General features: G+C 45.6%; 51 protein-coding genes (2 of these 51 running past the window's edge). 6 read left to right on the top strand and 45 right to left on the bottom strand.

Features of this window, described 5'->3' with window-relative positions:
• The 12 genes from BK127_RS04855 to nirB all read right to left on the bottom strand — a co-directional run.
• Positions 1–568, bottom strand: partial view of a serine hydrolase domain-containing protein gene (locus tag BK127_RS04855; protein ID WP_076228854.1) — the 5' portion only. Its footprint begins 887 nt before the window's first position; the window shows 568 of its 1,455 coding nt (coding positions 1–568); it begins with the start codon at positions 566–568; its stop codon lies beyond the left edge, outside the window.
• A gap of 120 nt (positions 569–688) precedes the next feature.
• Positions 689–1,222, bottom strand: a complete 534-nt coding sequence (locus BK127_RS04850) for a GNAT family N-acetyltransferase (protein WP_076228853.1) — start codon at positions 1,220–1,222, stop codon at positions 689–691.
• 41 nt (positions 1,223–1,263) lie between these two features.
• Positions 1,264–1,725, bottom strand: coding sequence for a GNAT family N-acetyltransferase (locus tag BK127_RS04845; protein ID WP_076228852.1), 462 nt, complete (start codon positions 1,723–1,725; stop codon positions 1,264–1,266).
• A gap of 148 nt (positions 1,726–1,873) precedes the next feature.
• Positions 1,874–2,665, bottom strand: coding sequence for a polysaccharide deacetylase family protein (locus tag BK127_RS04840; RefSeq protein ID WP_076228851.1), 792 nt, complete (start codon positions 2,663–2,665; stop codon positions 1,874–1,876).
• 703 nt (positions 2,666–3,368) lie between these two features.
• Positions 3,369–4,961, bottom strand: coding sequence for a hypothetical protein (locus tag BK127_RS04835; protein ID WP_076228850.1), 1,593 nt, complete (start codon positions 4,959–4,961; stop codon positions 3,369–3,371).
• A 397-nt stretch (positions 4,962–5,358) separates the two neighbouring features.
• The gene (locus tag BK127_RS04830; RefSeq protein ID WP_144026364.1) at positions 5,359–5,934 is read right to left on the bottom strand and encodes a hypothetical protein; all 576 of its coding nucleotides are present in this window, start codon (positions 5,932–5,934) and stop codon (positions 5,359–5,361) included.
• A gap of 297 nt (positions 5,935–6,231) precedes the next feature.
• Entirely contained in the window at positions 6,232–6,753 is a 522-nt protein-coding gene (locus tag BK127_RS04825) for a hypothetical protein (protein WP_076228848.1), read from the bottom strand.
• Positions 6,754–6,809: 56 nt separating this feature from the next.
• Positions 6,810–8,852: a hypothetical protein gene (locus tag BK127_RS04820; protein WP_076228847.1), complete on the bottom strand. Its 2,043-nt coding sequence runs from the start codon at positions 8,850–8,852 to the stop codon at positions 6,810–6,812.
• 428 nt (positions 8,853–9,280) lie between these two features.
• The gene (gene cobA / locus BK127_RS04815) at positions 9,281–10,048 is read right to left on the bottom strand and encodes a uroporphyrinogen-III C-methyltransferase (RefSeq protein WP_076228846.1); all 768 of its coding nucleotides are present in this window, start codon (positions 10,046–10,048) and stop codon (positions 9,281–9,283) included.
• Positions 10,045–10,902, bottom strand: a complete 858-nt coding sequence (locus BK127_RS04810) for a formate/nitrite transporter family protein (RefSeq protein ID WP_076228845.1) — start codon at positions 10,900–10,902, stop codon at positions 10,045–10,047. The genes cobA and BK127_RS04810 overlap by 4 nt, the downstream gene beginning before the upstream one ends.
• Positions 10,903–10,921: 19 nt before the next feature.
• The gene (gene nirD, locus BK127_RS04805; protein ID WP_076228844.1) at positions 10,922–11,233 is read right to left on the bottom strand and encodes a nitrite reductase small subunit NirD; all 312 of its coding nucleotides are present in this window, start codon (positions 11,231–11,233) and stop codon (positions 10,922–10,924) included.
• A gap of 34 nt (positions 11,234–11,267) precedes the next feature.
• Positions 11,268–13,712, bottom strand: a complete 2,445-nt coding sequence (gene nirB, locus BK127_RS04800; protein ID WP_076228843.1) for a nitrite reductase large subunit NirB — start codon at positions 13,710–13,712, stop codon at positions 11,268–11,270.
• Between the two features lie 309 nt (positions 13,713–14,021).
• On the opposite strand from nirB, the gene BK127_RS04795 reads away from it, so the two are divergent.
• Together BK127_RS04795 and BK127_RS04790 are read left to right on the top strand one after the other, a co-directional pair.
• Positions 14,022–14,648 (top strand): ANTAR domain-containing response regulator, encoded by a 627-nt coding sequence (locus BK127_RS04795; RefSeq protein WP_076228842.1) that lies wholly within the window; start codon positions 14,022–14,024, stop codon positions 14,646–14,648.
• Positions 14,645–15,661, top strand: a complete 1,017-nt coding sequence (locus BK127_RS04790) for an anthranilate phosphoribosyltransferase (RefSeq protein WP_076228841.1) — start codon at positions 14,645–14,647, stop codon at positions 15,659–15,661. The genes BK127_RS04795 and BK127_RS04790 overlap by 4 nt, the downstream gene beginning before the upstream one ends.
• A gap of 159 nt (positions 15,662–15,820) precedes the next feature.
• Here BK127_RS04790 and BK127_RS04785 read toward each other — a convergent pair whose 3' ends face one another.
• The 19 genes from BK127_RS04785 to BK127_RS04690 form a co-directional block, all read right to left on the bottom strand.
• Positions 15,821–16,540: a LysM peptidoglycan-binding domain-containing protein gene (locus BK127_RS04785; RefSeq protein ID WP_256711171.1), complete on the bottom strand. Its 720-nt coding sequence runs from the start codon at positions 16,538–16,540 to the stop codon at positions 15,821–15,823.
• Positions 16,541–16,851: 311 nt separating this feature from the next.
• Positions 16,852–20,262 carry an Ig-like domain-containing protein gene (locus tag BK127_RS04780; protein ID WP_076228840.1) on the bottom strand — a complete coding sequence of 1,137 codons (3,411 nt, stop codon included), beginning with the start codon at positions 20,260–20,262 and terminating at the stop codon, positions 16,852–16,854.
• Positions 20,263–20,586: 324 nt separating this feature from the next.
• Entirely contained in the window at positions 20,587–22,872 is a 2,286-nt protein-coding gene (locus BK127_RS04775) for a helix-turn-helix domain-containing protein (protein WP_076228839.1), read from the bottom strand.
• A 33-nt stretch (positions 22,873–22,905) separates the two neighbouring features.
• Positions 22,906–24,435, bottom strand: a complete 1,530-nt coding sequence (locus BK127_RS04770; protein ID WP_076228838.1) for an extracellular solute-binding protein — start codon at positions 24,433–24,435, stop codon at positions 22,906–22,908.
• Between the two features lie 50 nt (positions 24,436–24,485).
• Positions 24,486–25,358, bottom strand: a complete 873-nt coding sequence (locus BK127_RS04765) for a carbohydrate ABC transporter permease (protein WP_076228837.1) — start codon at positions 25,356–25,358, stop codon at positions 24,486–24,488.
• A gap of 19 nt (positions 25,359–25,377) precedes the next feature.
• Positions 25,378–26,256, bottom strand: coding sequence for an ABC transporter permease (locus BK127_RS04760; protein WP_083689057.1), 879 nt, complete (start codon positions 26,254–26,256; stop codon positions 25,378–25,380).
• Positions 26,257–26,410: 154 nt separating this feature from the next.
• Positions 26,411–27,574 carry an oligogalacturonate lyase family protein gene (locus BK127_RS04755; protein WP_076228836.1) on the bottom strand — a complete coding sequence of 388 codons (1,164 nt, stop codon included), beginning with the start codon at positions 27,572–27,574 and terminating at the stop codon, positions 26,411–26,413.
• A gap of 446 nt (positions 27,575–28,020) precedes the next feature.
• Positions 28,021–28,521: a shikimate kinase gene (locus BK127_RS04750; protein ID WP_083689056.1), complete on the bottom strand. Its 501-nt coding sequence runs from the start codon at positions 28,519–28,521 to the stop codon at positions 28,021–28,023.
• A gap of 46 nt (positions 28,522–28,567) precedes the next feature.
• Positions 28,568–29,365, bottom strand: a complete 798-nt coding sequence (locus BK127_RS04745; protein ID WP_256711170.1) for a class I SAM-dependent methyltransferase — start codon at positions 29,363–29,365, stop codon at positions 28,568–28,570.
• 136 nt (positions 29,366–29,501) lie between these two features.
• The gene (locus BK127_RS04740; protein ID WP_076228834.1) at positions 29,502–29,768 is read right to left on the bottom strand and encodes a CD3324 family protein; all 267 of its coding nucleotides are present in this window, start codon (positions 29,766–29,768) and stop codon (positions 29,502–29,504) included.
• Between the two features lie 223 nt (positions 29,769–29,991).
• A complete protein-coding gene (locus tag BK127_RS04735) occupies positions 29,992–30,669 on the bottom strand; it encodes a stalk domain-containing protein (RefSeq protein ID WP_076228833.1) in 678 nt (225 codons plus the stop codon).
• Between the two features lie 230 nt (positions 30,670–30,899).
• Positions 30,900–31,442 (bottom strand): NADPH-dependent FMN reductase, encoded by a 543-nt coding sequence (locus BK127_RS04725; protein ID WP_076228831.1) that lies wholly within the window; start codon positions 31,440–31,442, stop codon positions 30,900–30,902.
• 100 nt (positions 31,443–31,542) lie between these two features.
• Complete coding sequence (locus BK127_RS04720) at positions 31,543–31,866, bottom strand: low molecular weight protein tyrosine phosphatase family protein (RefSeq protein WP_076228907.1); 324 nt, start codon at positions 31,864–31,866, stop codon at positions 31,543–31,545.
• 167 nt (positions 31,867–32,033) lie between these two features.
• The gene (locus tag BK127_RS04715) at positions 32,034–32,531 is read right to left on the bottom strand and encodes an SRPBCC domain-containing protein (RefSeq protein WP_076228906.1); all 498 of its coding nucleotides are present in this window, start codon (positions 32,529–32,531) and stop codon (positions 32,034–32,036) included.
• A gap of 224 nt (positions 32,532–32,755) precedes the next feature.
• The gene (locus BK127_RS04710; protein WP_076228830.1) at positions 32,756–33,109 is read right to left on the bottom strand and encodes a rhodanese-like domain-containing protein; all 354 of its coding nucleotides are present in this window, start codon (positions 33,107–33,109) and stop codon (positions 32,756–32,758) included.
• Between the two features lie 45 nt (positions 33,110–33,154).
• On the bottom strand, positions 33,155–33,421 hold the full coding sequence (locus tag BK127_RS04705; RefSeq protein ID WP_076228829.1) for a metal-sensitive transcriptional regulator: 267 nt from the start codon (positions 33,419–33,421) through the stop codon (positions 33,155–33,157).
• A 75-nt stretch (positions 33,422–33,496) separates the two neighbouring features.
• Positions 33,497–33,979, bottom strand: coding sequence for a DsrE/DsrF/DrsH-like family protein (locus BK127_RS04700; protein ID WP_076228828.1), 483 nt, complete (start codon positions 33,977–33,979; stop codon positions 33,497–33,499).
• 59 nt (positions 33,980–34,038) lie between these two features.
• Positions 34,039–35,187, bottom strand: a complete 1,149-nt coding sequence (locus tag BK127_RS04695) for an MBL fold metallo-hydrolase (RefSeq protein WP_076228827.1) — start codon at positions 35,185–35,187, stop codon at positions 34,039–34,041.
• 58 nt (positions 35,188–35,245) lie between these two features.
• Complete coding sequence (locus BK127_RS04690; RefSeq protein ID WP_076228826.1) at positions 35,246–35,821, bottom strand: sulfurtransferase TusA family protein; 576 nt, start codon at positions 35,819–35,821, stop codon at positions 35,246–35,248.
• 528 nt (positions 35,822–36,349) lie between these two features.
• Here BK127_RS04690 and BK127_RS04685 point away from each other — a divergent pair.
• Positions 36,350–36,904, top strand: a complete 555-nt coding sequence (locus BK127_RS04685; RefSeq protein WP_076228825.1) for a DJ-1/PfpI family protein — start codon at positions 36,350–36,352, stop codon at positions 36,902–36,904.
• An 84-nt stretch (positions 36,905–36,988) separates the two neighbouring features.
• Here BK127_RS04685 and nudK read toward each other — a convergent pair whose 3' ends face one another.
• The 5 genes from nudK to adh all read right to left on the bottom strand — a co-directional run bounded on the left by nudK (position 36,989) and on the right by adh (position 42,710).
• Positions 36,989–37,936 carry a GDP-mannose pyrophosphatase NudK gene (gene nudK, locus BK127_RS04680; protein WP_076228824.1) on the bottom strand — a complete coding sequence of 316 codons (948 nt, stop codon included), beginning with the start codon at positions 37,934–37,936 and terminating at the stop codon, positions 36,989–36,991.
• Between the two features lie 79 nt (positions 37,937–38,015).
• Entirely contained in the window at positions 38,016–39,218 is a 1,203-nt protein-coding gene (locus BK127_RS04675) for a methyltransferase domain-containing protein (RefSeq protein ID WP_076228823.1), read from the bottom strand.
• A 170-nt stretch (positions 39,219–39,388) separates the two neighbouring features.
• Positions 39,389–40,645, bottom strand: coding sequence for an erythromycin esterase family protein (locus BK127_RS04670; protein WP_076228905.1), 1,257 nt, complete (start codon positions 40,643–40,645; stop codon positions 39,389–39,391).
• 166 nt (positions 40,646–40,811) lie between these two features.
• Positions 40,812–41,177, bottom strand: coding sequence for a DUF779 domain-containing protein (locus tag BK127_RS04665; protein WP_076228822.1), 366 nt, complete (start codon positions 41,175–41,177; stop codon positions 40,812–40,814).
• Positions 41,178–41,189: 12 nt separating this feature from the next.
• Entirely contained in the window at positions 41,190–42,710 is a 1,521-nt protein-coding gene (gene adh, locus BK127_RS04660) for an aldehyde dehydrogenase (RefSeq protein ID WP_076228821.1), read from the bottom strand.
• Positions 42,711–42,937: 227 nt separating this feature from the next.
• Here adh and BK127_RS04655 point away from each other — a divergent pair, with 227 nt between their 5' ends.
• On the top strand, positions 42,938–44,698 hold the full coding sequence (locus tag BK127_RS04655) for a sigma-54-dependent Fis family transcriptional regulator (RefSeq protein WP_256711169.1): 1,761 nt from the start codon (positions 42,938–42,940) through the stop codon (positions 44,696–44,698).
• A 151-nt stretch (positions 44,699–44,849) separates the two neighbouring features.
• On the top strand, positions 44,850–45,581 hold the full coding sequence (locus tag BK127_RS04650; RefSeq protein WP_076228820.1) for a ZIP family metal transporter: 732 nt from the start codon (positions 44,850–44,852) through the stop codon (positions 45,579–45,581).
• A gap of 31 nt (positions 45,582–45,612) precedes the next feature.
• Here BK127_RS04650 and BK127_RS04645 read toward each other — a convergent pair whose 3' ends face one another.
• The 7 genes from BK127_RS04645 to BK127_RS04615 form a co-directional block, all read right to left on the bottom strand.
• Positions 45,613–47,706, bottom strand: coding sequence for a sensor domain-containing protein (locus tag BK127_RS04645; RefSeq protein ID WP_083689049.1), 2,094 nt, complete (start codon positions 47,704–47,706; stop codon positions 45,613–45,615).
• A gap of 34 nt (positions 47,707–47,740) precedes the next feature.
• Positions 47,741–48,028: an STAS domain-containing protein gene (locus BK127_RS04640; RefSeq protein WP_076228819.1), complete on the bottom strand. Its 288-nt coding sequence runs from the start codon at positions 48,026–48,028 to the stop codon at positions 47,741–47,743.
• Positions 48,029–48,272: 244 nt separating this feature from the next.
• Positions 48,273–49,139 (bottom strand): hypothetical protein, encoded by an 867-nt coding sequence (locus BK127_RS04635; protein WP_076228818.1) that lies wholly within the window; start codon positions 49,137–49,139, stop codon positions 48,273–48,275.
• A gap of 31 nt (positions 49,140–49,170) precedes the next feature.
• Complete coding sequence (locus tag BK127_RS04630; protein ID WP_256711168.1) at positions 49,171–51,594, bottom strand: heavy metal translocating P-type ATPase; 2,424 nt, start codon at positions 51,592–51,594, stop codon at positions 49,171–49,173.
• 43 nt (positions 51,595–51,637) lie between these two features.
• A complete protein-coding gene (locus BK127_RS04625; protein WP_076228816.1) occupies positions 51,638–51,835 on the bottom strand; it encodes a copper ion binding protein in 198 nt (65 codons plus the stop codon).
• A 214-nt stretch (positions 51,836–52,049) separates the two neighbouring features.
• Entirely contained in the window at positions 52,050–52,367 is a 318-nt protein-coding gene (locus BK127_RS04620) for a metal-sensitive transcriptional regulator (protein ID WP_144026373.1), read from the bottom strand.
• Positions 52,368–52,485: 118 nt separating this feature from the next.
• Positions 52,486–53,097, bottom strand: coding sequence for a TetR/AcrR family transcriptional regulator (locus tag BK127_RS04615; RefSeq protein ID WP_076228814.1), 612 nt, complete (start codon positions 53,095–53,097; stop codon positions 52,486–52,488).
• 235 nt (positions 53,098–53,332) lie between these two features.
• Here BK127_RS04615 and BK127_RS04610 point away from each other — a divergent pair, with 235 nt between their 5' ends.
• Entirely contained in the window at positions 53,333–56,533 is a 3,201-nt protein-coding gene (locus BK127_RS04610) for a bifunctional cytochrome P450/NADPH--P450 reductase (protein ID WP_076228813.1), read from the top strand.
• Between the two features lie 163 nt (positions 56,534–56,696).
• Here BK127_RS04610 and BK127_RS04605 read toward each other — a convergent pair whose 3' ends face one another.
• Both BK127_RS04605 and BK127_RS04600 read right to left on the bottom strand, forming a co-directional pair.
• Positions 56,697–56,975, bottom strand: a complete 279-nt coding sequence (locus BK127_RS04605) for a DUF2277 domain-containing protein (RefSeq protein WP_076228812.1) — start codon at positions 56,973–56,975, stop codon at positions 56,697–56,699.
• Positions 56,976–57,049: 74 nt separating this feature from the next.
• Positions 57,050–57,671, bottom strand: partial view of a YeiH family protein gene (locus BK127_RS04600; RefSeq protein WP_076228811.1) — the 3' portion only. It continues 425 nt past the right edge of the window; 622 of the gene's 1,047 nt are visible here — the last part of the coding sequence; its start codon lies off the right edge, out of view; the stop codon is at positions 57,050–57,052.

Here is a 57,671-nt window from a genome sequence, read left to right as displayed (position 1 = left end):
TGCCGAGGGGTTCGAACAGACGCGGCTGCAAATACTCGTGCACCGTTTGGCCTGTAAGCTTCTGCACAATGGCAGATAGCATGTAGCTGGCGCCGCTGTTGTAGAGGAAATGAGTGCCCGGCTCTCGCCCGACTGGCAGCTCCAGAAACGCCTGCACCCAATCCCCGTCCTTCTGTTCGCGCAGTGAACCGGTCGTATCCTTCTCATGTCCAGTCGACATGGAAAGCAGGTGCCTTACACGCATTTTGCTCAGGTTGGCATCGTCAATCCGGTTTTTCTCCGAAAAAAAAGAAACAACATAATCATCGACCGAAAGCAGCCCTTCAGATACGGACAGCCCTACAGCCGTCGAGGTGAAGCTTTTGCTTAAGGAATACATCATATGCTGCAGGTCGGGACCGTAAGGCGACCACCAGGCTTCTGCCGCAACCTTGCCGTGGCGCATCAGCATAAAGCTGTGTAGGCCGTGATCGCCGCTTTCCGCTGCCCCCAAAAAGGCGGTCACCGCAGATGATGAAATACCGACTGTTTCAGGATGGCATCGCGGTAAAAGATTTGATTGAGACATGAAAAAACACTCCTTTGGGTTGGGATTACTATTGTAATTCGCAACTCGGGAGGGAATTCCTTCCTTTTCTTCAAACTCCTTTTGCGTGTTAGTCGGCTGTGACGATGTCTATTCGAGTTATTAAAGCTGTTTTGCATAACAATGCCTTTGAAATCCCCCGTACATGAGTCGCGTGAATTGAAAACTAAGTTGTGCAGCCTCCAAATTACGGAGGCTTGCTTCGTTGTCGGGATGGACCGTTGAATACAGGTACTGACCGCCCAATATTTTAGCACGCTTTTCACGCAAATCGTTGAAATATCGCTGTAACCCACGGCCACGGACAGATTCGAGTACGATAGTTGAGTCGAGCGCCCAGACTCGAGAAAGTTCTTCATCCGGTACTCCGAATTCTCGTCCTAAATTTCTCTCGCCCGTTCCGGGATATGCAAGTACCGAATAAGCAACTAACTTTCCTTTGTCATATGCCCCATAAATTTCCCCGTGCTGTTCTAGAAGATCATGAAAATAATCTTCGTCATCAGTGACGAACAAGGATTTGTGGGGAAGCCTCGATACAACATCTAACATCAACTCGTGAATTTTCACAACCTCATCGTGACCGAGTTTACGTATATCCAAACCTTCGTACCAACAACTTTGCGGGTAGTCCATATGATATCTTCTCCTATATTTATTCGTCGTTGAGATGTAGATCAGGACAGCTTCTTCCCCATGCAGATACTGCTAGGGCAATCCACATATTCTCCGAAACGTTCGATTTCAACAAACCCCAATTTCTTATATAGCTCAATTGATTCGGGCTGCATGGGCCCGGTTTCGAGTAGTAGGGAAGTAAATCCAGCATGCGCTGCTTCCTGTTCTAAAAATGATAGGATACGTGATGCAATACCTTTATTCCTGTATGAAGGGTCAACAAATATTCGTTTAAGCTCACAGGTCCGTACGTCCAACGGGCGATAAGCTCCGCAACCGACAGCAATATCCTCCAAATATGCAATGACAAATACAACATCGCTTACCTTGGGCCCGTCCAAATTAACAACAAATACTTCTTCGGAAGGGTATAAGGAGTATAAATATTCATCAAGCTTAGCAATCAAAGCAAGTAAATCTTCATTGTTCGGTTCTGAAAATTGTAAAGTTAGTTCTCCCACTCTCTTCACTCCTTAAAAAAATAATAGTTACCCTGATATGCGGCTCAGATAACATGCACAAATAAGTTAGTTCATCGGCTCCAAGTTATCTTGATAAATAAAAAGGCATGCACTCCAACATAATCGTTATTGATGGTTCTATCCTGTATTAATCTGAAGGAATCGTTACCAGCTTCATCCCCTTGGACTTAATTCCCTTGATGATGTCAGGCAAAGCAGCAATCGTTGAGGGATGATCGTGCATCACAATAATTCCCCCGGATTGTACCTGGGCCAACACATGCTTGACGACTTCAGCAGAATTAGTTGTCGACCAATCCTGCGGATCCTCATTCCAGAGTATCATTTTCATTTTATACTCTTCTGTAACGAGCTTTGTATCGTTATTATACGCCCCATACGGCGGGCGAAAAAGTCTAATAGGCTTGGCAACCAATTTCTGAAGCTTTTTTAAACCAAGTTCGTATTCACTTTTTTGTTCATTGTACGTCATGTTCGTCATTTTGGGGTGAGAATTAGAATGATAGCCTATTTCATTACCGTCATATACGGCCTCGGTCACTGATTGGGGGTAAGATGCCGCGCTTTGTCCTAGAAAGAAAAAGGTTACCTTGGCATCATTTTCACGGAGAACTTTTAAAAGCTCCTTAGTATACCGTGTAGGTCCATCATCAATTGTGATCGCTACCCTGCCCTTATCAACCGTATAAATCGGTTTCAGAGTTGAGATATTTTGTGGTTTTGATAAATCGGGAACATTCGCTTCTTCCTTCGGCTTCCCGATCTCCGGACTTAACTGGTTGTCAACAATCTTATCAGGGGGAAGATGGGGTATATCCACCTCTGGCGGAGGTTTAACCTCCAATGTTGGTACTGCTGTTGTAACCGATTGATCGTTTACTTGCACATTAATGTTGGCTTGTACTCCTGTTGAGTCCAAAAACGGTGATTGACATCCTGACAGGAGGAGCGGGATCGTGAGACAAACTGCTCCTAATCTAGGGAAAAATGTTGCGCAATACAATTTCATTCTATATCCCACCTGAGTATCTGATTTACATTACTTTATATGATGATGCTTTGCTGCTTTATAACAAAAAAGAAGAGTACCAAATTTAAAAGAGAAGGCTCTAAGTCGGTATGGTGGCTATGAAATCAAAGATTGAGCTTAGAATCTCATCTTTATTCGTACTGCCTGCTAATAAGACTCCCAAATTAGCACTAAGTTGCTCTCAATAAAGAAATACTTAAGTGTCCTAATCTTATCTATTATTTTCCTACATATGCCTTTGCCAACTCTCAGTACCGTTAGCCGTAAACAAGGCCAGCGTATCATCAGTCACTTCGACATTCTCCCAAGGAGCATCTTGAAAAGGTCAAAGACATCGTTTTTATTTTTCGTCACCAGCGTTGCGCGGGCTATATCCTCCACTATCCTGCACGTTAGCAGGGAAAAGGCAGCCGGTTTTAATCGGCTGCCTTTTCGTTAGGATTATTGAGCCCTTGCTCTTTCATTCACATGCTGAATCCGAACCAGCGACTTCCACCCTTAAAATAACGTCCTCATGTGTAAATTCTTTAATGTTCAGCTTATCCAAATATACGAATCCTTTCTTTGGGAATGCCTTGTACTACCTCCCTGCTTACTTTGCATGATCGGTCTTCTGAATATACCAATAGGCTACCGGCATCTGAAAGGAACCTTTCGGATTGGTGACCCAGCTGAATGCCGTCAGCCGATACATCCCGAGTTGATCCGGCAGCATTACCTTTGCAGTAAAGCGATCGCCTTCAAACGGCGCCGATACCGGGTCTCCCTCCTGCACGTATCCGTCTCCCTCCTGACGTTCCATTCTAAAGGTCAAGCCGGTACCATTGATCCTGTCCACCGTTCCCGAGAAGGTCATGTCCGAGCTGGAGGTTTCCTGATACGACTTTTCCGGCGTCACATTCAAAAGACGAGTGGAGTCTCCGGAGCTGAAAGACGTGTTCTGGTCCAGGATTGCCGCCAGCTCCCGCAGCGGAAGCTCCACAACATACGGCGTGTCGAATAAAATGCGCTTGCCCTGGGTCAATCGAAGCTGCATACGGTTCGTTCCGAGCTCCAGTTTGATTGACGTATCCTGTCTATACTTAGGTCCGCCCTCGACAGCATCAGCCATACCGCCTGCTACAACCGGTGCGTGAGCCATCTGCCCGTCAGTCTCTTTTTCAAGATCAATGAAGGGAAGGTCTGAGGTTCCTTGCAAAAACTCGTCCACGCGGACAATATAATTGTAATTATCGACAAGCTGCTTGAGCCCATGGTCCTCTACTATGAACTTCCGGTACGTGATGTTCTCCATATGCGTCTCCGGGCTCCACACCGACTCATACCCGAACAAGTCCTTAAGCTCCGGCTCCCGAAGCAGCCATTTGCCGTCCCGCTTGACCGGTTCCTTCCAAACCTCCACCTTCCCTACCGTCGTCCCGAACCAAATCAAGTCCGCATGATTGTCGCCTTCCCTTAGGATAAATCCGTTGGCCCCGTTTTCAACCAGCAGACTGCCGTCTTCCATTTCTTTCGTCTTATAGCCCAGCATGCCAGCAATCCATGATACATCCAGCATAGGCAAATCATCGATTGTCTGGCCGACTGCCTCCCCGTTCCACGTGATCTGCGGGTCTCCGATCATAATATCGTCCACCTTAACAATGCCTCTTTCCCGCACTACTAACGGATTAGCGGTGAACCATCCGGCATCGTCAGCGCTGGGAGTGAATGTGATTTCTCGCTCCTTCTCTGACCACAAGATACTCCCGAAAGCGGACAGATCGTTCAGCTTGATTACCGTTTTTCCGCCGATATTAATGGAAGGAATCTGATGATCACCGTAATAAGCTGTTATATCCGTATTCAGGATATCGGCCAACTTTGTGCCTAACAGCCGGGTTGTTTTCTGGATGGGTAGAGGATGGACCTCCTTCTTCCCACTGTAACGAATAACAATCTTCCTTTCCTGAGGCACCCAAGCCACATCAAAACCGTATTCCCGAAGATCCTCTGCCGCTACCGCCGTGTAGCCGTTCACATTTAGCGATGGAATCACGGCGCCGTTGACATACGCATGAATATCTGTTGATAGGACCTGTCCAGTCACATCTCCGATCTCTATTGCCCGGACGAACGGCGTGCTGCCTAAGGCTAGGAACACACAAATCCCTAATACGGCGGTTGACAAACTGATTTTATTCATCCGTTTCGTTCTCCTTTCGGATTCGCATTATGCCCGTTGTGCCTACTTACGGTAATACCAATTTTCGAGTTGTTTAATCGATCGCGAGCTCAATTGAACCGGATAGTTTGGCGTAATAACAAACGAATTCATCGTTTATTCGAACCTGGGATACAAGGTAGAAGGAACTATTGCGGGATCAATGTTTACATGATTCGTTCGGAATAGTATATATGAAAACTGCAGTAATAGGGCCGTCGAATATCATGCGGTAGCGTTCATAGAGTTAATTTTGTTGAAGAATCCTGCTCGTTAGGCGTAACAAGGCTGCCGTTTTGTGTGGGCAACCTCGTTTAGTATAATATCCAATTAGTTCCATCTGTTTTTTTGCTTCTATAAAACGCAATACGTTACTTGGTCACCGGACTGCAACCAACTGTGTTAGAGTGCAGACAGCGAAGATGACTATGCCGATGCCAAATACGATGCCGAGAGCTTTAAGCCTCGCCACGGATTCCACATGAAAATAACTGACTACACTTTCCCTGAAATAGTAAGCAAGGACAAGTCCATTGAGCACGATTTTGACAATCGCTTTTAGATAAAAGGAAGCTCCCCCTCCCTTTACTGTACCATAAGCTTCAGCAAGACCTGGATAAGAAATCAGCTGGTTCAATCCACCAAGGATAGTGTAGGCAAAATAAAACAAAGCGAGCCACCATCCCCACTTTTTGCCTTTCCAAGTGCCGATTCCCGCCGCAATACTGATCACGCTGAGAAAATATAACGTAGCAACAAGAAGTGCTTTAAAGAAAGGGGAGAACGCCTCGACCCCCGCTATCAGTCCCGGGATAAATAAGTTCACTATAAAACTCACCGCACCGCCCAACGTGAACAACACAGCAAATATACTAACGCCGGCGGGTCTGTCATAGGATCCTTCCGTAATCTCTTCCGAGTTGTACCGTGTTAATTGAGGATTAAAATTAGACATTGACACACCTTCCCTATTACCTCTTTTTAATATCTTAGCAAAATAACACCAGAAAATTGTAGCATACCAACTCAGTTGGTACAATATGGAATTATAATCGACGGTAATCTTGTCCGGAGGTGAAGGCTTAGATATCATAGTTTTCTTATCCAAATAAAAAACCCTCCAATGCTCAAAAGGAAGGTTCTTTAGCATGCTCTTTTTTCAGTATTATGCCTTGACAAAACCGGTTGCATTCCCTTTTTTTGAAGCGGATCGTAATGTCATGGTCGAACAGATATCTTTTGACTATTATGCTTATTGTTCGAGAAAAGCTAGCACAGCGGATAGCTCTGCTTGTCCGGATACGACACTATCGATCATTCCGCCGAATGTGTCCAGCATCATAATGAACAAATCGGTGATCTCCAATATTTGTTCTTTAGGCACCAAATGGCTGCTCGGTGTGCACCACACATACCGGTAATAGAGTTCTTGGTTCCCGCGAATACTGTAGTGGCCAATTGCCAAATGGCTGTTGATCGCCAGCAGCAGCTTCTCTAGCTTTTCAAGGCTCTTATTCTCCCAGCTTACTGGAATTTGGGTGTACATTTGCAGGAGTCGGATATGTTCGATACCCTCATGAGCCAAGGAAGGTACGAAGTTGAAGATTAAATAGCGATCTCGTTGCTGGCTGTCCTTGGTTAAAGGAACTAGCAGGGTTCCAATGGGTATTGTCTCAGAAGGTTCGATGATATCGGACCCAAGTCCAGCTTCCTTGAAATATTGCTGTAAAAAGCCAAGCTCAGCCAAATCTCTTGCCTGTTTATTCGCATTCACTTTATGTCCCCCTGCTTCTAAGCATATAATTAATATATTCACAACTTATGTACGACTTACTCACGGCTCTTCATGCTTTTGATCAGCAACGCGCGCTGTTTGTCTATATTTCCATTAAGCCTGTACAATTCAAGAGGATTCACACCGCATCCTGAAATGAAATTCTCTACGCGTTTATATTGCTTTTTGATGTCAGCGTCGCTTGGCTTATACTCAGGAAGATTAGTAATCATCTCCAGAATGAGATTAGTTTGTTCGACTCTTTTTTGATGCTTGAGTGTGGAGGACTTTCCTTCATTAAACACCATTTTGGTAAGCTTCCATGCCCCAGGCTTGGCAGCACGGTCCCTACCAATCTGCTTGGCTTTGCGCCCTAAGCTCATGGTAATGCCAGCGCCAGCAGCCACTGCTTTAAGGGGCACTCCAACCTGGGATCCGACCCCACTCAAAGTAGCAATATCCCCAGCAATATTGGTCATTTCCAGCCCTATTTGCAAACCTGCTCTTGCCAATCGCTTCTGGTTGATATATTTAATTTCTTTGGCAACCTCGTATTCCTGAATATCTTGTAACTCTATCTTCTCAGGTTCGGTGGCGGCCGTTCCCTTTGCTATTAATTCCTGCTTACGGGTCTGCAGCTTGCCAGAATCTGTTCCAGGATTAAAGGACTTCCAAAGATTCCTGCCAAATAGCGTATATTGCTGAGCTCCAACATATTCTTTACTGCTATATTTGTCCTTAAATTCTCGCTTGGCTTTGGTCATTCGATAAGTTGCAATTGATGATTTAATCATCTTGTATACCTTGATTGTGATCATAATGCCACTGATCGCAATTCCCAAGCCCGGAATCGCCTGTGCAAGTCCTGCTGCCCCAACTTTTATGATATCGAGGATCGCTTTGACAGTCTTGACTGCTGACTGGGCAGCTTGAAGTCCATTGCTAAGTACATCCAGACTGGCGGTAACCACCTCATCCGCGCTAATGCCCTCACTGCTAAATGTTTTGCTGAAGATATCATAAATATTTCTGACTAGACTAAACGAGCTCTTGATGGCAGATATTGCTTCACCAACAGAACCCGACCAGTCGCTAACCGCTTCAGCGCCCTTGACAGTGCTTCCAGAAAGCTTGCCAATATTATCTGCAAAGCCTGAGGTGCTCTCTACGCCCTTTTGCAAGGATTTGCCTGAATCTATTACAGCTTCCGTAATATCAAAGCCTTTCTCAGTCTTCGACATGTCGGTATCCCTGGCCGTGTCAATGATTTTCTTCATCGCTACGATTCCGTTAATCCCGGCGAGCAGCGTCTCTCCAGGCGCAGTCGCCATGCCGACCTTGGCACTTTCCAGCTCTAAGCTCTCCTTTGCAGCTTCCTGCCCTTCTACACCATCTAAAGCATCGGCACGCATATCATAAGATTCTTTTACACCGCCTTGACCTGTCCCTAACAGTTCTGTAGTTTGTCCGGCATTTTCCAGACCATCATCGATGGCATTGCGATCGTCCTCGGGTGAAGGAACATTCTGAGGTGGATTCAGTGCCTGCTGTGCCCTTGTCTCCGCCAGCTTGTCCCTCGCACCTGAAAGTCCGCGAATAGGACCAACCTTGTTAATGCGTACAAAACCGTGCTTACCCTCGAATTTCGCCAATTTCCATAAACCTGTTTCATCGGTTACTTCATAAACTTCAAATTCGCCGCGAAAGGAAATTTTAGAACCTATCGGCTTATCTTCGGATACATTAAATTTCTCGTTGTAAGTTGAAGGATCGGTTTGCTTTTCGTAATCACGCATATGTGCACCCATTAATGACTTCATAGCAACTGCCTTTGAATTAGGCAAGATCGCTGGGAGCTTTGGGTCTGTGATAGGTGTAATCGTCGAGCTGGATGTATTGCGTTGGATCATCTGATTTGCCAGCATTCTGCCGACAGCCCGATTTCCTATAGAGCGCTGCAATTGATTAATGCTTGTAGCAGAAGTTATACCAAAAACACCTAACGAGGCTTGAGATGATGGGATACCTTGGTTCCCCTGCTGTGTATTGGAGCCTACTGGGGTTCTGCGTCTAGTAAGGGGTCTTGATCCATCTTGCATTCATATAACTCCTTTACACTATTATAGCTATAATTCTATAGGAAGTAAGTGGTAATCGTCTAGAGCCGCATGAAACCAATTTCCTCACGTTCCGCTGTCATGCCTGTTTTGTCCTTGCTTGGCATTCCGTAACGCGTCCATACACCTGGCACCTCTACAAATAATTCGGGATTTACAAGTTCCCCGCCGCGGATGTCCGAATTCGCTAGCAGCAGCCCCCTATGGAATGCCCATGTACCATATATTCATGACGGACATTTTATAAACGTTTCCATGCGACCTATGAAACTAGCTGTATTCAAAGAAAAAAAAACACCGCCTTTTTCGGGCGATGTTTTCAAACTATGTTTTAACGTTTTTCTGATGGATTTATATTGTCAGTCTTTTTACATAATACGTGTGTCAACCAAAATTTCCGTATTCCATTTCTATCCAACTTGATGGATTGCGTCCATCACAAGCAGATTTAATCGTTCTCGAACCTTAACGGACGCTCCGATAATGATAAGTGCAGGGTTCTTGATCTTCATTGCCACTGCTTGTTTATGAATAAGCCCAAGTGTCCCCGTAACCGTTCTCTGCTGTTCCGTCGATCCGTTCTCGACTATTGCTGTGGGCGTATCCGCGTCTTTACCGTGCATCAACAATTCTGTGCGAATCTGTTCCAATTGGGTGATACCCATATAGATAACCAACGTATCCACGCTATGCGCGAGTAAATCCCAACGAATTCGCGTTTCCGGGCTTGAGCAGCGACTGCCGGTTACGAAGGCTACAGAAGCACTCATTCCCCGATGGGTTAAGGGAATATCGGCTGCCGATGCCGCCCCCAATGCCGATGTGATACCCGGTACCACTTCATAAGGTATGCCACGCTCGGCCAGGGCCAGCGCTTCCTCCCCACCACGTCCGAAGATGAAGGGGTCTCCACCCTTCAGGCGAACGACATTTTTTCCCTGCATAGCATATTCAACAAGCTTGCGATGAATTTGCTCTTGAGACATCGTATGTGCCCCTGGTGATTTGCCACAGTAAACAAGTTGACCCTCCGGCTTGGCTTCAGCAAGCAACTGTTCGTTAACAAGGCGATCATAGAGGATAACATCCGCTTCCTTAATAAGACGCAAAGCTTTCACAGTAATTAACTCAGGATCCCCAGGGCCGGCACCAACAATATGCACAGTACCCGTCTTCATACGATTTTCTCGGCAACGGCTGTATCCCGCCGGGATTGATTCATCTCTATTGTATTACCCAATGACGTCTTGTAGCCCTTCTGCGACAAGTACAAGAGAAGTCCCGTAAGCAAAGCTCCACCTATAAAATTTCCAACGAGTACGGGAAATTGATTCCATATCCACCAATCTCCCATGCTGACCTTCGCCCCGAGCATCATACCAGCCGGGATGACGAACATATTAACAACTGCATGCTCGAAGCCCTGCCCGAAGAAAATGAGAATAGGCAGCCACATTGCTACAATCTTACCTACTGTGGAGCTTGATGTCTGCGCCATAACCGCTCCAAGCGTTACCATCCAATTACATAGAATGGCCTTGATGAACACAAGCATCATACCGTTCATTCCCATATCCTTGTAGGCGATTGTTTTCGCTTCAGCTGTTTTGACCAGCAATTGAGCAAGAGGACTCGCCAAGTCGGTTCCCATCTTTGACACCGTAAGACCGTATAAGGCAGCATAGATCGCACATCCGACCAAGTGACCTGCAATGACCCACGTATAATTTTTCAACATCTTACCAACCGTTGTCTGCTTCTTGATTACGGATAAGGGAATAAAAGCAAAACTCCCTGTGACAAGCTCCAAGCCCAACAATACGATGATGACGAATCCGACTGGAAATATGAGTGCGCCCACTATACCGAGATTGGTCTGCAGGGTTGCAGTGAATGCCAACGTCGTGGCACACGCCAAGATCGCCCCTGCCAATACACCGCGGATGAACATGTTCATGACGCTCATCTCGGCTTTAGTCTTCCCTACCTCCACCATTTGGTTAATGACTTGCCCAGGTTTGATATAATCCATATCCGACATCCTCCCTCGTCTAAATAGTTACATATATGGAGCCATTGGTACGATCAACCTCAACTTCGTAAGTGTTCACGCAGCCATCATCAGGTTCGTGTACATTCCCTGTTTGCAAATCAATCTTCCAGTCGTGCAGAGGACAGTGGACCTTTCCTCCGCATACCATCCCTTCAGATAAAGCCCCCCCTTTATGCGGACACTTGTTTTCGACTGCGAATATTTCACCATCTGATAGACGGAACAATGCAATTTCCAGATTGTGTACCACTATCGTGCGAGAGCCTTTTGGATCAATGTCAGACAACTGGCCAATTAGATATTTAGACATACGATCTCCTCCACCTTTCCTTGTCTGCTTAGTGTTAGTCTATTATGGGTTGTACTTGCTTTAGTGGTTCAAAGTTTTTGCGTAGGGAATCTTCGTTTACGATCTGTTTCCAAGGATCGGTAGTCATACTGAGTGCCTTCTTAATCCGTTCGCTGAGCACCGCTCGATCCTCTGGCTTCTCAAGCGCACGTTTGACCGATTCCAGTCCGACTCGCTCGATCCAATTGGAGGTACGCTCGTTCCACTGCGCATTCTCCCGATAATATTGCAAGAAGGCACCAGCCCATTCACTAACTTCATCCTCCGTCTTGACCACGCACAATAGCTCCGTCGCTCGGACATGGACCCCCCCGTTACCGCCGACATGCAGCTCCCAGCCACCATCGATGGCAACAACTCCAAAATCCTTGATAGTGGCCTCCGCACAGTTCCTCGGGCATCCGGAAACCGCAAGCTTAACCTTCGCTGGTGTATTCAGCCGTTCAAGCTCCTTCTCCAGCCTGATCCCCATGGCGATGGAATCCTGCGTACCGAACCTGCAGAACGTGGACCCGACGCACGTCTTAACGGTGCGAAGTGTCTTACCGTATGCATGCCCTGAGGGCATATCCAGCTCTTCCCACATTCTCGGAAGATCCTCTTTCTTCACACCCAGCAGATCCAGCCTCTGTCCACCTGTGAACTTTACCATTGGAACGTCGTATTTCTCTGCGACCTCGGCGATTTTCTTCAACTCTGACGGAGATGTGACTCCACCGTATATTCTTGGAACAACCGAATAAGTACCGTCCTTTTGAATATTTGCATGGTATCTTTCATTCGTAAACCGCGACTCTTTCTCATCTGCATACGCTTCGGGCCACAGCATGCCCAGGTAATAGTTAAGTGACGGGCGGCACTTCGCGCAACCTTCGGGATTCCGCCAATCGAGCACATGCATGACTTCCTTGATCGTCATCATTTCCATCCGTTTAATCTCAGCAACAATCTCATCTCTTGTCAGTGAGGTACAGCCGCAAATCCCTTCCTTCACCTGTTCTCCAGCCTCATCACCGGCGTACATCCTCAGTAAGCCTTCAACTAATGGCTTGCAACCCCCGCAGGAGGCAGATGCCTTCGTGCACGATTTAATTTCACCGACGCTCCTGCAGCCTTTGGCAATGACCGCATCTGCTATTGTGCCTTTGGATACACCGTTACACCCACAGATGATCTCGTCCTCTGTCATATCTTTAAGCCTGCTATCCGATGATGCGGCCACACCTCCGCCGATGGAACCACCAAGCAACAGCTCTTTTTCGCGTCCAGCTACAATTTCTCCATTCTTGATCATGGAGAAGAGCTTTGCTCCGTCATGGGTATCTCCGAACAGTACAGCCCCAATCAGCTTGTCGTTCTGGAGTACGATTTTCTTGTATACACCGTCTACCTCATCCTGGTAACGTAAAGACCGCGAGCCTACTGGTTCCTCGTATCTTCCTGCGGAGAATACATCCACACCTGAAACCTTCAGTTTCGTGGAGGTCACAGAGCCCGCATAACCTACAGTCTCGACTCCTCCCAATTTCTTGGCAAGCACTGCACCCTGCTCATAGAGCGGTGCCACGAGACCATACGCGATTCCACGGTGTTCCGCGCATTCTCCGATAGCATAGATACCCGGAATACTCGTTTCCAGCCAATCATTAACGACGATTCCACGGTTGATTTCAATGCCGGAAGCTTTAGCGAGCTCCACATTCGGACGGATACCTACCGCCATTACGACAAGGTCAGCATCAATCTTGCTACCATCCGTAAACCTGAGCGCCGTAACCCTTTTCCTTCCAACAATCGAATCGGAGTTTTTCGCCAGTAGAAATTTCATTCCCTGCTGCTCCAGCTCCGCTTGCAGCATCTTCGCTGCTGTTTCATCCAGCTGCCTTTCCATGAGATAAGGGTTTATGTGCACAACAGATACATCCATTCCAAGATGCAGCAAGCCTCGTGCTGCTTCAAGACCCAACAATCCTCCGCCGATAACGACTGCTTTTTTATATTTACGAGAGGAATCCATCATGATCTCACAGTCCTTGATGTCTCGAAAGGCAATAACTCCCTCTTTGTCAACCCCCGGCAGCGGAAGCATGAAAGGATTCGAACCCATTGCCAGGATCAACACGTCATAGGAGACCGTTATGCCTTGATCGGAGACGACACGTTTATGAATCGAATCAATTTGTGTCACTCGATGACCGGCAAATAATTGTATGTTATTATCCTTGTACCAATCCCAATCATTAATAACGATTTCCTGAAGGTCAGCACCACCTGCAAGAACCGAGGACAGCATAATCCGGTTATAATTAGGATGCGGCTCTGCTCCAAAAATCGTGATTTCATAAGCTTCCGGAGCTAGCTTAAGCAGATGCTCTATCGCCCGAACGCCCGCCATTCCGTTCCCGACCAGCACCAACTTCTTCTTGTTAGTTACTTCCATACAATCATCTTCTCCTCTCGAAATTCCATAAAAAAATAAACACAAAAGCCCGCTTCGTTCCACGATAAATAATCCGTGAAAGACGATAGCAGGCTCCATTGCCGCTTAAAGGGATACCCCATTGTACCCCCGAATATTTAATTGGTTAATTCGAATATACTACGGCCTTATCTTGATGTCAATATACATAACATATTTTTTGAAAACTAAGCAATAGACAATATAATTGGATCTGTGTTATATATTTATGTAAGGATATATAACAAACAGAGTTTTGGCTATCGAAATCAATGAAATGGGGAATCATTCATGCGTTCAGTGTTGGTTATTCATAACCAAAAATTGGCCCAAGAAGGGAAGTTCTTCCCCGTATCAGATTCGCTTTCCCCCGAAAGCATTCTACGCTCCAATGGTTATATCGTTACCTGTACCTGCGACCAAGAACAGGCTAAGCAGCTCATTATCGATGCGGATGCGGCCATATTGCAGTTGTCAATGGATGAAGTTAAACCTTGGAGCACCTTTCTTATGCAGCTTAAGGGTCTGCCTTTAATCTGGTGGTGTGATGAACGTTCTGCCTCCCAGTCCTTGGAAGCTTGCGAGGATGACGTGATGCTGGATGGAATGCTTACCCCTTTCATGAAAGGCTATGAGCTCCATTGGGCACTTCACTTCAGTTCCAAGCAATTCGTTGAACGCCAACAATGGTACAACGAGCGGGAGCAGCTGCTCAGCCGTATCGAGGAACGTAAATGGATCGATATGGCTAAGAGTATTTTGTGTGAGATTAAATCTATCACTGAATCCGAGGCCTATGACATTCTTCGTAAACAAGCGATGAATGAACGCAAGAGATTGGTCGACGTCGCTACGTCCATCGTGAAAGTCTATCAATTGCTCCAAGTGGGCAAAGAAAGCAGGGCGAAGCCTAAATGATCACATATTTGAAGGAAGTCGGGCGTGGCAAACGCGGAGCCCGCGATTTGACATATGAGGAATCTCTAGAAGCTGCAGAACAAATCATCAACCTTCGGGCAACTCCAGCCCAGATAGGCGCCTTCTTCATGGCGGAGCGCATTAAGATGGAAAGCGTGGAGGAACTGGAAGCCTTTGTGAAAGTATGCCGTGAAGCCGCTTACCGCGAACCGATCCAGGAAGGCATTGATTGCGCCGGACCCTATGATGGACGTAATAAATCATTTTTCGCTACATTTGCCGTTTCGTTTCTACTCGCTGCAGCCGGGTTACCGGTGACGCTTCACGGTACCGCCTCACTCCCTCCCAAGTGGGGAGTGACACTGCATGACATTCTTCTTGAGGCAGGAATAACCATAAGTGAACGAACACGCACGGAAATAGTTACAACCGCTAAAGAAACTGGAGTATTGTATGTCCCTGCAGAGGAATGGTGCCCTCCACTAAAAGAATTGCGCCCGATCAGGGAACAGCTCGGAATGAGGACTGTATTGAATACGGCTGAGAAATTGATCGATTACAGCTGTTCCCCTTACCTGGTATTCGGCGTTTACCACAACACTGTATTCGATCGGTTATCTCGGCTCACGACTCAATTGAAATACCGCAAATCTCTTATCGTCCAAGGTACCGAGGGCTCGGAGGACCTGTTCATCGATCGACCGACTCGCACCTATATGGTGGAGAACGGGCACGCTTCCCTTCATGTCGTCAATCCGGAGAACCTGGGGTTGGATACTCCCCTTCCCGAAACGACTTGGAACGCTGCCGAACAGCTTCGGGTGACTGAATCTGTTCTTCACGGTGACGCACATATCGGATTCACCCATCAGGTACTATTGAACGCTGCATACAGGCTCCATCTGGCTGACAGGGTAGAATCTGTCGAAGAAGGCCTTTATACCTGCAAAGCCCACCTGGAATCAGGCGAAGCTTGGAATGTTTACTCCAAGTGGAAGGCCATGCTCTCCTAGATATCGGAGTCTTATTCTCGCTTGTCACACGCTTCTTTAGAAGAGAGATAATAAAGAGACTGTTGTTTTAAATGACAGTCTCTTAGACGATTCCAGCGATCTTATTGTAACGACTCCAAAATAAGTAGAAGTCTAATTAGTTTCTATTTTTGCAGATCATTAAAAATGATTAGGAAATTGCTTTACAATTCCATTTGTAAATGCATCTGCCATTTCAAGTGCCTGTTTCTCGATCTGATCGTAGGTCGCGATATCAGATTTATATTTTTTGGATAACCTGAAAACTGCTTGATCTTTGGTCATACGTAAGTGTTCATGCAGCATATTCCTCAAGTCTGCTTTTGGCCAATTGGGGTTGATACTGTTAAGAAAAGCAGCTATTTCATCCGCATTGGCATACCAGTTTTTCTCCGCTTCCGCGGCTGCCCGGCTATTGCCAGCCTTGGCTGCTTTAACAAGTTGTGCGGCCAATACAAGATGCTCTCTAAATAAAGCGCTGAATCGTTTAGCTATCTCTTCACCATAATAATGTTTAAACACATTGGCCATATCAGGAGGATTGCGAAGGAGACGTTCAGTAACCAGTGCCTCATCTGGCAAACTCTCTGCAATACTTATAATAAGCATCCTCGTCCAGGCAACGTGTTGCTCCCAAAGTGTTCGAAAAGCCTGGTTTAATTCTACTTCTGCACTACTGATACATGCAGATTTTTGAGGTGAAACAGATTCATATCTCAAGAATGGCACAACAGGCTGTGCATAAGGATTGTAATTACTTTGACCATAGTTTGAGCGAATTGGATATACCGCATAATCATTTAGAGGACGAAAATAGGATTGAAAATGCGGATCTGGTGTCCATGGTGTTGCATAGTACATGTGATGGTTCCTCCCTAAAAATAGTCATTCACCTAATAAAGCATATGAGATAGTGGCATGATTTGTCTGGGCTTTTGATAATATAAATGCTCGTATACCTCAAGCCGTGCTTTTGCCATATGCTTCTTTCAGACTCTGCCTCGCTGCAGACACTCTCTTGCTCTTGGCTAACGGTAGACGCCTGCCAGACCCCATTCCCGGACTTTCACCGTAGAGAGACGCCCACCATGCTGGGCTTGCATACTAATAAGGATGAGCATTTTGCTCATCCTTATTAGTACTGAAATCTCCCTCGCCCCTAAAAGGAGCCATTAATCCGGTATCACTTGAGTAAAATGAATGGTATAGGAATTGCTAGTTGTTCCATCCGCAGAAGTTGCCGTGACTACAGCAGTACCCGGTATACTAGATGGTAAAGCATACGTGACAGTGGAGGGTGATGTAGTGCTTGTATCCATGGCTGCAGCCGTAACCGTCGGTACAGGCATGCCTACCGGCAAAACAACATTATAGCTGTAGATACCAGGCTCAAACCCTTCCACCGTTTGCCCGTTTACCTGCAGATCCCCCAGTCTCGAGGGTACACGTACTCTGTACTCAGCTTGGTTTACTCCATTTACAGCACTGTTTGCCGTTATGGTGGAGCTACCCGCATATACACCAGTTATGGATACTGAAGGTACATTCTTATAGGTTGTTGTAGTCTCCATAGGTATGGTTACAGCTGCACTGCTTGATTTCCAGTCTGCATTGAGATTTGCTGTATTCGGGAAAACCTTTGTAGATACCAGCTGTAGATTCTCTCCTATTTGAAGAGCCGTTACGGAATTTTCTGCTTTCACAGTTATAGGTACTGAATACCCATCAGACAACCTTACAAATAAAGAGGAGTACTCTGCAGCCCTATTAAAGGATGCCTTCGTTCTGTCTACATAGACGGAAAAAGTTACACTATCATGACTCCCAAAAGTTCCAGAAGAAGGTGAAACTGTATACCAATCCTCTTCTGCGTTTTGTCTAATCGTATAATTTCCTGTTCCCGTTAAAGCACCTGTAGAGATTGTGAATGTTGCCGTGTCATTTGCTTCAGGTATGCTGACCAGATATTTGTCTGCATGGAACGGGATAGGCCGCTTCGGAAACAGGCTGCTCTCCCCTTGTTCAAAGGCACCGATATCCGGAGTGCTGCCGGTGAAAGTATCGGCAAAGTTTTTCACTACCGTTCCCTTATCCATTACATTGACTTCCTTCGCAGCATCAATACCGGAAGCTGCCAGTGTAAATACACCTGCATCGGGATTAGTCATCTTCCCTATTTTGAACAGCCCATGTGCTTCGGCACCAGGGCTTGCAACAATCTGTCCAGCACCATCTGCAGCAGTGCTGCGACCGAGAGCATCATAATCGAAATTCGTACCGGGATTTACTGACGGGCTGTTATCTTCAATATTATAGAAATAGGAGGAACCATTGATCAGATTTCTCATTACAACAATCAGGTTATTTCTGGTGCCACCATACCAGTTCTTGGGTGTGCTGCTGCCTACAATAGCTTTGGGAACCGCATAGATGGTATTATTGAAAAACCACGTTTGTCCCTTATACACCGTGCTGTTGTTGCCGCCTAATTTGACTACTGCGCCGGTTCCCGTACGCCTATAGTCATTCATATTGTAGAGTACATTCTTGAAAGCATAGCTAGGTCCTACCATGTTCGGCGCGAAACTCATGCCAGCGTAGCTCATTTCGAATCGGTTGTCAAAAACCCTGATATTGGACTGCCCTCCGTCTAATTCAATACTATCATCATTGGAGTACCCGAAGAAATTGCCGTAAACGTCCGCATCTTTATAAAAACCACCGCTTTCCTGGTTATTAAAATACCCGCTGATAACATCATTGAACCGGTGGTATTCATCCGTCCCGCTAAAGTCGTTATAGCGTACTACCATCCCGCCTGCACTTCGGAGATACATCGCCTCAGGTCCCTGCGGATGGGAATTACTGAAGGGTTGCCCGTCTGAATTGATGCCCGTCCATGGATTTGCGTATCCTCTCGGTTCATGCACGTAACTTCTTTCTACGACTATGTTCTTTGAATCTTCGATTCTGAAGCCTGCATCGCCCTCCAGCATGTTCCCTTCGGCATCAATAGGAGTTCCATATCCAACATCACTCTTATTAATAAAAGCAATCTGTTCAGGGGTAGTTACGGTATCAACAGCAATCCGTCCCCAACCGGAAATATCAGCATTACTAATTCTAACGTCGTGAACGGTATTGTTCATAAATATCCCGTTCTTCTTTCCACCTTTAACTATAAAGCCATCCAGTATCGTATAAACCGAATTTGTAACCGTTACAGCATGATTGGTTAGATCCCCGGCATCGATAGTCAGTCCCGTGTCATTGACAATCTTAATCCAGCCAGTATCGGTTCCTGTTATTCCGTTTATGGTCAAACCGCCACTGGTATATAAGCTGGACAAGGAAATGGTCTGTGCAATGGTAGGATTGGAAGTCCATGTCCGGAAGCTTCCTGTCTCTGATTTCACCAATGTACTTCCATAGAATACATCCGATTTCACTTCATAGGCTGTGTCTTCTTCAAGCCTTACTATACTTCCGGAAAACATTTCCTTACCCGGAATATAAATCGGCTCTAACGCTTCTTTCCATACAGAATCCCCTGCCTTCCTATAGTACAGATGGCGGATTAAATCATCCCTCCCACCAGCTATGTAGACACTGGCAGAATGAAAAGACGGGGTTAATGTTAGGCCATAAACAGGAGCAGGCATCCCAGCCAGTACAGTAACGGTGCTGGAAGCCGTGTACACTGCGTTCGTAACACTAGACGGGGTGGCAGTCGTAGAAGTCGCTGTGATGGTCGCGGTACCTGTATTAACTGCCGTTACCAAGCCATTGTTTATATCAACTGTAGCTACATTGGCATTGCTGCTAGTCCACTTGACTGCCTGTGGCGCCCCAGCAGGAGCAACTGTTGCCGTGAGGGTTTCTGTTGCTGCCTTCTCTAAGATTGTAGCTGTCTTGTTAAGACTAACACCGGTAACAGCTACAGGAGCCGTGCCTGCAGTTTGAACTAAACTGATATCATCAATGTAAGCAATCATGCTGCCGCTAACTGAGCTTATAGAAAACACATAAACCCGCATATAGTTTGCATTGGCAGGAACCGTAAAGCTTTTCTGAAACAAGGTGTATCCGGATGTAGTCGTGCCTGTTACACCGCCAACATTTACATCCGCACCGACCTGTACAGCACCGGTATTACTAAAGTTATCCGGGTTGGTCTTGTCGTAGAATCTGGCAGTCATTCCCGTAGAGGATGCAGCATTCGTATTATGGGTTACGTTCATATAATAGGATATTTGATAGGTCTGTCCGGGAATAACCGAAATATATTGCTGAGCAGGCGTTTTTTGACTGCCTGAGCCCGCCGAAACCTTTAAAGCATTATTCCCCGTGCGAGCATAGCTTGAACCTGCTGGAGTACCATTCGTAGCCTTTGATCCGGTAGAGTCTAGTCTCCACCCATCAAAAATTAAAGTACCCATACCCGTAACACTCTCGAATCCGGTGTTCAGCAGTACTCCATTTCCATAGGCTGCAGCCGGAGTTGTCATCCCTAGAGGTACATAAACCAACATCATGCAAAAAATTAAAAACTTACACAAACGTTTTTTTAACGATTGATTCATCAAATAATTCCTCCTTCATTTTGCATAACAACTGGCACCTGTGCTCGAATCAGCTAGGGAGTGCCACGCGTGCACAGCAGGCCTACCTAGTTATACTAACCTTTATACTTCAATAACCATCATTTGGATATATCCACGATCATTGTAGCTTCGTAAATTGATATCCGTCTATATTCATTTATTCAGAAACAGTGGTTTCCACGGCAGGAGTAAAGGTTGTGCTTTTCTACCCTATTCTATTGTTAACATGAATCTATTCGTTATGGAAAATTACAGACTGCTGCAACAAAACAGCGCTACCTTCACCAAGGCAGCGCTGTAAGCCTACTCATTCTGTTGGGGTGAGACCGTTCCAGCATTTCTCTCACGGAACTGACCCGGTGTAATTCCTTCAATCTTACGGAAGTAACGTATAAAATTGGTCGGGCTCGTGTACTTCAGCTTCTCAGCGATTTCAGTGACCGTCATATTGGTATCGGTTAACCAGCCTTTAGCCATTTCCAGGCGATGCTTCAAGAGATATTCGCTGAAGTTAACACCCGTTTCCTGCCGAAATATTTTACTGACGTAATGCGGGTGATAATGAATTTTGGAAGCGCACATCTCCAACGTCAGATCGATATCGAAGTCTTCATGGATCATTTGAATAACAGCCTTAGATATTTTCTGAAATTGTGAGCTGCGTCTATCCTCCAAACTGGCAATCACCGGAATAATCAGCTTATGCAGGAACCACTCTTCCATTTCTTCCACAGTCCGAAGTCCCGACATTTGCTCGATTAGCGGGGCCTCCCCATTGACAAGCTGTCCCAGCGGGATTCCCTCAGCTTGGAGCAAGCCGCTGATTTCCGTCAAAATCCGGAATAAGGAAAGCTGATATTCCTGAAAGTGGAACGGAGGCTGGACCAGCTCCTGCATGAATTCCCGCAGCTTCTCCTCGGCTTGGATACGATATCCACTTTTGATCGAGGTCAGCAGCTCTTGTTCCAGCTTCAAAGGATAATGCATCGTTTCAACGGGACCCGATACCACATCTTCGCTGTAAATAATCGCCTCATTGCCCAATCTAACCCGATAATTCAGCGCTTCCTCCGTCTCATGATAAGCTCTTGGAATATCTGTCCATTGCTCCACAGGTAGACTAAAGGCAATGCTTACGGTAACGTCCAAGTAAGTCGCCGCCGCTTTCTGTACAGCTTCTGCCCACAGCCGGAGCTCGCCACTCCACAACTTATAATCTTCTATACTTGTACCCAATACGTTCAGTTGGCAGTTGCTGGTTACGATGGGTGTGAGCCTGTAGGGGAGCGGAATGAGCTCACTCACCATATTGCTGATGGCAAAGAGCAGTAAATCCTGATCGTTGCGGCTATAGCGTGTCCCTTCCAGTGTATCTATCTCGACAGCCATGACCGTTATCTGCTTCCACTCCACTGCATAGCCGAACATAGAGAGCTTCTCGTTGATTTCACGTTTATGTACATCTCCCAATATGAGTTTCTGTACGAAAAATGCTTCCAGTTGAGCCGTATAGCCTTCAATTTGGCTTGACATTATCTTCTCTCGGTCCAAGAGACGATACACGCCTTGTCCGATCTGCTGGATATGATCCTCCTTGCTGTTATCCGGACCTCGAAGCTTTTCACCCTGTCCGAGCAAGATATTATGCAATGAGCGTATAGGACGGTACATATTGTTGGAGCCGAACCAGGCAGCGAACAAAATAAGCAGCAAGATGGCGGAACATGTCCACCAGGTAAAACGACCAATGGACTTTGATTCTTGTGTTATTTCATCAATAGATGCTGCGGCCAAATAGTACCATCCTGTATAGCTCGAGCGTAGAAAAGTAATCCCATACGTCTCATCATTGTGCTTGATGAGGAGTTGGCCCTCTGTCTCAGTATGGTTCGTCAGCTGTTTCTTTATTGCCTGATCGACAAGCAGCTTTTGTACGGTACCCTGATCCTGTCCAATGAGCAGGTTCATGCTGCCATCAAGAATTGCCGTGCTTCCCAGCGGGTTCGTGCGCAGCAGCAGCATGTTCAGATGGGAAAAGGGGATGTCCACAACAATGAGTATAGATGGATTAGGAACATACAACTGACTTTTCTTTAGAAACCGGATGCCATGCTCATTTCTAGTCCAGGTGGAATTCAGAGATGAATTTAGAAATTCCGCATATGGCTTCAGCTCTTCAGCTTTATTCTGAAACGTCACAATCCCCGTATTGTTTACTCTCCATTGATATTGCATGTTATACATCGTTACATCAAATACGCCAAGCTCATAGACCTGCAGCTGGCGCATGCTTGTTTCAAGCCTGTTGAATGGCTCATATTTATTATAATCGAGCGGTATATTGTACAAATCCGTACCTGATGAAGTGCTGAGATACGCCGCAAGCGATGTCTCGACGGTCTTCATATTTTGTTCAATAGCTAACTGACTGTGCTTCAAGATTTGTAAATTACCGACTTCTACATACTGTTGGATCGTAGTTGAAGCTCTGAAGTAGGATAAAAATCCAAGAATGGCCAGTGGTACAACGCCAAGGAGGAATCCGTACACAAGAAGTTTATTCAGATAGGTCATTTTACGGAAATTCATAGATAGTCCCCCTTGGATACTGCACCTTAAAAATTATTTAGCTGCTTTCTTGTATTCAGCAGTGAATTCAGCAATGATCTTATCGCCACCCGCTTTACGCCAATTTTCAATTGCCTTATTATAGCCTGCTTCATCAATCTGTCCCATAATGAACTTCACTTGAGCATCATTTTTGATTTTGTCGAGCTCCGGTCCTTTCTCGGACTTCGTAGCAGAGATCAGCGAGCTGGCAACATCATATACAGCAATTTTCTCGTTCGCTGCTACCAGATTACCAACCAATTCATCAAGCGGCTCCTGCTTCAGCGGCAAGCCTACATTCGCATGAGCAACGGCGAGCTGGCTGAAAGCGTTAATGCCCGCTTTAGATACGTCAGACAAAGTCTCGTTCTGTACTACTTTCTGGCCTTCCATCTTGTAGTCCGTATCTTTTATACCACGGTAGGCAAGGGTCATACCTTCAGGAGTCGACAGTTTGTCGAAGAAGTCAAGAATCTTGAGCAGCTCTGCTTCGGTCTTGATCGTGCTCTTGGAGAAGAAATATCCGCCCAAGGCACCGCCAGTGGAGGAAGCTCTCAAGCCTTTGGGTCCAGGCAGCCCTTGAAGATAACCAATCTCCAGCTTCGGATCGAGCTTAGCGCCATCCTTCTGAATGAGCTTCACCGTACTGTCAACCGCAATAATAATTCCCGCTTTCCCTTTGACCATCATTTCCGTCTGCTGCGGGCCGTTCAGAAGGGCAAAATCCTGATTCATGGCTTTGTCAGCATAGAGCTTACGGTAAAACTTGAGCCCTTCCAAATATTCAGGGGTTAAGAAATTCGGAACCACCTGATCGTTCATGATTCCGTTGGACATAGGTCCGCCATAATAAATGGAAATATCGCGAGTTAAAGCATCCAGCGCACTGTATTCTGTATAACCTACGGTATCGTTCTTACCATTTTTATCCGGGTCCTGATCCGTAAACGCTTTCGCCATATTGTAAAGATCGTCCAGTGTCTTTGGCTCCTGCAAACCTAGGTTCTTCATCCAGTCCTTACGGTACGCGATGATGTGCCTAGCAGAATCACGGAACCTGGGGAGCAGGTATATCTTACCATCATAGCTGACACCGTTCAATACATTAGGATTTAACTTGCTGAGATTTGGAAATTGCTTGAGGTATGGACCAATTTCCCAGAAGGCTCCGGCTCTAACGGCATTAATAACATTCGGCGCCCGTCCTGTGTTGGTCAACATGACCTGAGGCAGCTCGCCTGAGGCCAGTGTCGCATTAAACTTGTCATTGTAGGCTGTTGCTGGCACCCAAGTAAAGTCAAGCTTTGTATTCGTCAGCTTCTCTATCTCCAGCTTGATCGGATTATCATCCTTTGGCGGATCTCCTGTAACCTGAGCCATAATCTTGATCGTGGTAGGCGTACTCACTGCTGCCGCCTTCCCGCCCTCTGCCGGTTTAGAACCTACATTGTCGGCACCTGTCCCGCAACCTGCCAGCAGAGTACCTGTTAATGCTGCCGCAATAGCTGTTGCTGTAATGTGCTTGAAAGTAAAAGTATTCATTTATTGTTTGACCTCCTGATTTGTATGATTTCAATTATACTGCATGATGATTAGCCTTTCACTGAACCAAGCATCACCCCTTTAGCAAAGTGCTTTTGCAGAAATGGATATACACATAGAATCGGTAGAGTAGCTACCGTAATAACAGCCATCTTCACCGTTTCCGGAGGGACCGCTTGATCTGCTGCTGCCTCAGGATTATCGAGCCAGCCCTGCGAGAGCATAACGATGGAACGAAGCAGAACTTGAATGGGCCATTTTTCCGAATCATTGATATATAGCACCGCTGCCATAAAGGTGTTCCAATGACCTACGGCATAAAATAAGCTGAAGGTGGCGATTGCCGGCAAGGAAAGCGGCAGTACCAGCCGGAACAAGATAACCAGATCATTGGCTCCGTCAATTTTGGCGGATTCCTCCAGCCCATCGGGCAACTGCTGAAAGAAATTTTTAAGAATAATCAAATTAAATACACTGATGGCACCTGGAAGCAATAATGCCCAGAACGAGTTCAGCAGACCAAGGGCCTTGATGAGCAAGAAAGCCGGGATCATACCTCCCCCAAACAGTAGTGTGAACAGGATCATGATCATAAGCGCTTTACGGCCGATTAAATCCCGGCGTGACAGCGGGTAAGCCATAATGGAGGTGAAAATAATATTGATCAATGTACCGACCACCGTGATGAATACTGTTACCAGCAGGCTTTGCACGATCCGGTCATTACCAAATATGATGCGATAGGCGCTGAGCGAAAATTCTGTAGGAAACAATACGAAGTCTTTACTTAATACATCATGCTCGGAAGCAAACGACGTAGCCACAATATGAATAAACGGCACTGTAGTTGTCAAAGCAAACAACGACAGCAAAACATAGTTACAGTAGTCGAACAATCGGCTGCCAAAGGAATGAGATTTCATGACCGGCTGCTCCTTTCTTCTAGATAATTCCTTCTTCTCCAAATTTCTTGGATAGCTCGTTCGCAATCAGAACAAGCACTAGGCCAATAAAGGATTTGAACAGGCCAACCGCTGTGGAATAGCTAAATGATCCTTGCACGATCCCTATCGTATACACATAGGTGTCGAAAATTTCGGCTACATCCCGGTTCAGCGGATTGAGCAGCAGAAACACATGATCGAAGCCCAACTCCAAAATATCGCCAATCTTTAATATGAGCAGAATAACGATCGTACTGCGTATGCACGGCAGCGTTATATGCCACAGCTGACGCATCCGGCCTGCTCCGTCAATCCGGGAAGCCTCATACAGCTGCGGGTCTACACCGGCGAGTGCCGCCAAGTAAATAATGGTTCCCCATCCGGTATCCCTCCAGATGGCCTGAATGATATAGGTCGGCCGGAACAAATCGGGATTCATCATGAAGGTGAACTTTTGCAATCCCACCGACGCTATCATCTTCTGAAACACACCATCCTGCATCTCGAAGATAACAAAAAACATCCCGATAATAATGACCCAAGACATGAAGTGAGGAATATAGATCAAGGTCTGGATCACCTTTTTGAACTTCTCTGTGCGAAGCTCATTCAGTAGAAGCGCCACTACTATGGGCATCGGGAAGACGAACACTATATTCATTAGCGAAAGCAGCAAGGTATTCCTCAGCAGAACGAAGAAAGTAGGATCACTGAACAAACGAATAAAATGCTTCATGCCTACCCAGTTACTACCGGTCATGCCTTGAAATGGAGAGTAATCCTGAAAGGCGATTACGATCCCCCACATGGGTCCGTACTTAAATAATAGGAAATAGATAATGCCAGGCAGCAGCATCAGATACAACCAGCGGTCCATCTTGATCTTCCGCAGCTTGCCCTTTGTACTTATCACCCTTGCTGTTTTGATTGGTTTTACATTTGTATCGGCCGAATGATTGTAGACAGCCAAGATGATTCACTCCTTAACCTGAAATATATAGTTAGTTCTCTGATTCGGTCCAAGGAAATGTTCATGACTTGTCACTCTTAATGGTCTTATCCCAATCCACACGAGCTTTATATACATTGGTCCGACCATTTCGTTCAGATGAGAAGATCACATACTTATCATCCCTTGTGAAAATCGGATGCGGGTGCGACATTTGACTCTTCCAGGACGTACCGTGAGCGCAGAGCAAGCCGACCTCAACGGACTCACCTTCATATTTAAGCATTGCTAAATAATTGCCGTGATCCTTCATATCCTTGCGAATAGGCGCCCGGTCGCCGATCCCTAAGTTTTCCGCATAATTCATTTGAACGTGGGATGGACGGGTATAAGGATAATAATATCTGCGCTCATCCGAGCCGTCCGTGTTCACGAAGATATCGCCATGTTTGTAGAATTCCTCGCCTACCTGGTCTCTGTACGAATATTGGGCGCCGACTCTGCCGCTTGCAGTGAAAAATTCGTGGCCGATCCGCTCCAAATTCACCTTTTGATCGATGAGGGGATATACTTTGTCGTGGTCTACTCGCGCGGTCCACATTCTGTGAACATGGAGCCACGGCCCTTCGTGGCAAAATAAAACGACATTCGGATCGGTTGGACTGATATTGACATGCGAGATCCATTGCTGATCTCCCCATAACACAAGCGACGACTTCTTAGTCAAATCGTACCGGATGACAATACTTGTCGGCCTGCGAAAATACTTTTCCCTCATCTCCGAATAAATTTTGCTGGTTTGCGTACAAACCTCAATTGCTTCCACATAAGAAAAAGCGAGATATTGACCGGCGTTATCGATGGATAAATCGCTGGGTTTGAAGCCTGGGGGAATTTCCATCAGAGCCTCGGCTTCCAACGTATCGAGACGGACACTCTTGAGGACGCGGCCCGCAAAGTAATACACGATATGATGCTGTGCATCCAGCACCGAGCTGAACGGATAAATATCCGTTTCATCCGTGAGTTGTACCATTTGTCCATCCGCGAATCGCAATGTATACAATTGCATGGCTCCGCTTCGGTTAGAGGCCAACAGGATATACTGATTCTCCGCGTCAATTAAAGTTTTGGTAAAATAGGGATGGTACGTATCCCCAGTACTGTCAGTAAGTTGAACCATCTCGACACCCGTCAAGTCGTCCGTTCCCTCGATCATCGTTGAATAAGATACATGCCCTTTCACAATACACCACCTGCTCCATCTACTATGTTTAAGCTTCTTGACTTGCTGTGTTCATTCTAGTTCTCCAAACGGATATCAGTCTATATTCATTTGTTCAGGATATTACAGAACCGTGCTGTGGCAAGGTTTTTCGGTGGAATAACCATTGGCAGAACCCTGTCCTTCTCCTATACGTGCCGCAGTCCCCCATGAGTGGAATCAAAGAAGTTGTGCGTCCCCTACCGGTTCCAACGCAGATGCAGGTGAATGTCGCCTTTCAGCTCCGTATCATAATGGTTTGAGATACCACCAATAGTCCTGACATTAAACAAAACTCCCGTTACTTTAACAAAAAAAGAGGAGCTGTCTTATGGCAAGCCCCTCCACTATCTATCTTCGTTCGTAATTACTCAGTATCTTCAACCACGAACACAAAGTTCAAATTCTCCTTCGGGGCAAATATTGTTTCATTCACTTTCTTGTATTTTCTCTATAATTTCACTAACACAACATTCTATATCCTTATTTGAGCAATCAAGAGTTGTATCACTATACTTAACGTATAGAGGAACTCTTTCCTCGTAAACGTCTTTAAGACTATTTCCTTTCTTTATTACAATACCTCTGGTAGTTATGTTGATTAGTCTTCTTTTAATTTCTTCATATGGGACATGTAAATAAACAATCTGTCCACCCTGTTTAAGGACATTCATAGCTTTTTCTGAATATATAACACTTCCACCAGTAGATATAATGCAATTTTTCAGCTTCAATCCAGACACAATTTGTTCTTCGACTTCCATAAATTTTTCGATACCATCATTATCAATTATATCTTGTAACAACCTACCTTCTTGTTGTTGTATGACAATATCTGTATCCACGTAATCCATTCCTAAAGCTTTTGCAAGCAACACACCTAAAGTGCTTTTACCAGCTCCAGACATACCTATAAGAACTATATTCATATTCATCCTCACTTTTGCTAGTTGGTATTGGTTTCGTTGGATAACGTTATTTAACTGCATATAGCGATAACCACTGAGGAAGAGCGGCCAAGGGGTTCATTTTCCAGTTGCATAGATTATCCAGCGCTTGTTTTGAGAGTGAGTCTCTTTCAGCTGTTGATTCATCAACCCAATATGAACCATCTTCTGCATACATTTCTTCGATATGCTTTATACCAAATCCTGTTGAAGTAATAGCGTTTGTTATATCCTGTAATCGCCAAGTATATCTGGGTACCTCTTCTATTATGAATGGTCCTACCGAATCATATGGCTTAACAACCGTTAATTTTGCGGTATCATTCCCGAAGGGACGCGTATAAGGATGTACCTCATACATGATATAAACACCATCGTTATTAAGAATTCTTTGGATATTTTTATACATTGAGTTTAAATCGTTAATCCATACATGGACTCCATTAGATGTATATACAAAATCAAATTGACCGCTTTCAATTTTGCTGAGCTTCATTGTATCATCGCAGATAAATTCAATATCCCAACCGTATTTTTGTGCTATGGATGAGCTATGTTCCAACTGTCTTTCCGATATGTCGCATGATGTTACTTTTGCACCCAGCAAATGAAAAGCAAAAACAGCATGGTTGTCACCACTAGAAGGGACACATATTCTCTTTCCTTGCAAATTTGGCAATGCCTTTTTGATCATTGAATATGTAGTATGATGGAATGCTGACTCAGGATTGTTAATTATTTTCAAAATCGCTTCATCTGTTCTATATCTTTGATACCATGTTTCAGACCATTTATTCCAAATTGTTTTTACCTTACTGTTATCCACTAAATTACCCCCCATACCTCGTGATGAATTTTATTATAACAAGGTCAGAAGTATTTAAATGTATAATAATCGACTAGAAATTATACATTACATAAAAAATCACATCAGGATTCATTGATGTGACTTTTTAATAATCTTATTTTTTTGAGTAAATGATTTTTTTAATACTATAACTGGAAAGACAAAATAGATCTGAAAGTTGATCAATAGAAACACCTTTTGAAAACTTTCCACGGATCTCTTCATTCCGAGCGTTTAAATATTGTCTGCCCCCTGAATTTTCGCCCCATTTCTTATGCAATCCTTCAGGGTTTGGGATATAAAGTATGACACCATGTATATACTTCTGTATCTCGTTTAATAGCTCTTGCGGTAAGATGGTTTCAGCGTTTACATATTTCAAAATAGCTCTGCTCCTTAAAAAAAATTTGATATTTTTAAGGGTACAAAGTCTTTACTACAAACAATTAACAACTTAGACAAATATTAGGCGGATAGCTATTTCTTGCTCCATACAAACAACCGCCGTTGTTCATAGTTCAGACTTTGCACGGAGCCAAATTTTATCGTTTAAATTCTGCACGAAGCTGATCTTCAGCACGGTAACCCTCCTTTCAGATAGCATTTTATTTAATTTCTACAGCAAAAATGTAGGAAGTATCCCCTGTAGTCCACAGTGATTTGATCCATATGTTATATGTACCAGCTTCATTAGGTAAATGAATTCTCTGGTTTTCAAATATCATGTCCTCAAATCGGTCACTCATCATGTCGCTTTCTGCTTCTTGGGCGATAACTCTTGTTATTCCTATTGAATTGGGCTCCATGCCTTTTGGATATTGAATCAAAATGGATGAACCAGGAGCGACAACGACTGGATGATAATCAACCATTTTCAATAAATATGAATAAGGTCTGATGGATTCAACGCAGCCCTTCCAACAACTACTGCCTTGAAGAATAGGAATTTCCTGATTCCATAATGTACCGTTTTGATATTTTCTTTCGTAGTAGACAAAAGGGACTGGGGCTGCCAAGCCTTTTTCGATTTTAACGCTTTTTTGTTCAATGCGGATCTCTTTCTTACGATCATCATAATCAATGGTTGAAGGCATGTTCTCAGCTATAAACCGGATTGGAACATAGATGTGCCCCTGGTAGTTCATAACTGAGTACTCACTACCCACGTCTTTTCTAATACCGTTAAATAAAATATTCACATTTACTAGAATGCTCTGGATTGAGTCTGATGCGTAAACTACAGAACCAAGGGATAAACATAACCCAAAGATTATACCTAACATGAATTTTTTGATATTATAACACGCCTCCCCCATATATGATTATATAACCATATATTACCATACATATATAATAAAAGCTTTAATCTTACGGTCAAACATCCGAAATCTAAAATAACATCTACTCCAAGTACTAACACCCGAGCGGCAACTACCCATAGCATTGATTCCACCAAATCATGTCTTTTATTGTGGTCCGTTCAGCCGCAGCGCAGATAGTATAGCCATCTGGATTAATGGCAAACCTTCTCAAGCGCTTTTAGCACGGCTAGCAGCCTCTGCTTCGTTTCAAAATCGGTAATAACGCCTTCTTTATTTAATTTCAAAGTGATGTGCGGTATCATCATCGTACCCCCTTCAATAATCTCAGCGTTGATCATATTGAGAGTAAGCAGGAGCGAAGCATGTGCCTTATCGCCACCCATAGGTGTTGGTGAAGCACTGATAACTGCTGTAGGTTTATTCATAAACTCGCCTGAAGATACGAGCCAGTCCAGAGCATTTTTTAACACACCTGGAACACCGTTACCATACTCAGGTGTACATATAAGCACACCATCCGCTTCCTTCAGCTGTAACCTCAGCTCTTGTACTGAAGAGGGTCCATCGTCGAGATCGAGATCCGGGTTAAAATGCGGAAGATCGCCCAACCCACCATAAATGGTAAATTGAATGTCCCCTGAGGATAATGCAATAATGGCCTTCATTAAAGCTGTATTGGAAGACTTTTCGCGTAGACTTCCCGATATTGCCAATATACGTAAAGTATTGCCCATCAAACTGCCTCCCTTTATTCCTTTATTCGTCATGGTACTTAAAGTCCGATTCCATGTTAAAATTCAATTCTCACACTAATCCGTATTGGAGCAGCATTTTTTATATTTCTATGTATTCTTGGACTCTTGACTCAAGAATTTCAATTAAATCCTGATCCATAAAGTTAAAGTCGTCAAGGATATCTAAACAAATGACCCTTTTTTGTGAGATCTCTATACTGAATTTATCCTTTAACCTTCTTAAATGTTTCTTCTCCATAACAAAAATAAGGTCCGCCCACCCAATGTGTCCTTCAGTGACCCGTATCCTCGCTTTCTCTTCCGTACCTGCTGATTTCACCTCATGTCCATTACGTCCGTTAAATATCTGTTCTGCCGTTAAACTTCGCCATTTATTTTTACTGCATATAAATAGGATTTGAATGTTGTCACACTTCCCTTTGCTTATCTTTTTTATAAATTCTTCAGGTTTAATTATACAGAACAAATAAGGTACAGTCTCCCCATTTTTCGTGAGTGACTGTACCTTTCTTGCATCTATGGAACTTTTTCAATGGCCGGCTTCAAAGCCAGATAGCCTTTCTCCTACAGTCACTTTTGGATATCATTCAGATGGCGCTCCAGGTTATCGTAAGTTTCAGTTATTCCCTGGATCATACCCATATCAAGGACGGTTTTGACGGCTTCGGCCGATGCGTATTCAGCGCGACTAATGATTGTAGTTTTGCCTTCCTGTTCGATAAAGGTCATCGTGATTAGCGTCTCCGGCATATCCGCTACCGTGTTGCCTTCCGCATCCGAGAAGGAATCGACGTAGACGATCCTCTCCGGCGCGATGATTTCTTTGTAAACGGCTTTGCCCCAAGATTCTTGACCATAATATTCCTGACTCTCATCTGTGCATTTCATACAGAAGTGCCAGACGCCTCCGGGTCTGAAATCAATGTTGCATACCGGAAGTGACCAGCCTTTCGGGCCCCACCAGTGCTTTAAATGCTCAGCCTCTGAAAATGCCTGAAACACAAGCTTGCGCGGCGCGTCAAAGGTACGCTCCAGTACCAGCTCCCGGCCTTCGATCTTCGTTGTCATTTTGTTGGTTGCATGTTCATTTGACAAGTTATTTTCCTCCTTTAATTTGATACATTAAATATACTTGAAACGGAATATTCCTGTCAAGGAATATTTGTTTTTTTCAGAGATTCATAGGTATGATTTTACATATAAAAGGAATAACGGCTTCTTCCCCTCCAGAAAAAAAAGATACTGTCCCCCCACTTTTCGTGAGTGACTGTACCTTTCTCGACTTCACTTTACTATGCGCAATTCATGTTTCGTAGTGCATATAATTGGTCAAAGCCTTGTTTTTTCAATAGACGCGCAGCTTTTTTACTTTTGTAAGGACTTTCAGACACGATAAGGATAGACTCATTGGGTGAAAGCTCTTGTTTCCACACAAAAGGCAAACGGCCTATGGATATATTGATCGAGCTCGGTATATGGCAATTGCGGTAATCGGCTGCATCCCGAACATCTAGAATTTTCATTGTCATGGCTTCCGATGGACTGGATAATACCTTGGAATCGACGAAAGCCAATCCTTTCACGGGACGAACCATTCGAATAATCCATAAAGCGCTAATGATTAGAAGCAGTACAACAACAGTCATCGAAGATCCTCCCTGATCACTAATTACATATATGAATGGCAACAATTAACGACTTTTGACCAGCAGCTCAACTGCTTCTTGAACGAGCTTGCTCGTATCTCTTCCTGCGGCCTGTTCTTCCAGCAAGCATTGCTGCAAATTAACAGCGACAATTTGTGCTAAAGCCTTGTCCGATGCATTTCTTACCGCAGATAACTGGCTCACGACTTCCTTGCAGGTTTTACCTTCTTCCATTAATCGCAGAACCCCGCGCACCTGGCCTTCAATTCTTCTCAACCGTTTTTTCATATCCTCGGTATAATTGTATTCCATACTCATCACACATCCTTTCATTAAACTCATACCTGTATAGGTATATTATAAATAAAAAAATGCAATTAGCCAATATCATATAAACAGATTCACTTTTGCGTGGCTGGCATCTCCCAGATAAGCAGCCACTCCTGCATATTCCAATCCATCCAGTAATTCTTCCTGCTGTAAACCAAGGAGATCCATGGTCATCGTACAAGCAACCAGCTTTACACCTTGCTCTTGTGCCAACTCAATCAGCTGCGGCAGTGACAGGGCATTATGTTTTTTCATTACGTGTTTAATCATCTGCGGACCCATGCCTGCAAAATTCATTTTTGACAAACCTAATTTATTGGCTCCCCTCGGCATCATCCAACCAAATGCTTTTTCAAGAATACCCTTTTGCGTATTTACAATTTCATCTTTACGTAGCGTGTTTAAACCCCAAAAGGTAAAGAAAATCGTCACATCATGATCATAAGCTGCAGCACCGTTCGCTATAATAAAGGCAGCTATCGCCTTATCCAATTCGCCGCTGAATAAGACAATTGTGGTTCTTTCTTTATTATTGTCCATGTTCTATATCCCCTTTTTCACATAGGTTGAGCTAAGGAAGGTGTAATGAAGGTTCGTGTTTATTTGTCGTGAATCGCACAGCGGTTTGGTCCCATCTCCATGTCACGCTGCTCTTCCTCACTCGGCTCCATTTTCCCCATGTTCGTTTGACGTATTTCTTGATATGCATGAGGCTGCGGCGGTAAATGCTTCGTTACCTGATACCTGAATTCGGCCTCATCTTCTATATTTAATCCCGGATTGTTGAGATACAGCTCAGCCAAGCTGGCAGAAGCACTTCCGTTTGCACCAAGCTCGGAAATCTTGCCAAAGTGCGCGGGCAGGACGATCAAATCATCAGGTAGTTCTTTGTAACGGTTGTATAATGTATCGTGAAGATCTCCGACCCAATCCTCCGCTTTACCAGCTAAGTCTGGACGACCTATGGAATCGATAAATAAAATATCGCCTGTAAGTAAGTATCTTCCATCCACAATGAAGGAGGTGCTACCAATGGTATGGCCCGGAGAGTATATGGGCTGGATATCGATTTGGGTGTTTCCAACAGGAATAACCAGACCTTCTTCAAGCCTTTCATAATTATACTTCACTTCAGTTGCGTCTTTGGGCGGTAACCAATAGGCTGCTCCCACTTGTTCCGCTAATAAACGACCACCAGAAATATGGTCGGCATGGAGATGGGTATCCAGGGTGTGTCTAATCTGAACATGCTGTTCTTGGGCAAAGCTTTCATAAACTTCGGTCATTCTGGCCGTATCCACAACGGCTGCTTCACCATGAGAAATAATCATGTAGGAGAGACACCCTTTGCCAATGCGAATAAACTGGTAGATCGAACCGCCATCAGTAAGATCCCCAACTTTCACAGGCTCCAAATGCTCACTCCAGGACTTCATGCCACCTTCAAGATAAAAGATTTCGGATCGCCCGGCTTCGATGATTTGTTGAGCGACAAATATGGATGACCCTTCCTTGGCACAAACGACCAGAACCTTCTTCCCAACCGGGATTTGTTCAAGTGCAGCATCCACACCATCCAACAAATCAAAATACGGAATATTAATGACCTCAATGCCCTTACCTTCAATTTTCCAATTGTTAAAATCAATTTTGTTTCGAACATCAAGAATAAATAAATCTTGCTTATTTATGATGAATCGAGTTAATTCTTTGGCAGTCATTGGCTGTATTTGTGATGTAGTTAACATATAGATAAGTCCCCTTTCAACTGACAACCTTTCTGTGGGCGTACTTTTGAAAATGGGTTCATTGATTACTTTCTGTCGGTCCACTCCAATCGGACATTCCGTTTAACACATTGGCTACAGCTGTAAATCCTTTATCAGCCAGCAGTTGACATGCCCGATCACTTCGATTTCCGGTACGGCAAATCATATAAAAAGTCTGATTCGGATCTAACTCATGCCATCGTTGTTCCAAATCACCGAATGGTATGGAAACGGCTCCTGGAATCCGGTTAAAAGCGTATTCTGCTGGTTCACGCACATCTATAACTGTTAGTTTTTCATTGGCCTCTATCCGTCTCAACAGCTCTCCATTGGTTACAGTATGCATATACTTCAGTTCCTCTTTAACCTCATCTGGGTTCGCCTTTCGAATAAAATGCTTCAAAACGTTACCTTCGTGAACAGTCCCCAGATACTGATGTCCCGTATTTGAAGCCCATGCTTGAAAATCAGCTAATGAACCTTTATCCGTTGCTAGAACCTCTATAACTTGACCCGAATGAATAGCACTCATTGCTTTTTTGGTTTTGACGATAGGCATCGGACAAGCAAGCCCTCTACAATCCAGTGTCTGATCTACATGAATTACTGACATCCTTATTACCTCCATATTTTATATTATATACATATACCCCTATAAGTATATGAAACATACTAATCAATTATCTCATTCATGTCAAGAGAGGACGTACTTAACAATCGAACCTTTCCGATCACTCGCTCCGTTTCATTGAGGAATGACAAAAAGAAAAGCCGTCGGTACCCGATTCTTTATCGAGTTGAAACCGCGACTTTATCATTTATCCGTTGTACTGTTATCTTCCTGTCGATTTAATATCGCACGGGCTACATGAAACATCAAACCCACAAACAATCCGGTTCCGACCACGATATAAATCATTGTAAATATTTTTCCAAATGCCGTTTATCAATCGCATAAACGTGATCAAGAATGAAACCATGAACACCATTCCTTATCTCTAGTTCAATACAGGTTTCTATCATGTTCCCACTTACTGTCGATTAATATTCACTGTAGGATAAGTCCCTCTTTACAAGAGACAAATGTTCGATACAATTAGTATATGGGATAAATACCCAAATTTGTTTCAGGAGTGATTGAATGTCTAAAAAGGTCCTTTTCATCACTGGAGATGCCGTGGAATCATTAGAAATTTATTACCCTTACTATCGCGTTCTGGAAGAAGGTTACGAAGCTGTCATTGCCTCGCCAACGAAAAAAGTGCTGCGGACCGTCGTTCATGATTTTGAGGGCTGGGACACTTATACAGAGAAGCCGGGATATCAATTGGAATCGCACATAGCCTTTGATCAAGTAGATCCGACTGAATATGACGGTCTTATTATCCCAGGCGGCCGCGCTCCTGAATACATCCGACTGAATGAAAATATTCCACGGATCGTCAGTCACTTTTTTGAAGCTAATAAACCGGTTGGTGCTATATGCCACGCCGTTCTAGTACTTAATGCCCTGAAAAGCAATCAATATTTTGAAGGCAAGACCATGACTGCCTATACAGCTTGCCGTCCGGATGTGGAAAACCTGGGTGCGATCTACTCCTCTGAGACTTTGCAGGTAGATGGCAATATTGTTTCAGGACATGCCTGGCCGGATCTGCCCGGATTTATGAGAGAATTTCTTAGATTATTGAAATAATAAGTTTTTTAGATAGCGTGAAATCCGCACATCAAACCAGACCTCCGGCCCCAAAGGCTGAAAGTCTGGTTTGATATGTACATTTTATTTAATTGAAGAGATTTCCGAAATATCTTGATAAATGATCTTTCCTTGTTCCATCGCGATCCTTACCATCTCATCAGCACCTTGTGAGGGTCCGCCAATTCGAAGCACCGCATCACAGCATTGTAACAGCCGGATGGATGAAGGATGAAAGATCCGGTTAAATATATCGTCACCTATTGCAAGTGAGCCCGCTTTCTCGATCAAAGGCAGCGCATACCACTCGCCTAATACGGGCAAATGGCCTTTCTCATATACGTCAAGGGCCATATTGTTCATCAAGCTAACGTTGTGCTCAATCAGACGGGGGTCATCTCCAGTTCCTGAGCGATAAGGACCGGCAATTAGAATATGCTGTGCTTTTGGGGGTCCCAATAATCTGTTAATCTGAGCGTGCTGCAGCAGCATAATCGTTTTTGCATCCTTGATTTCACCATTTTTCACCATGTTAATAGCTTCCGCAAACGGGTATTCTAACACTTCGATGTTTTCTTGTTCCTCCTCCAAGCCGCCTCCATCGCCAACTCGCATATGATCTGCATATTCGGCAGTATAAAAGTACAGCATCTCGGTAACAGAACCTGGTGACATGTAAGCTTCACCGATTTTTTGTATGCTCGTTACCCGATATCCTGTTTCCTCCTCCGTTTCCCGAATAATGCAATTCACCGCATTTTCTTTATCCAACAAGCCCGCACACGATTCAATTAAAAGTCCGGTTTCATTCCCATTCACATAAGTTGGCATCCGAAATTGTCGGGTGAGAATTACGGTTTGCTTCTCACGATTGTATAGCAGGATCGTAGCTCCATTTCCTCGGTCGTAGGCTTCTCTGGCTTGGGTTTTCCAGCTACCTTCTTTGTTGGGCCGCATGAAAGTTATTTTCTTGAGTACATACCAGTTGTCGGATAAAATTTCCTCTTTAATGATTCGGATCTGTTGATTCACGACTTAACCTCCCTGAAATCTGATAGATCATTTGGATGCCTGATCTTTTTCGATTATATAGGGTTACGTTACGTCACCTTCAAGCTTTTTTATTGACCTGGAAAAAACCCGTATCTTTGGATATATGAATGCTGCCGTCACGATCAAGTATAGCCTGCAAAAAGGACTTGAATTTCTCCAATTTGACTCCGGTCAAAATGCTTCTGGCATTCATCGGTGTCGAGGTGATGTAATTGAGAAGTGGCTGAATTTGGTCAACAATCATTTCATCCTCATACCGGATCAGCTTGATTTCTGAGAACAAACCTTCAAGCATATCGGTTCCATTATCAAACTCAAACCTTTCCATAACCGGATCTAACACCTGTATATGGGGATCGAATGCGTTGGCAATGTGCTCGATTTCCCGCAAGTGGCTCTTACTCATAGTTGAAGCGTACAATACGGCATCGGACTTCATGACCCTGTATATTTCAGATAGTGCTTTAGGAATATCCGACACATGATATAGCATATGGTTAGCGATCACGATGTCAAATTGTTCATTATGAAATGGAATACTCTGGGCATCTGCTATCAGGTATTTAAATCGATTATCAGACTCGTCTATGTGCTTACGAGCTTCATCCAGCATACCAGCAGACAGGTCGGTGAGCGTAATATTCCAGGACTCAGGAATTCGATTTATATTTCTAGCCCATAAGGTGCCATTCCCACAACCAAGCTCTAATATTTTCAAATCAGGTTGATTCCTTAAATGTTCGAAGAACCAATGATGCCAACCGATAGTATTGACACTGAATTTGTCGTACAGCTCGATCCTTGCTTGCAGTCGGTATGCAGTCAGGTATTGCTCTGCCCAGTCCTTTTCTGTATGTACAATTTGAATGAGATCCGCCAAGCCTCCCCAGTCCACATCAGCCTTTTGTTCGTCTAATAAGTCCATCGCCTCACTGATTGCTCTTACTACATATTTCATATGCGCTGTTTTTTGCAGCATGATTTCTTTTTGCAAAGCCAGTGAACTGCGTAAATCTTGTTCAAGCAATGAAGAATCATTAAGTAATTTGGTGATTTCCTGGAGGGACAACCCAATATATTTTAAGGTCTGTATTTTTTGTAATCTGATCATATCCTGTTTGCTATACATACGTTTAGAAGGATCAACGTTCTGCGAAGGGCTTAACAAACCAATCTGGTCATAATATCTTAAAGTCCTTACAGTCAGACCCGTTCGCTTGGCCATTTGCCCGGTAGTTAAGTAATTGCTCTTATCAGCCATCTATTCTTTTCCCCTTTTAATTCCAAATCTTGTTGGGTTCGGGGCCCATGGCATGAGTATAGCATATCGTTCTGAGGCTCGCTTCCCATAATGAAACCTTATTAAACAGACAAACAACCCCCAATCATGCAGAGGCTGTAGTCGTAAACAACTGATTATGAATGAATTGATCACATTTCTACGTAGGCTGCAAAGCTATATATGGGAGTCAACGCTTTCGTCTCATCGATATAAATAAACGCGTCATAACGCTTCGAAATGATTGTAGGAACATAATTTCCCCTTTCCCGCTCCGGGTGATACACGACGCCAATGGCTCGGTGTCCGATCAATGTCTCATCCAAAACGTTTTCTGATTTATCGAACAATAGCAACTTATCCTCCGCTCCTTCTCGGTGCAACAATTCCTCCCAGCTATTCACAATAGCAGGTGGCACATTCATCTCCTCTGGCTGCGCCCCCCAAGCCATGCCTGCTATAACAGTACCCTGATAGGTACCAAAGCCGATAGCGTATACGTCACTACCATGCTTCTCCCTCAGCAGCTGGCCCACGTTGACCATTCCGTCATCAGCCATGTCTGTCGCACGCGCATCCCCAATATGGGTATTATGTTCCCACACAAGAGTACGGGCAGCTTCTCCGTGAAACTCCATCAGCTTCTCCAGCGCTTCGACCATGTGTCGGTCCCTGACATTCCAGGACTCGGCATCATGGCGAATCATGGTTCGGTAATAGGCCTCTGCCCCCTTAACAGCCAATGCGTTCAGCTCAGCACTGAGCGCGTTCTCCTGATCCTGCGGATGGACATCCTTCCATTTATCCTGCAGCTGACGCAGCAAAGCGATCACCTCATCCTCGCAGCCTTCCCCAAATAGAGATGCTGATGCGCCATATGATTGCTCGTCCCGACCAAACGGCTCAAAGCACTCAAAAGCCCGCTTAGCGAGCTCCAGATCTGCACTGTCCTTCGTATCGAGATACTTAACAATTTCACTCATGGATTCCCACAGACTGTACACATCAATCCCGTAAAAGCCGACTTTTGCATGGTCCGGTTGGTCCTCGTTATATTGACGCAGCCATTCGGCAAGCTCAAGGATTTCCCGGTTAGCCCACATCCAGGCAGGCCAACGATTGAAGTCCTTTAATGCTTCCCTCGCCTCCACTCCGGCATCCGAATACCCCTTAACGTAACGGTTCAACGTATAGCATGAAGGCCAATCGCCTTCAACCGCAATAAATCGAAATCCTTTTTCTGTAATTAAACGTTTGGATAGCTCAGCACGAACAGTATAAAACTCCGAGGTTCCATGTGACGCTTCACCAAGGAGCACATATTTGGCATCACCCACTCGATCGATGAGCACTTTCAGGCTTTCTTCTTTAACAAAAGGCTGTGCATGCTTGCGAATCGATTGCATCATCAATTGATCCTTCACCCATCGTCACTCCTTACGTGCTTGATCGATTCCGTTCTTCCAAAGTTTGCACGTATTCATGACAAAACATTCACTGCTTAAATGAAACACAAATACACCCTGCTCCCTTCAATAGAAAGGAAACAGGGCTTCTGATGCTTGGTATAATAACCTACAGACCCAGCATACGACGCTCCTCCTCAGTGAATATCCTGGAGCGAGTCAGAAAACGGCGGCCTTCCGGCCCCTCAAGCGAGAACATCCCGCCTCTGCCTGGCACCACATCGATAATGAGCTGAGTATACTGCCAATACTCGTATTGGACTTTACTCATATAAAAGGGCGCATCGCCGATGTCACCCAGCCACACATCACTGTCGCCAATGATGAAATCTCCCTGTGCGTAGCACATTGGAGAGCTGCCATCGCAGCAGCCTCCGGATTGATGGAACATGACTGGCCCATGTTTGGCCTTGATCGTCTCGAGCAGCTCTAATGCCGCATCGGTAGCAATGACCTTGCTCACTCCCGTCGTCATGTTGTGGCTCTCTTAGAAGAAACCAAGTGCGTCGGGACTGTAGCTGACAAGCAAATTTTTCGTTTGCTGGTAGTGCGAAAGCATCATTTTGTGATTCTCGCGGCCAATGCCTGAGCTCTTGTAACCGCCGAAGGCTGCATGGGCAGGATAAGCATGGTAGCAGTTAGTCCATACACGGCCAGCTTGAATGCCGCGGCCCATCCGGTAAGCTGTATTCATGTCCCGAGTCCACACGCCGGAACCGAGTCCATAGAGCGTGTCATTGGCGATAGCAAGCGCCTCCTCCTGATCCTTGAACGTCGTGACGGAGAGCACCGGTCCAAAGATCTCCTCCTGAAAAATTCTCATCTTGTTATGTCCTTTGAGAATCGTCGGCTGAATATAGTAGCCTTCAGAAATATCTCCTTCAACTGTTGCCCGATTGCCTCCGATCAGACATTCCGCACCTTCCTCTGCACCGATATGGATATAGCTCATAATTTTCTCAACCTGCTCGGTGGAGGCTTGAGCCCCAAGCATCGTGTCTGTATCCAATGGATTGCCTTGCTTAATGGCAGCAACACGCTTCAAGGCTCTTTCCATAAATTGCTCATATATCGATTCCTGTATTAAAGCGCGTGACGGGCTGGTGCACACTTCCCCTTGGTTCAGAGCAAACATAGCGAAGCCTTCGAGCGCTTTATTAAAGAAGGCGTCATCCTGTGCGAGTACATCCTTGAAAAAAATGTTCGGCGACTTGCCCCCCAGCTCCAAGGTGACCGGAATCAGGTTCTGTGAAGCATACTGCATGATCAAGCGGCCTGTCGTTGTCTCACCGGTAAAAGCAATTTTTGAAATTCGACTGCTCGAGGCAAGTGGTTTACCTGCTTCAAGTCCGAAGCCGTTCACAATGTTGAGCACACCAGGTGGCAGCAGGTCTTGAATAAGCTCAGTCAACACCAGAATAGATGCCGGCGTTTGCTCAGCGGGCTTCATGACGACTACATTGCCGGCTGCAAGAGCCGGAGCAAGCTTCCAGGTCGCCATCAGCAGCGGGAAATTCCAAGGAATAATTTGACCAACGACCCCTAATGGTTCAATAAAATGGTAGGCTACCGTATGGTCATCCAGTTGGCTGAGCGTACCCTCCTGAGCGCGGATGCTGCCTGCAAAATAACGAAAATGATCGATAGCAAGCGGAAGATCAGCTGCGAGCGTTTCTCTAACCGGCTTGCCGTTATCCCAGGTTTCGGCAACCGCCAGCATTTCCAGATTCGCTTCAAGCCGGTCGGCAATCTTGTTCAAGATGACGGCACGCTCCGCAACGGATGTGCGGCCCCATGCATCCTTCGCCGCATGCGCCGCGTCCAAAGCCAATTCGATATCCTCGGATGTCGAGCGGGGAACCTCGCAAAATACACGGTTATTGACAGGTGACGGATTGTCAAAGTATTGGCCTTTAACAGGTGCAACCCACTGACCTCCAATAAAATTCTCATACCGTTTTTTAAATGTAACCTTGGAACCGTTGTGACCTGGTTGTGCATAAATCATATCGCTCAGCCTCCCTATAATAAATTACAATTTATATACATGCAATAATCGTGCCAATGCGTTTGACACCACCCGATCAGCCCTTTTGTAAGCGTTTTATAGAATCTGTTCCCTTCTGGTACAAAGGGGTTGTTCCATTTTGGAACATTCTTTCTTACAGCTAACATGAATGAAAGCAACTATGGTATGATCGATGAAGGATACCAATTTCGTTGGGGGTGTTCATTGTGTTTTCAGTGGAAAATAACTTTTTATCAGAATCAGCGGCATCTTCATGGAAGCGTTGTCATGAGTTGGGTTTAAAGCCAAGCGACCCTGTAGACGATGCCATCTTAACCGAAAGTCGTATTCATACTCTATTAAGAAATAACGAGCAAACCATCCATTACGCGGAGCAGGTATTCGATCAGATGCACGCCAGCATCAAGCAATCCGGTCAGATCGCGCTGCTAATCGATGCAGAAGGAACGATCATTCATACGGTGGGAGATGTTGATTTCTCGCGTCGGGCGTTAGCTGTTCAATTACAAGTGGGAGCCAACTGGGCTGAAGAAAGAAAAGGAACGAATGCGATCGGGGTAGCCCTTACAGAGAGAAAACCTGTTCGAGTGCATGCTGAAGAGCATTATTTTAACTCCAATCACTTCTTGACCTGCGCTTCGGCCCCGATCTTCAATTCCATCGGTGAGCTGATCGGTGTCATCAATATTAGTGGCAAGCAGGAGCATTACCACGCTTATACGTTTCCCCTTGCCTGTCTGGCCGCCGCTTCCTTGCAGAACAAAATGCTGCTGGAGGAATCGAAGAAAGAGCATCTCATTACCTTAAAAGAACTTGAGCATACAGCTCAACATCATCCTTTGCCGCTGCTCACACTCAGTCGGGATAATCGAATCCTGCGAGCAAATTATGCGGCCATCCGAATTGTTGGTCATGATGCGATTGGCAAGGAATTTACGAAAATGGAAGGCTTCTCCGTTGAAACGATTCATAATGAACATCAAAAGCTGTGGCAATCCGTCTCTATTCGCAAGCAAGCGGAAGATGAACAGCATTTGTATACGTTTAAAGAAATTATCGGTACGTGCCCAACTATCCTGCAGAAGAAGGAGCTGGCCTATAAGGCGGCTGCAACCGACTATCCGATCTTATTGCTGGGTGAAAGCGGTGTGGGCAAGGAATTGTTCGCACAATCGATTCATACAGCCAGCTTGCGTTATGCGGGGCCATTCATTGCCCTGAATTGCAGTGCGATACCTGACAGTCTCATTGAGAGCGAATTGTTCGGATACGCCCGCGGTGCCTTCACAGGCGCAAACAAGGACGGCAATACAGGGAAATTCGAGGCTGCCCATAAGGGTACTATTTTCCTGGATGAGATTGGTGACATGCCACTTCGGGCACAGGCTGCCTTATTAAGAGTGCTGCAGGAAGGTGTCATTACCCCGGTAGGCAGCGCGAAAAGTAAAGCAATTGATGTGAGAATCGTTTCAGCAACGAACAAGGATTTAGCCGCTGAAGTAAAGGCAGGCCGATTCCGTGCCGATCTGTATTACCGTTTGAAAGGAATACACATTGCGCTGCCAGCATTGCGGGAACGAAGTGATGTGATACTGTTAGCGGTTCATTTACTCCAAAAACATGCTACCCCATGTCCTGTGCTAACAGAAGCAGCGCAGCATAAATTGCTTGCCTACAGCTGGCCGGGCAATATCAGAGAGCTTAACGGCATTCTCATGCAAGCCATTTTTCTGGCTGAAGGACGGGCTATCGATGCTGAGCATCTGATGCTTGAACAAACCGATGGGTTCGTTCAAGCAGAATCGGGTGATGACCACTTACACACTTTGAAAGATGCAGAGATCACAGCGATCAAGAAGGCGCTCAAAGCCACGGAATGGAATCTTAGCAAGGCCGCCAGTCATTTGAAAATTGGACGAACGACTTTATATCGTAAAATTGAAGAGTACAACATTTCCTTATTTTAATAACCTCAACTTTCATCGAGATGTAGGTTGCACCCTTACGTGCGCCTGCATCTTTTTTCATGAGATTAACTGCTCATTGGCTGCAATTCTAATTTTACAGGTTGTACATATACCTAAAAATAAGAATGGATGGATTACGTGGAGGGTTTACATGAATGAGATGATGCTTGGGGGGTTTCTTTCTGCAGTTTCCACCGGAATAGGCGCGCTGCCTGTCCTTCTATTCAAACGGCTGTCCCATCGCCATATGGACATTTTGCTGGCTTTGACAGCGGGCATTATGGTTGCAGCTTCCGTCTATGGTTTAATGCCAACTGCATTAAAGCTTTCCAATCTGTTCGTATTATGCTGTGGCGTTCTGTTAGGCGTTGCTTCCCTTAGTGTACTGGAGGAATACCTGCCACATGCAGATATCGAACATGCCAAATCCGGTGTGCAGTTGGACTCCAAGTCCCTCCTTCTTGTTGTCGCTATGTCACTGCATAATCTGCCTGAGGGGTTATCCATAGGAGTCAGCTATGCCAGTCAGGTTGAGGGCTTAGGTAATGTGGTGGCTCTCTCCATCGGCCTGCAGAATGCCCCGGAAGGTCTGCTGATTGCGTTATTTCTGACGAATCAAGGAATACGCCGAAGCACCGCGATTGGATTAGCTGTACTCACGGGTTCAATTGAATGGCTAGCCTGTCTCCTCGGCGCTCATCTGACGTCTTCCTTTTCAAAGCTGATTCCTTATGGACTTTCCTTTGCCGCCGGTGCAATGCTATTCATCGTATATAAAGAATTAATCCCAGAGACACACGGACATGGGCATGAAAAAGCAGCCACATTCTCGTTTATTGTGGGTCTGTTAATGATGGTATGCATTCTCGTTTGGTTCGGTTAAACCACATCGGTTGTGAATGCGAATCGTCCGGTCACTTCGAACAGACTTCCCTTAAGTAACGTGCTTCGAGCTGCTCACAAGGCATTGGCCGATCAATTACATAACCTTGTACAAGGTCGCATTTCATAGTCTGCAAGCATTCTATTTGCTCCATGGTCTCAACTCCTTCAGCGATGACCCGCAGCTTCATACCATGTGACATATCGATAATAGCTTTTGTAATAACCAGGCTTTTCGAATCGCTGGTCAGCTCCTGAACAAAGCTCTTATCAATCTTCAGAATATCTATCGGGAACAGCTTCATATACCCGAGCGCCGAATAACCTTTTCCAAAATCATCTATCGCAATCTGGAAACCAAACGACTTGATCTCACGCAAAATATGCAGCACCGATTCCATATCATGCATGCTGCTGCTTTCCGTTATTTCGATTACGATTTGCTGCGGGTCGCAGCACGTCTCGATCACAATATCGCGAATGCTTGTTGCCAAGTCTGGCGCAAGAAACTGCCTGGCTGATAAATTAACAGCAATCGATGGTACAGTCAACGATGCGGTTAGCCAACGATTGAGCTGGGCGCAGACCTCCTTCAATACCCATTTATCGATCTCCATAATGACACCTGTCTCCTCCGCTATTGGAATAAATTCTGCGGGTGGGACAGAACCCAGCGTGGGATGATTCCACCGTAACAATGCTTCCATACCTTCGAGGACACCGGTTAGTGCATTAACCTGCGGCTGATAATGGAGGGTCAACTGATTCCTAGCGATTGCCCACCTTAGCTCATTCTCCAGATCCAGCTTACGCAGAAAGGTGCTGAGGATGCTTTCATTAAAGAACTGGTATCCACCCTTTTGGAGTTTAGCTTGGTACATAGCTAAATCGGCATGCTTAAGCAGGGTGTCGAAATCGCCCCCATGTGTCGGGTACATGCAGATGCCTATACTAGCGTTAATATAAAGCTCATTATCGTCAACCCAGAAAGGTTTATTGATACTGGAAATAAGATGCATGGCGATTTGTCTCGCTTCTTCTTGCTCCTGCAAATCCTGCAAAACGATAATAAACTCATCACCTCCCAACCGGGACACGATATCGTTCATTCTTACGACTGAGCTCAGACGATCAGCGACCTGCTGGAGCAGCTTATCCCCAATATTGTGTCCCAAAGAGTCATTGACCATCTTGAACCGATCGAGATCGATAAAAAATATCGCCAGCTTCTGGTTTGTTTGCACTGTCTTTGTAATAGCTGCATTAACTAATTCGCTGAGCAGGGTTCGGTTAGGCAGCCCTGTTAACTTATCAAAATGGGCCAAATATTTCAGGTGCTCCTCGGACTGCTTACGTTCCGTAATATCCGTGAACATTCCGATATAATTCGTGATCGCTCCCGTTTCATTACGCAGGGTCGTTATGGACAGCCATTCGGGGTATATTTCTCCGTTCTTTCTTTTGTTCCAAATTTCACCTTCCCAAAGTCCGGTCGTGTGAATGGTTTCCCACATTTTGATGTAAAAAAATTGATTCTGCAATCCAGAGTGAAGCAGTCGCGGTGTATGGCCGGCAGCTTCCTCTTCTGTGTATCCAGTCATTGTGGTAAAGGCTTGATTGACGGATAAAATTTTGAGTTGTTTGTCCGTAATCATAATCCCCTCGCTGGAATTGCTGAACACTTGCGCATGCAGACGAAGCTTGGAAATCGTATGCTTGCGATGGGTAATATCCGAAAACATCCCGACGTAATGGAGCAAAATCCCGTTCTCGTCTTTTACAGAATGAATGGAGAGCCACTCGGGATAAATCTCCCCGTTTTTTCTGCGGTTCCAAATCTCCCCCTGCCACTTTCCGTCCCTATGTATGGAAGCCCACATGTTGACATAAAATGCCGAATCCTGACGACCGGATTTCAATAAACTCGGTCTTTGCCCGATGACTTCTGACTCACTATAACCGGTAATGGATACGAAAGCAGGATTCACGATTACGATCCTTGAATGGCGATCCGTGATGATAATCGCTTCCTGCGAATCTTGAAATATACGGGCATAAGGCATTACAAGATTGTTAGCTACTAGTTTATCCCAAAGGGCATCTGTATGTCGTTCATCTATATTCATTAAGTAGACCCCTCTCTGCAGCAGCGCCCATGCGTTACAACGATATACCAGCCATGTGAAGACGAGCTTTTAATGGTTCAGACACGTTTGTATACGTAATACTGGCATTATAATCTGCGGCGATTTTCTGTACGGCCAGCATGAGACCAAGCCCGGAGCTGTCCATTTCCGTAACGTTCCCAAGCTGGAAAGTGATACTGTGAAATCGTTGTTGCAGGAGTGGAAACAATTTTTGCCTGATGGAGGTTGCTTCATTAACGCTGATAAATCCGGTTAGAATGAGGATTATTTGATGGTCACTTTCCTGTATTTCAAAGCACATAAGCAAGCCTCCCAATAAATTCAAACGTAATGGTTAGGACTGAGGTTGTATGTCGAGTGTAATTTGGAGTAGGTCTACCTAACCATACCGCTTATGGGATTATTTATCTGTGATATGGATCACTTGAATCTGTGAAAGAAATTTCAGAGAGCACTGGCAAATCAAATAAAATCCCCATACATCATAAGATGTTACAGGGATTTGGGGTACATCATATATTCGATTATGAGCCAACATGATGGTGTTACTTGATATCAACGACAAAGGGTACAGTAATAACCTTATTGTTATGTTGAAACTGTGCCCATAGCTTATAAATGCCGCTATTCGGAAAAGAGGTTGCGAACTGGGCTTGGGGGCCAGTTGACTTTTCGTCAATCGGGTGAACATGAATATATTGCTCCGCATCAGCCGATAAGATAACAACGTGGCCTACAGCCCCCAAATAAGGCTGCAGATTATTAACACCCTTCTTCGTCAGGGCATCCCGAATATTGAACGTAAGGGTTACTTCTTCCTTGGGTTTGGTGCTGCTTAATGCGAGTTCTATTTCTTTACCGTCCGTCTCTTTGACAAGCTTGGCGTCGGCTGCGATAGCTGCATGATCCCCACTCTTACCTTCTACCTGAATCCGTTCGCTTAGCGTTGTACTGGATCCATTGGTTGGTATAAAGTCAGCGAATAATTTGTAGTCGCCGCCTGCTGGAAAAGAAGTGCTGATCGTAAACTTGCCGCTTCCTTTGTACTCAGGATGAATGTGATTAAAGAACGACAAATCATGATTGACGACAATAAGATGAAGTAATTTCTCATGATTCAGATTAAACTCGTTTACAGGCTTCCCGTCTTTCCCATTAATTTGTATGGTCAGCTCGGTTTGCTCATTTGCTTTCACAGTGGTTGGAGCAAACGTAAACAACGCTTTAACGTTGTCAGATACCATGGATTGGCTCATGTTATGCCCGCCTTGACTGCTTGCGTGCTGCTGTGCATCCCCTTGTTTATTGTCAGCCTCATGACCCGACAAGTGTGTATTATTGTTGGCGTTACCGCAGGCAGACAACAAACCGAGGGCAAGTACACTTAAAAAAAGGATCATTTTTTTGTTCATTCGCTTAACGCTCCATTCTTTCCAAAAAAGACTAGTGACGCACTTTTACACGCTGCAGCCTAAGTGCATTGAGAACAACTGAAACCGAACTTAAAGCCATCGCCGCGCCTGCCACCCATGGTGCCAATAAACCAAGCGCTGCAATTGGTATTCCGAGTGTGTTGTAGCCAAGCGCCCAAAATAAATTTTGTTTGATGTTGCTCATCGTTTTGCGACTCATATAGATTGCATCAGGAATGCTCGATAAATCGCCGCGCATGAGCGTCACATCCGCCGCCTCCATAGCTACATCGGTACCTGTGCCGATAGCCATACCGATGTTCGCTGTTGCGAGCGCCGGCGCATCATTAATTCCATCTCCAACCATGGCGACGATCCTGCCCTGCTCTTGCAGCTTTTTCACTTCTTGCGCTTTTCCTTCCGGAAGCACTTCTGCGAGCACATGATCGATCCCGACTTGAGCAGCGATTGCCTTCGCAGTCCGCTCGTTGTCCCCTGTAATCATGATGACCTCAATACCCATTTCCTTCAGGCGGCTGACCGCGGCTTTCGAGGTTTCTTTGATCGTATCCGCTACTGCAACCATACCTGCATATTGGCGATCAATGGCGACAAGCATCGTTGTTTTACCGGCTTCTTCCAAGCTAGCCATCGTATCGTAAGCATGCTTGGCATCCACCACGTATTGTTCCATCAAGCGGCGAGTGCCAATTAACAGCTCTCTGCCTTCTGCCACAGCTTTGATCCCAAAGCCAGGAATCGCTTCAAAGGATTCCGTCCCCTGCAGCTCAATATTGCGTTCCCGGATACCTGCCACAATCGCCTCAGCAAGCGGATGCTCGGAATTGACCTCCGCTGCGCCTACGAGTCTGAGAAATTCCAATTCGTCACCATCAGTAATAACATCCGTAAGCTCAGGCTTCCCTTTGGTGACGGTACCCGTTTTATCAAGAATAATCGCATTAATCTTATGGGTTTGCTCCAGATGCTCGCCCCCTTTGAACAAGATCCCAAGCTCTGCCGCGCGCCCGGACCCTGCCATAATCGAGGTTGGAGTAGCCAAACCTAGTGCACAAGGACATGCGATGACGAGAATTGCAATCGCTTTTTCCAAGGCACCGGCAAAATCGCCAGGCGTCACGAAGAAGTACCAGACCAGGAAGGCGACAATCGCAATACCAACGACAACCGGGACAAATATCCCGGAAATCACATCGGCAACCCTTTGAATCGGCGCTTTGGAGCCTTGTGCTTCTTCTACGACTTTAATAATCTGTGCGAGTGCTGTGTCTTTGCCGACTTTCGTAGCTTTAATCCGCATCATGCCGTTTTTGTTGATGGTGGCTCCAATCACAGCGTCACCGATTTTCTTTTCAACAGGAAGGCTTTCACCCGTCAGCATGGATTCATCCACCGATGAGAGACCTTCCAGCACCACGCCATCAACGGGCACTTTATCACCGGGACGGACATGCACTATATCACCTGCAATGACTTCATCCACCGGTATCGTAATTTCTTGACCGTCCCTCACGACCAACGCGGTCTTCGCTTGCAGTCCCATCAAAGACTTGATCGCTTCCGAGGTCCGGCCTTTGGCGAGGGATTCGAACAATTTACCCATAATGACCAGCGTAATCAATATAGAGCTCGTTTCATAATACAAGGAGGGGCCGTGATGTACATTTCCGCCTCCGATGAACCAGTTGATCGTAAGATATAGGCTATAGAAATAAGCAGCCGAAGTACCGAGTGAGACCAAGACGTCCATATTGGCACTGCCATTGCGCAATGCTTTATACGCACCCACATAAAACTGTTTGCCGACATAAAATTGAACAGGTGTGGCCAAGATAAGCTGAAACCAGGGATTCATAAGAATTTCGGGCATGTAGATCCAGGATGTGAACGAAAAATGGGCCACCATGCTCCATAAAAGGGGTAATGAGAGCAGCGCCGAAATGAGCAGCTTCCGTTGTTGATGTCGGACTTCTTTCTTGCGGTGATCGCCCATATTTACATTTTCCTGCTCCGTAATCGCTTTGTAACCCAGCTGCTTGACCTTATTTTGCATCTCGGTGATGCTGATTTCACCTGGTGAGTACTGTACACGTGCAGTTTCCATAGCAAAATTGACAGATGCATCCGTCACGCCTGGCAGCTTACCAAGTCCTTTTTCAATTCGGTTCGCGCAAGCCGCACAGGTCATGCCTTCCAGCTTAAAATGAGCAACCTCTTTGAGTGTGTCATAGCCTAGCTTCTTGATCGTTTCTTCCATGTTACTGACACCAATTCGTGCCGGATCATATGTTACACTTGCTTTTTCCAGCGCGAAGTTGACATTGGCAGAGGTTACACCTTCGAGTTTATTTAAACCCTTCTCAATGCGATTCGCACATGCTGCACAGGTCATGCCCGTGATGGGTAAAGTCGCTTGTTTATCGGTCTCAGTCACACCAGATACCATAATCGTTCACTCCCTTGCCTCTAACGATGGATTACAGGACGTCGTAGCCTTGCTCCTCGATAGCTTCTTTTATACGTTCAATAGTGAGTTGGTTATCATAAGTCACATCAACCGTGTTGTTCTTCAGATCAACTTTTCCCGAGGCACCAATTTCCTTCAAAGCCCCTTCAACGGAATTTACACAGTGTTGGCAGCTCATTCCTTTTACTTGCAATGTAGTGTTGTTCATAATTCCTCATCCCTTCATCTTATCCATTTTGTATGATTATAAATTTTTACCTGATCTGCCCTTGAACCTTAGTAATCTTTGTCAACGATCGTCTTAACCACAGTATACCCCCTCACCCTATATTTAGTCAACAACATTTTACCATACCCCTGTATCCTATATTATTATCAATAGAAAAAGCAGCATGCTCTGCTGCTTGATTGTATATGCATGTTTATTTCATCAACTTATTCACCGTAGTCATGAGCTCGTTTATAACTTCCGTATCGCCTTCCTTGATGCGTTCGACGACACAGCTTTTCATATGATGCTCCAATAATAGCTTGCCTACTCCATTCAAGGCTGACTGAACGGAGGCGATTTGATTCAGAACATCGTCACAATACGTATCCTTTTCTATCAAGCCTTTAATTCCGCGGATCTGGCCCTCAATTCGATTCAACCGGTTGGTCAGGCTGCTTTTCACTTTATCGGAATGATGGCTTTTCCGTCCTGTTTCTTCATGCGAGCAGCATTCCTGCTCCTGATCCATGGATGTATCCAGCAGATCGATTTCCACGCTCATTTGACTCGCCTCCCTTATCCTTTCGTTAAATTATACTATACTCCCACACCCTATACAATCCTCAATGCATCTGAAACCATTTTTCTTAAACCTGCTCACTTCCAAGGAATCCGGCAGCTTGAATCGGGCCTTTTGTAATCACTTCAGACATGATCTCAGTCATCTGTTCAGCCGAATAATGAAAATCATGCTCCACCCACCATACAATCGTACCAATATACAGAGACGACAGGCAATTTTCCAGAAAATCATTGGGGATTCTATTAGAATCCGGTGTCTGTGCTGAAATCCGGTTTAACACTTGGTGAAAAATATGATGAATGATCTGTTTCATTTTATCATGAAAGCGCGGTACTTCATGCTTACCGAGCATGGCCTTGGAAAATACAGAATGCTCCAGCACATGCTCAAACACGGTACGGATTATAGCCTGTGACTTGGACAACTGATCGGTTTCATTGGCAATAACGGCGGTAAGCTTGATCGTAAGCTCATCCAGCACTTCGTCCGTGACGATTTCGAGAAGATCCTTTTTATCTGTATAGTGAAGGTAAAAGGTATTACGGTTCGTCATAGAACGCTCGGCGATATCCTGAATGGTTATGGCTTCATAGCCTTTTTCCACTATGAGCTCAAGGAATGCGCGGCGGATCAGCTCTCTGGTTTTGACAACACGAAGATCAGTTCTCTTAGGCATTAGCGGCCCCCTTACTGCAACAATTTTGTGAAGTTATAGGCATTAATGAACAAAGTGATGTATAAACATCAAATCGATCATAACTCCATATTGTATCCCTACGGGATGTATCTATAATTTAATTATAATCACGTTGTTGATTAATTAACAAACCGTTTGTGTAATAATTCCTGCGTATTGATCAAATAGTAATCTGGTGATAGCTGCCGGAAAAGAAGCCTAGGAGGTCGTAAACATGAATAAAGTAGCCAATCCACTTATTCCCCAACCCAAAACGTACGGTCCACTTGGCAATCTGCCTTTAGTTGACAAGGAAAAACCCGTACAATCCATGATTAAGCTGGCTGAGGAGTTCGGGCCTATTTTCAAAATGGATATGCCGGGTCGGCCGATTATCATGATTTCGAGTGAAACCCTTGTCGCTGATGCTTGTGACGAATCACGTTTTGATAAAAATGTACACACCGCGCTGATGAACGTCAGGGCCTTTACTGGCGATGGATTATTTACTGCGCGTACAGATGAGACCAACTGGCAAAAGGCGCACCATATGCTGCTGCCAAGCTTTTCGCAGCGGGCGATGCAGGGATACCATCATATGATGGTTGATATTGCGATGCAGATGGTCCAGAAGTGGGCACGCCTGAATCCAGACGAAAGTGTAGAAGTCCCCGAGGATATGACGCGGCTGACACTGGATACGATTGGTCTATGCGGCTTCAACTATCGGTTTAACAGCTTTTATCGGGAAGAACCGCACCCGTTTATAACGAGCATGGTCCGCGCGCTGCACGAAGCCATGAACCAGCTCCAGCGGCTCGGGTTGCAGGATAAGCTGATGGTGCTGACGAAACGGCAGTTCAAGCATGACATACAGTCGATGTATACGCTGGTAGACAAGCTGATCGCTGAACGTAGAGAACAAGGAAGCCAAGGTGTGGATGATCTGCTGGCACATATGCTCGAAGGAGTCGACCCGGAAACTGGCGAAGGCTTGGATGACGAAAACATCCGCTTCCAGATTATAACTTTCCTCATTGCCGGACATGAGACGACAAGTGGACTGTTATCGTTCGCTATCTATTATTTGCTTAAAAATCCGGATAAGCTTCAAAAAGCTTACGAAGAAGTAGACCGTGTGTTAACAGGACCCGTGCCTACGTACGGGCAGGTTCGTGAACTGAAATACGTCCGCATGGTGCTGAGCGAAGCGCTGCGACTATGGCCGACGGCACCTGCCTTCTCGCTTTATGCCAAAGAAGATACACTGCTGGCCGACACCTACCCGTTGGCGAAGGGCGAGGCCGTGACTGTGCTCATTCCGCAGCTTCATCGCGATAAGCAAGCCTGGGGTGAAGACGTGGAGGCATTCCGGCCCGAGCGCTTCGAGGACCCGAGTAAAATACCGCATGATGCCTACAAGCCATTCGGCAACGGTCAACGTGCCTGCATCGGACAACAGTTTGCGCTGCAGGAGGCGACACTTGTGCTCGGGATGGTGCTGCAGCATTTCGAGCTGATTGATCACACCAATTACCAGCTGGATGTGAAGGAAACACTGACCCTGAAACCCGATGGACTAACGATCCGCGTTCGTCCGAGAGCGAATGTGGCTACAGGTACCGTGGTGCTCACTTCTCCTACTACTGCACCGAATACAGCGACACAGTCCAGGGAAACTCAGCAAAGTGAGGCTGCTGCAGGTGTTCCTACTCATAACACACCCCTGCTCATCCTGTACGGCTCGAATTTGGGCACAGCCGAAGGCATAGCCAGAGAACTCGCGGATGCAGCCAAGCTGCAGGGCTTTCGCTGCGATGTTGCCACACTGAACGACAGGGTCGGCAAGCTTCCCAAGGAAGGCGCTGTATTTATCGTAACGGCCTCCTATAACGGAAAGCCGCCAAGCAGTGCCCGCGAATTTGTCCACTGGCTTGAAGGTGTTGAGGCTGGCGAGCTGAGCGGTGTGAACTATGCTGTGTTCGGCTGTGGCGACCGCAACTGGGCAAGCACCTACCAGCATATCCCGCGTCTGATCGACGAGCAGCTTGCTGCCAAAGGCGCTACCCGTCTTGCTGAACGCGGCGAAGGTGACGCTAACGGAGATTTCGAGAAGCAGCTCGACGATTGGCGGGCCCAGCTGTGGCCTGATGTGATGGATAAGCTCGGGCTGAAGCTGAACATCAAGGCTGACAGTGAGCGCAGCACACTGACCGTCCAGTTCGTCAGCGGCTTCGTCGGGACACCGCTAGCCGAATCCTATGAAGCGGTGCATACCAAGGTATTGGATAACCGCGAGCTTCAGGGTGCAGGCAGCGGACGCAGCACACGCCATCTGGAGATTGCGCTGCCAGATGGCGTCACTTATCAGGAGGGCGACCATCTGGGGGTGCTGCCGTGCAACCGTCCAGAGCTGGTTGAGCGGGCACTTCGCCGATATCAGTTGAACAGCAATGACCATCTGATCCTCAAAGCGACCGGACGCAGCGCTGCGCATCTGCCTCTTGACCGTCCCGTCAGTCTGCACGACCTGCTGTCACATAATGTGGAGCTGCAGGAAGCAGCGACACGTGCCCAGCTGCGCGAGCTGGCAGCATACACCGTCTGTCCGCCGCATAAGAAGGAGCTTGAAGCTCTACTTACTGAAGAGGCGTACCGGGAGCTGGTACTGAACAAACGGATCACGATGCTTGATCTGTTAGATAAGTATGAAGCCTGTGAGCTGCCCTTTGAACGATTTATCGAGCTGTTACCGCCGCTGAAGCCTCGTTACTACTCAATCTCAAGCTCGCCACGTATTCAACCGAAGCAAGCCAGCATTACGGTTGGCGTCGTGCGCGCACCTGCCTGGAGCGGCCAGGGCGAATACCGTGGAGTCGCCTCGAATTATTTGGCAGGGCTTCAAGTTGACGATGATGTGGTCATGTTCGTGCGAACTCCGGAATCCGGCTTCCAGCTGCCTGAGGATACAGAAACGCCAATCATTATGGTGGGCCCTGGAACAGGTGTCGCTCCGTTCCGCGGCTTCCTTCAGGCACGAAGCGCTTTACAGCATGAAGGAAAAAAACTGGGCGCAGCGCATTTGTTTTTTGGCTGTCGGGGCGATGAAGACTATCTGTATCGTGAAGAGCTTGAGCAATTTCAAAAGGAAGGCATCGTCACGCTGCATTGTGCATTTTCACGGAAAGTGGATACGCAGAAAACGTACGTCCAGCATTTGATGAGTCAAAGCTCCAAGCTGCTGATCGACATCTTTGACAACGGAGGCATACTTTACGTTTGCGGTGACGGCAGCAAGATGGCGCCGGATGTGGAAGCCACTCTGATACAGGCTTACGGCGAAGTTCATAACCTCGATGAACAGCAGTCCAAGCAGTGGTTAGACCGAATGCAGAACGAAGGACGTTATGCCAAGGATGTGTGGTCGGGTATATAATTGATGAAATCAATGTAACCATAGGATGTTAGTGTTGTTAATTATTAATACAATTAATTAAATGGTCGCAAAATGGGGCTGAATCCACAAAAATCGTTTTGTGAATTTCAGCCCTTTTCCTTGCTCTTTTTTCTATATATTTATTTATCGCTTCCCAGTCGATTTATTCCTCTGCTGTTCCGAATCTTTTGGCAGATCTGGCACGAGCACGCTCAATCTCGACCTCACGATTACGAGATTCGGCATTGGTTACTAAAGTATCCAACAGATCCCGGGCAACTACAGCCACCTCTGAAATGGCGCGATTGAACGCTTCTTCATTCGCCTTCGAAGGCTCGGTGAAGCCGGATATCTTTCTCACGAACTGGAGCGCCGCTGCATGAATCTCCTCTTCAGTAGCTGGCGGGTCGAAGTTAAATAATGTTTTGATATTTCGGCACATGGCAATCTCCTTTTGCTAACCGTTATTACGTTAATTTTACTACACCCTCTCCCCTTCATGCCAGCCAATCATTCTCACAATCCATTTAATCCGAACAGAATGACTAATACATATCCCAGTACCGAGAGCAATACCGATCCTATAAGACCCGCGGCAAACGACTTCATACCCAAACGGCGAAACGTGCTGATATCGACATTAAGCCCAAGTCCAGCCATGGCCATAGCAATGAGTACATAAGCCACCACAATGAATTGATTCGTAACAGCTGTTGGCATAATACCAAGTGTATTCACACCGCTCATCACCAGAAAGCCTACAATGAACCAGGGGATCAGAATCGACTTCCAGTTCGTTTTGTTTACATCTGCATTTTTTTTGCTTTCCTTACGATTGGCCCAAATACCAATTACAATTGCTACTGGAACCAGAAGAGCTACACGTGTCAATTTGACGATAACAGCCAAATCCACAGCCTGTTGACCACCCGGTGCTGCTGCAGCGATCACATGCGCAACCTCGTGCAGGGTTGCACCTGTAAATATCCCATAACCGCTTGCAGTCAGACCCAGCAGCGGATAAAGGAATGTGTACACGAGAGTAAAAATAGTTCCCAATATGGCGACTGTGGCTGCCCCAATCGCCGTTTCATCATCATTGGCCTTGATTTGCGGCGCTATGGCAACAACGGCGGCT

This window comes from Paenibacillus sp. FSL H7-0331 (genome assembly GCF_001956045.1).
Note: the sequence above shows the minus strand (reverse complement) of the source record. Positions and strands in the feature narration are given on the sequence as shown.

Excerpts from the sequence above, each read along its gene's own strand:
- BK127_RS04850 (WP_076228853.1), bottom strand. The coding sequence starts at position 1,222 with ATGGACTACCCGCAAAGTTGTTGGTACGAAGGTTTGGATATACGTAAA.
- BK127_RS04835 (WP_076228850.1), bottom strand. The coding sequence starts at position 4,961 with ATGAATAAAATCAGTTTGTCAACCGCCGTATTAGGGATTTGTGTGTTC.
- BK127_RS04830 (WP_144026364.1), bottom strand. The coding sequence starts at position 5,934 with ATGTCTAATTTTAATCCTCAATTAACACGGTACAACTCGGAAGAGATT.
- BK127_RS04820 (WP_076228847.1), bottom strand. The coding sequence starts at position 8,852 with ATGCAAGATGGATCAAGACCCCTTACTAGACGCAGAACCCCAGTAGGC.
- cobA (WP_076228846.1), bottom strand. The coding sequence starts at position 10,048 with ATGAAGACGGGTACTGTGCATATTGTTGGTGCCGGCCCTGGGGATCCT.
- BK127_RS04810 (WP_076228845.1), bottom strand. The coding sequence starts at position 10,902 with ATGGATTATATCAAACCTGGGCAAGTCATTAACCAAATGGTGGAGGTA.
- nirD (WP_076228844.1), bottom strand. The coding sequence starts at position 11,233 with ATGTCTAAATATCTAATTGGCCAGTTGTCTGACATTGATCCAAAAGGC.
- nirB (WP_076228843.1), bottom strand. The coding sequence starts at position 13,712 with ATGGAAGTAACTAACAAGAAGAAGTTGGTGCTGGTCGGGAACGGAATG.
- BK127_RS04795 (WP_076228842.1), top strand. The coding sequence starts at position 14,022 with ATGCGTTCAGTGTTGGTTATTCATAACCAAAAATTGGCCCAAGAAGGG.
- BK127_RS04790 (WP_076228841.1), top strand. The coding sequence starts at position 14,645 with ATGATCACATATTTGAAGGAAGTCGGGCGTGGCAAACGCGGAGCCCGC.
- BK127_RS04785 (WP_256711171.1), bottom strand. The coding sequence starts at position 16,540 with ATGTACTATGCAACACCATGGACACCAGATCCGCATTTTCAATCCTAT.
- BK127_RS04780 (WP_076228840.1), bottom strand. The coding sequence starts at position 20,262 with ATGAATCAATCGTTAAAAAAACGTTTGTGTAAGTTTTTAATTTTTTGC.
- BK127_RS04775 (WP_076228839.1), bottom strand. The coding sequence starts at position 22,872 with ATGAATTTCCGTAAAATGACCTATCTGAATAAACTTCTTGTGTACGGA.
- BK127_RS04770 (WP_076228838.1), bottom strand. The coding sequence starts at position 24,435 with ATGAATACTTTTACTTTCAAGCACATTACAGCAACAGCTATTGCGGCA.
- BK127_RS04765 (WP_076228837.1), bottom strand. The coding sequence starts at position 25,358 with ATGAAATCTCATTCCTTTGGCAGCCGATTGTTCGACTACTGTAACTAT.
- BK127_RS04760 (WP_083689057.1), bottom strand. The coding sequence starts at position 26,256 with ATGGACCGCTGGTTGTATCTGATGCTGCTGCCTGGCATTATCTATTTC.
- BK127_RS04750 (WP_083689056.1), bottom strand. The coding sequence starts at position 28,521 with ATGAATATAGTTCTTATAGGTATGTCTGGAGCTGGTAAAAGCACTTTA.
- BK127_RS04735 (WP_076228833.1), bottom strand. The coding sequence starts at position 30,669 with ATGTTAGGTATAATCTTTGGGTTATGTTTATCCCTTGGTTCTGTAGTT.
- BK127_RS04725 (WP_076228831.1), bottom strand. The coding sequence starts at position 31,442 with ATGGGCAATACTTTACGTATATTGGCAATATCGGGAAGTCTACGCGAA.
- BK127_RS04715 (WP_076228906.1), bottom strand. The coding sequence starts at position 32,531 with ATGACAACGAAGATCGAAGGCCGGGAGCTGGTACTGGAGCGTACCTTT.
- BK127_RS04710 (WP_076228830.1), bottom strand. The coding sequence starts at position 33,109 with ATGACTGTTGTTGTACTGCTTCTAATCATTAGCGCTTTATGGATTATT.
- BK127_RS04705 (WP_076228829.1), bottom strand. The coding sequence starts at position 33,421 with ATGGAATACAATTATACCGAGGATATGAAAAAACGGTTGAGAAGAATT.
- BK127_RS04700 (WP_076228828.1), bottom strand. The coding sequence starts at position 33,979 with ATGGACAATAATAAAGAAAGAACCACAATTGTCTTATTCAGCGGCGAA.
- BK127_RS04695 (WP_076228827.1), bottom strand. The coding sequence starts at position 35,187 with ATGTTAACTACATCACAAATACAGCCAATGACTGCCAAAGAATTAACT.
- BK127_RS04690 (WP_076228826.1), bottom strand. The coding sequence starts at position 35,821 with ATGTCAGTAATTCATGTAGATCAGACACTGGATTGTAGAGGGCTTGCT.
- BK127_RS04685 (WP_076228825.1), top strand. The coding sequence starts at position 36,350 with ATGTCTAAAAAGGTCCTTTTCATCACTGGAGATGCCGTGGAATCATTA.
- BK127_RS04675 (WP_076228823.1), bottom strand. The coding sequence starts at position 39,218 with ATGGCTGATAAGAGCAATTACTTAACTACCGGGCAAATGGCCAAGCGA.
- BK127_RS04670 (WP_076228905.1), bottom strand. The coding sequence starts at position 40,645 with ATGATGCAATCGATTCGCAAGCATGCACAGCCTTTTGTTAAAGAAGAA.
- BK127_RS04665 (WP_076228822.1), bottom strand. The coding sequence starts at position 41,177 with ATGACGACGGGAGTGAGCAAGGTCATTGCTACCGATGCGGCATTAGAG.
- adh (WP_076228821.1), bottom strand. The coding sequence starts at position 42,710 with ATGATTTATGCACAACCAGGTCACAACGGTTCCAAGGTTACATTTAAA.
- BK127_RS04650 (WP_076228820.1), top strand. The coding sequence starts at position 44,850 with ATGAATGAGATGATGCTTGGGGGGTTTCTTTCTGCAGTTTCCACCGGA.
- BK127_RS04645 (WP_083689049.1), bottom strand. The coding sequence starts at position 47,706 with ATGAATATAGATGAACGACATACAGATGCCCTTTGGGATAAACTAGTA.
- BK127_RS04640 (WP_076228819.1), bottom strand. The coding sequence starts at position 48,028 with ATGTGCTTTGAAATACAGGAAAGTGACCATCAAATAATCCTCATTCTA.
- BK127_RS04635 (WP_076228818.1), bottom strand. The coding sequence starts at position 49,139 with ATGAACAAAAAAATGATCCTTTTTTTAAGTGTACTTGCCCTCGGTTTG.
- BK127_RS04625 (WP_076228816.1), bottom strand. The coding sequence starts at position 51,835 with ATGAACAACACTACATTGCAAGTAAAAGGAATGAGCTGCCAACACTGT.
- BK127_RS04620 (WP_144026373.1), bottom strand. The coding sequence starts at position 52,367 with ATGGATCAGGAGCAGGAATGCTGCTCGCATGAAGAAACAGGACGGAAA.
- BK127_RS04615 (WP_076228814.1), bottom strand. The coding sequence starts at position 53,097 with ATGCCTAAGAGAACTGATCTTCGTGTTGTCAAAACCAGAGAGCTGATC.
- BK127_RS04610 (WP_076228813.1), top strand. The coding sequence starts at position 53,333 with ATGAATAAAGTAGCCAATCCACTTATTCCCCAACCCAAAACGTACGGT.
- BK127_RS04605 (WP_076228812.1), bottom strand. The coding sequence starts at position 56,975 with ATGTGCCGAAATATCAAAACATTATTTAACTTCGACCCGCCAGCTACT.